Genomic DNA, 57,671 nt, shown 5'->3' with positions numbered 1-57,671 from the left:
AGTTATCAATTGATACAAAGCACAGTTAACAATCTCATAAATGTGAAAAATTCACATTTAGATAAACTTAAATTTGAAGTGAGCAATGGAGGATATAAGGATATTTTTCATGGTTCAGATGCGATTGATATGATATTTCATTATCACAGAGGTGCACCTAGTTACATTAAGAAACTATTAAGTGTTCAGGTAATGAGACAATATTTCAGGACGTTTTTTTACATTCTTCAATTTATCAATGATTCAAGTATCGATGAATTACAAAAGAAGACACTAATAGACACTCTAAACCTCCAAACTTTAGACTCGGAGCTAAACGTTATTTATAGTTTTTACGAAAATAGTCAACATGAACTTGCCTTATTGAAAAGATATGGTTTTTACGATAGACATGTTTCACCGTCAGAATAAGAAAATGGACCGTCCAGTTTGTGGGGACGGTTTTTTGTTGCCAGAAAGGGGAAAGAATATGAAATTTGTCCAGCCGATTCGAGACCCAGTGAAACTATCGGAAATCAAAAGTTACTTACGCAACCAGAATCACAGAAACTACATTTTATTTCAAATTGGAATAAATACTGGCTTTCGTATCTCTGATATCCTGCCTTTAAAGGTATTGGATGTCAAGGGAACACATATCACGATCCAGGAGCAGAAGACCAGAAAAGAAAAGAAGGTTCTGATCCGTAAGTCACTCCGAAAAGATTTAGATGAATATATATCCAACAAAAGGGATGAAGAACTTTTATTCCCCAGTAGAAACCGAAAAGGGAGCAGAAAACCACATCCAATATCCCGTAATATGGCTTATAAAATCATCAGAAATGCGGCCGCTGAGTTCGGGTTGTCCGAGATCGGAACGCATAGCATGAGGAAAACCTTTGGGCACAATTTTTACATGAAAAAACGGGACATAGTGTTACTAATGGAATTGTTCAATCACGAAGAGGAAAAGGTGACTTTACGCTATATCGGCATACTTCAAGACACCCTAGACGATGCTTTAGAAGATGTTGAACTGTGATGAGTTCACTTTAATCGGGTAACGATGAACTCAAACGGGGGGAAAAGAAACAAAATCAATAGTAGCAAAGAAAATCCGTACTTTACGAATTACACACAATATATACTGTAGTGAATTCAAATACCAATTATTAGTAGAATACAGCAACCAAACCAAGCCTCGAAGATATCGAAGGTTTATTTTCATTAGTAACGTTTGACCAATTTAGACCTTTAATGTGAATTCCAACTCAAATACGTAGTAGAGCCGAGGTGAATAAAGGTGACAAGAGAAAAAAGTCCGAATCGTGAGAAAGCGTTGAAAATATGGTTGAAGAGTGGAAGAGAGAAGAAATTAAGTGAAATTGCAGCTGAACTCGGACTCAATCCTTCGATGGTTCGCAAGTGGAAAAGCGTAGATAAATGGGCTGATATACCGGAAACAGGAAGACCACGAGGAGCTAAGAAAGGTAATCAGAATGCTAAAGGAAATAAGGGAGGTAAGGGTGGCCCCCCCGGCAATGACAAGGCTGTTACACACGGAATGTTTAGGAAGTTTGAACCGCAAGATGCCGAATATCTCGAAATCTTGGATATGGCTCAGCAGATGGACCCTATCGACATGATTTGGTACAACATAACGAAAGGATTCCAAAAGATCGTTTGGGCTCAACGTATCTTTTTTGTTCAGGATAAAGACGATAAGACAAAAGAGCTTAAAAAATCTAAGTTGGCTACTTCTGACAAGATGGATGTTGAAGAAACTGAATGGGAGATTCAATTCGCTTGGGATAAGCATGCCGCAGCAATGAAGGCCGAGGCAGTTATCATGCGTGAAATACGCGGAGCAATCAAACAGTTTCTTGCAATTGCTCCCGAGAACGATGAACGGCGTCTGAAGCTTGAACAGATGCAAGCAGATGTCGAGAAAACAAAGATGCAGATTGAAGAATTGAAAAACGGAGAAAACGACAAGCCAACTGAGATCAATGTAAAGAGGTGGTCCAATGTCACTCGCCCTTGATCTAGACCCCTTTGATGGCTGGGCTCCTCACGCCAAGCAAATAGAAGTTATGGAAAGTCAAGTTCGCAACAATGTATTAAACTGCGGACGGCGCGGAGGTAAGACCAACGTAGGAGCGCGGAAATTCTTCGATAACATTCTTGATGATATAGAGCGTGGCAAAGGCATGCCTTATAAGCCACCGAAGAACCTCAAAAAAATGAAGAAGCCCAAGCCTAAGCTGGAATATTGGTGTGTATCTCCGACCTACGCAATGTCTGAAATCCAACAGGAAGAACTATCTGATGATCTTCCCGAAGAAATGATTGAATCGTGGGACCTATCCAAGAACCGAGTCTGGTTAAAGGGATGGGTCCTTATTCAGTTTAAGTCAGCTGACAATCCTAAATCACTGGTTGGTAAGGGTTTAGACGGTGTATGGCTAGATGAGGCAAGTAAAATGAAAGCTGAAACTTGGACGGGTTATCTGTCATATGCATTAGCTGATAAAGGTGGCTGGAGCGTATGGACTACAACTCCAGAGGGGATCAACTGGTTTGCTGAGGATATTGTTTTAAGAGGTCAATTTATCGATGCAGGGTTAGAAGAGGAACAGTATCTGAATGATCCAGAGTGGCGTAATTTCTATTGGACTTCACTTGATAACCCTATACCCGAGCTGCAACGAAACATTCAGCGGATGATTGAGACTTACCCTGAACGATATGTAGATCGAGAAATCAGAGCGAAGTTCAACGTATTCCATGGACAGGTGTATGATGAATTTAAACGTACCACCCACGTTGTTGATATGCGTTGTCTTGATCAAAGCATTCAACTTTACGAAGTGACTTATCCAGATGGTAGCACAAAAGATATAACCTTTAGTAGATTTATCGGAGGAATGGACCACGGATGGAATGATCCAGCTGTTTTGCTTGCTATAGGCTGTATAGGCGAGGACTATTACATTGTTGAGGAGGCTTATGCTCAACATGTCAATGTACTTGTAGTAGGGAATGATGGCGTATTAGAAGATTGTCTTGTTAAACGTTACAAGGAGATGGATGATAGATATCACTTTGATGAAATATGGGCTGACCCATCAGAACCGGAATACATCAGCACATATCGAAATTATGATCTTCCTGTTAAGGAGGCTAACAACACAATAGGCCCAGGTATTCGAGAGGTATCCACTCTCTATAAGGTCAAGACTGGTACAGGAAGACCAAACATTTATGTTAACCGCGAGTGCAAGAATGAAATCAAGGAAACTGAAAACTATAAATGGAAAGAGAAGGCAGGGCAACATACTGAGGAACCAGAGGATAAGAATAACCATACTCAGGATTCTAAACGATATGCAATTTATAATGATCGAGAAACTATCTCTGAGTTCACTTTTGGAACATTATCAACATAAAAGGGTGCATACAATAGATTTGGAAAATAGTAGAATATAGGTAGTTCTATATTAATTATGATCAGAATGATAAGTGGAGGGTTTATTATGGGGTCTTCTTGGACTTGTCCGTTTTGTAACAGGATTACAACTATTACTGAATATGATAAGAAAACTGGAGGGATCGATCTTAATTTAAAGAATAAGTACGGTCCCAAAAAGGCGATATTTTTGTTTGTTGTATGCCCGAATCCAGATTGCAAAGAGTATGTGTTGACGGCATCGTTATTTAACGGTGAACATGAGAATGGATTGATAGCACGAAAAGAGCATGTAAATACATGGAACTTAGTTCCGGGATCACAAGCTAAAGTGTTTCCAGAATATGTCCCAAGTGTAATTATCGATGATTATAGAGAGGCTTGTTTAATAAAAGAATTAAGTCCAAAAGCCTCTGCTACCTTATCAAGAAGATGCATACAAGGGATAATTAGAGATCATTGGGGCATTAAGAAAAACCGTCTTATAGATGAAATTGAAGCAATTAAAGGTAAAGTAGACCCATTAACTTGGGATGCGATAGATGCTGTTAGAAAGATAGGTAATATAGGTGCGCACATGGAAAAGGACATCAATGTAATAATTGATGTTGAACCTGACGAAGCAGCTCTCTTGGTGGAACTAATCGAGGTGTTAATCTACGATTGGTATATAACAAGTTATGAACGGAAACAAAGATTTCAAAATATAGTGGGAATTAGCGATTCAAAGACTCGACAAAAAAGAATGAATCAAGATCAGTAGATCATAAACATATAATGGTTCCTGATGTTTGAATATTACAATAAAGAGGTTAGTCGAAAGGGTTATAAATCTATTTAATGGGGGAACAAATATGAATAAAGATGAACAAGAAGTGATTAAAAAAGAACCGATAAAATGTTTTGTGATGATGCCAATTGCAGATATTTCAGAGTATGGGCCAGGCCATTTTGATAGAGTCTACAAATTCCTTATTAAACCCGCATGTGAAAAAGCAGGATTCTTAGCTTCACGTGCCGATGAAACAAAATCCTCAAATCTTATTATATTAGATATACTAGAGCAGATTTATAATGCTGAAATGGTAATATGTGATCTTAGCGCAAAAAATCCAAATGTCATGTATGAATTGGGTATTCGACAAGCATTTGAACTTCCTACAGTCTTAATAAAGGACGATATTACATCAAGAATTTTTGATATATCTGGCCTTAGAGACGTAGAATATGATCATTCATTGAGAATAGATACGGTTGGATCATCGATTGACGCTCTTAGTGATGCTCTGACTTCAACTCATAATGCTTTTATTAATGGAGAAAGGAAACATATAAATTCAATAGTATCTTTGCTTGGAATATCTCCTGCAAAAGTTCATAAAACAGAAATTAGTCAGGATACAGCTTTGGTATTAGAGTCAATTAAACAATTACACTCAAGAATGAATTTAATTGAAAACAATAAAGATAGCGTAATACACTCCATTAACAATTTTAATAAAGAGAATAATTTATTATTTTTTGAAAAGGGTGACTTTGTTAAAATACGTGATGGGCGTTTTGGTCATATAATTGATTTTGATGAAGGACAAGTAGTAGTTAAAATTGACGATATTGACAATACCATTGATATTTTCCCAATAAATGAATTAAAGAGACCTGTTTTTAGAAAAGCGATTAAATTATAAAACACTAAAATTCCCGTAGTAACACCGAATAAAACCAATGGTATTCTTAATTCATAGAAGTATGAGCGAAATTAGAAGGTCAGGAAACATTTCCTTCCTTCTTTTTTATTGTCCAAGAAAGGAGGTACAACCTTGGGTGTAAGACAAATCCTAATAGATTGGCTTGCAGCTGGTCGAACAAAGAATGAACCGGATCGACAAACCGAGGCGTATTCACAGTCATTCGGATGGTGGACTCGTAGCGGAAATGCCCAGCCAGTTCCTAAACGAACCCCCACAAACCTCAGAACATTGAGTGAGTCTCCAATACCACGTAGAGCTATTAATGTGATAAAGACAGATATCACAAAGCTGAACTGGTCTGTAGCTGCTATAGATGAGAATGACAGTGAGAAATACAAAGACTTATGTAAAACAATTGAACGTGCACTTCTCAAACCCAACTCAGGAGACTCCTTTCGTTCATGGCTGGAACAAACCGTTGAAGATATGCTTGTATGTAGTGCAGGTAGTTCTGAAATACTGAGGTCTGGAGATCCACAAAGACCATTTAGGATGTATCCAGTGGATGCCTTTACGATAGACCTCTTTCCGCAATGGGATGGAAAGCCGGATTCATACAGATTTGCTCAACGAGTTGATGGAAAAGCGATTCCTCTAAAGGCATCTGAAATGATGTATATAAGAATGAATCCTCGAACGAATACACCATTTGGGCTTTCTCCTCTAGAAGTGGTTTGGGAGCAGGCAACCAATTTCATTGAGACTCATCGCTCTGGAGGTAAACAGGCAAAGTCGACATTTATGAGAAAGCTGTTGAATCTCGGTAAGAACTCAGATAAAAATGCTACTAAAGCTTTCAATGATTTCTGGACTAATGAAGTTATGGGTCAAGGGAAGATGCCCATTGTAGGTGGATTTGAAGGGACATCTGTCCTTGACTTAGGGGCAACAGATGATAAAGCACTATTCATTGAATGGCAGCGATTCTTAATTGAAATTATGGCTATAGCATTTGATATATCTCCAAAGAAATTAGGTCAAACAAAGGATGTTAATCGCAGTACAGCAGACAGTGAAGATGAAGATACGGAATCCACCGTACAATCTATAGCTGAGAATATTGTTGAACATATTAACGACCAGATTATAGACGGCATATTTGGGATGGGCGGAATTTTAGAGTTTAAATACCATTACGCCACATCTCTAAAAGATTTGAAGACTCAAGCGGACATTGATGCAATCTATCTTGATCGAAGAGTAGATACGCCAGATGAAGTAAGAGACAAGCGAGGGAAGAAAGCACTCCCTAATCAACACGGCGAAGTATTATTGCAGCCGAGTAAACTAGAAGTTATTGATATCAACTCAATACAAGAAGAACTCGCAGCTACGAAAGATCCGCCATCAGAACCTACGGAAGCCAAACCAAATAAAAAAGACACAAACACCGAGCAAATGTAACGGTGTTTTTATTTTGCCCTGAAGGGAGGTGAGAACCAAAATGCTTAAGACATTGAAAATGAGTAACTCGAAAATGCGCGTTCAGGATTTCAAGTTATCTGATGCTGGTGGACATCCCAACAAGGTGCCATTCAAATGCGTATTATTCACGGTTGATCAACCGAGTGACGGTTCGCCCTCAGGGGCAGGTGGTAAACTGATTCGCATTTCTTCGAGTGTTTGTGACCAATACCTTCAAACATTTGTAGGAATGGCACTAAACATCGATTATGCAACAGGAATGGCTGACCATGAACCACGTTTCAAGGTGGCCGTGATCGATAAGGCTTACCGTTCCATGGATGGATGCGCTTGGGTCGAAGGATACATTTACGGTAAGGACTTCCCAGATGTTGTAGCGACAATTCGTTACTATAACGGCTTAGCGGCTGAATACAACTGGAGCGAATACAAATTCGGCGCTTCGCTTGAAATGGAAGCCTCGGTTCAAAATGCAACGGACATGGAAAACGTGCTTGATGTAATGGAATTCTGCGGAACTGGAGCTGCGATTCTTTTCGCTGATGCCGCCGCTTATAAAACAACCAGTTTTGCAGCAAGGAACAATAAACCCAAAGAGGAGGATGTTGAAATGACACCCGAACAAATCAAAGCCATGGAAGATGGCATGAAATCATTGCAGGAAGCAATGGGAGGCATTACAGCCAGTGTGCAAAGCGTTGTGACTGAAGTAGGTACTATCAAAACTGATCTGGCGAGCATGAAAGCAGCTAGTAGTGAGGCAGATCAGAAAACTGAAGAAGAAAAAGCTGCTGCTGATCTTAAGGCGGCAAAGGATGAGGCTGAAGCATTGAAACAGGAACTATCCGAGCTCAAAGCAAAAGGTGCACCTCCAGCAGAGCCAGAGCGAAAGACCTTTTCGGCTTCACAGTTACTTTCCAAGTATGGAAAAGTTGAAGAGTCTGCAACGTCCGACTTCTCTACGTTTTGTGCAAGTGTTGATGCTTTGAATCTTTCGTCTGGCGAATCCATGGTATTAAAAATGAAAGCCAAAGCATCCTTTGGCGTGAAAGAAGGGGAATAATTAATGGCAGATCAAGCAGTAGCACAATTTGTAGATTTTAGAGCGGCAGCTCAAATTATCGCACCTGGCGCAATCATCGTTGACGACTTTCAAAAGGAGATAACTGACGCACTTCGTAGAAGCTCAGTATTGGAAGGGCGGATTGCATACGTACCTGCAACAGGAGACTTTTCCACGTACTATGAACAAAACACTATTAATGGCGGCGAGTTCGTTGATCCACGTGTTGTAACAGCAACTCCGACGAGTAATCCTAGAGTTCCGCATAGTTTGAAAATGAAGGCTATCACGAATGAAGTTGTTTTTGGACATTACGATCTGACATTGGGCCAACAGCAAAACAATTTCCCAGAGCTTAAAGCCAAGGATTTGAATGATATGATTAACGGGGTTGGGCTTACTCATGGCAGATCACTTTGGAGAGGTAACGACACAAGTCTATCTGTACCTACATCCTTACAATATCGCGGCCTAACTAAGCAAATCACGAACACATTCTCTGTCTCGTCTGCGGACTCTATTGTAGATGCTATCCGTGCTAAAGTAGCCGCAATGACTTCAAGTGAACTCTATGTATTGATGCCTACGGCTATTTACATTCATCCAATTGCTCATCATTACCTGGAGCAAGAAGAAAAGAATTCATCTAACAATGAAACGCAGATTAATAGCCTGACTAAGTCAACCGTTGCTGGAATAACCGTACTTGCGGTTATGACTTCAGCTGGTGTTCTTCCGTTGATTCCTGAACCGTTCATGACTTACGCTGTAAATGGAACAGATCCAATGATGACCGACTATGGTATTGCAATTTTGACTGAACCAATGGTTGAATACCATTATGTAGGAAAAAAAGATGCGTATCTTTTCCAACTTGGGACATCTTCCGATATCCAAGAAAAATACATCGCGATCAAATATGGCGCGCCTGTTGCTAAAGGTCCAAGTTATGCTCATGCATACGGAACTGTCACACGCCCTACAATTTCTGCAGTAGGTCAATAAAATAATTATGAATAAGAGGCGGTCAATAGATCGCCTCTTTCGTATGAAAGGATATGATGAGTATGGCTAAATCAAAGCTTGAAAAGCTAAGAGAAGCGATTGAGGACGGTAAGAGTTTCCTATCAATTATCATTGTCGGTGGTGAAGTTGGACAATACCAAAAAGTAGACCACGATGAGTTTGAGTCTATCCTTGAAACGGCTGAAATGATCGCTCAAGATGAGAGTTTAGAACCAATCCGCTATGAAGCTGAAATTGTCGTAATTTCAGAAGCAAAGAAGAATCTTCAAGATTCGGTGGTAGTCCTGAAAGAACCTGTAGAAATTAGTTCAAAAGTTTTAATTCTTAAAGGAACAGCTAGCCAATGCATAGGTTCACACACGCTGCATTATAAAAGCGGAGTGATTAATTTCCGCGATGGTAAAGCTGAACTTCCTATAGAATTGGCAGATGAGCTAATTGAAGCAGGTTATGTAGATGCAGAATGACTCGGTACCTAACCACTGAAGACACCGACTACGTACCCGCAGGAGTGGTTCTGACCCTCCCTTTAATTATAAGAGCATCAGCTATCATTGACGGGCGTTGCAGGCGCGAGATTGGCGTTAAATCCTACTCTGAGCGCATACCATTGACCAATCAACGAGGACATTTATCTTATTACCCAGTGAAAGAGATCACCGAAGTTAAAGGTAGAGCTGCTTACGGTATAACAGGTGACAATTTCTTTGGTGCGCCGGGGTTTGTTGAAACCGATCTAAGCGTCTTGGACGTTGATAAAGAGATCGGTTCTTTGACATGTGGTAATTCACAGTTTGGTGCACCATATGCGGAAATTGAGGTTACTTACACCAGTGGATGGGACCCTATTCCCGACAAAGTAAAAGTAGCTTGCGGGTTGCTTATCGCTCAGTTGTCTGGCAATTCAAACACAAATGTTAAGTTGAAAAAAGATGTTGACTCCACGATTGAATACTTCGGGAACAGTCTGATCACTCCAGAGATAGCTGATCTGCTGTCAGAGTATCAGTATTGTTCATTCAGGTAGGTGAGTGTATGTTTCATGATTTCTCGCACCGACACACTCCTTGTACAGTGAACGGACTGCCGGAAGCTGTAATACTTTCTCGCGGATCGAGCGGATCTTCTCAATTCGGTAGAGAATCAGACTATATTGGTCGCTTTGCTCCTGAATCGTTAGTTGCCCCAGGAGCATTGATAGAAACAGGAGAAACATTCCTAGTCTGTTCACAACGCCCTACGCCAGACTGCGATAAATATTGTGGGATGGTAAAGACGAATATGATTGTCAAAATCCAACGTTACAGTCAAAAGTACGACGATAACGTTAATCCTATTGGTGATCCCGAATTTCAGGACATAGAAATAGATGTGAATTCATTTGTTCGCTATGTAACTGGGCAATTAAGGCAAGAAGATCCTGGTCTGTTATTGACCACAACTCACTTAATACGATTACAGAGTAACATTGATGTTCGTCGACCGAATGACCCCTTGCTGCTTGGACCAGATCGCATCATATTGAATGGAAGACCGTATCAGGTGGATGTGATTGACGATATCCAATTTCCTGGGCTTTACCAGATTCAGTTATCGGAGGATATGCGATGATTACCGGATATGATACTGCAAGAGCCACAAGGGATCTTGAGAACCAACTTGCTATTCAGATCACTGGACTTACTAAGTTGGTTTTGCTTACTGCTAAAGGTGGCATTCGCTACTATCCAGCAGTACGAGATAAACTAAAAATGGAAATGTTCGTACTCGCTAATCAAATGATCTCAGGAGATATTACAGCAGATTACTGGCAAGCATGGCTGGAGCAGTTCGGTAAAGGTTCACTCATGGCAGACAGCAGCCAGAATGCCGGACTCATTACCTATATGAACTCTGATGCATGGAACCGTCTTCGCTCAAAGGGGAGCAAGGTTGTTGTGGGGCGCGGCCAGGGAAACTATAGAAGTATTGACGGCACAGTCCGATATTCAGGCGGTGGTTACGCTGGCGTTGACCTGGAAGAATTGGCGGCTCGTGGTGACATTGATCCTAAGTTTAAAGCAACACCACCGTCATACTTCCTGCGAATAGCTATACAGTCAAATCGTGAACGCATTCTGAAAGGCGTTGCGCAAGTGCTGGAGGAGTTTCCGTACCATCGTTATTTCAAGGAGGTGAAGGATTGAGCCAAGTGCTGATCGATGCCGTGTACTATCTACTGGAGCGCGATGCCGCATTTATGGCGCTGCTTGGACTTAATTCCGCAGCGCCTCCAGAGGCTAAAGCAGGTAAGCTGGTAAAAGGGCTAGAGCCGGACATTGTGATATCGGACAAGACCGTCCCTCAGGTACAGATTTATACGATGCCCGGTCGATACGGACGAAATCACTTGGTTTACGAAGGAAAGTATTGTCTGGATGTTTACGCCAAGCGTTCGAATGATGCCAGGGGGATAGCCCAGAGAGCGTTTGAGTTGTTTCATGACAAATATCTCGCTTTTCAAGGGTTCCAGTCCTTCAGGTGCCACTTAGCCTATGACACTGACTTTGCAACTGGTATTAAGGAACTCAAGGGATTTAAGGTCATATATGATGTGGACTATGTTAGAAAGTGAGGTGAACGGAAGTGAACGCTAAACTCGATAAGGAAGAACCAACGGAGCAAGAGAAACTTATCAAAGAGAAGATCGGTCTTGCCAAGAAACTTGGAATATGGGAATTCTTTAATCCCATTGAAGGGTTTCAAACAACTGAAGAACTTAATCGAATTAATGAAATTGACCAACGCCTAGCCGAAATTATTAACGGTTAGGTTTTTTTATATCCTAAGGAGGAATTAGTATGAGCTTGATCCCCAAGCAATGGGTTGTAGATGATATTTCTGAGGCTGCGCTATTCGATATCAATTCAGGTGATCCCGTAGCTTATTTTGAACGTCTAAACAAAATGACTTTTACGATTGATGCGAAACAGCAACGTGTGTATGGCGGTACCAGCAAATACGCATTCCATTTGACCGAGCAGGATGCAGAGTCTAGCGTACAACTGGAAAACGCAGTGTTGGATTTGAACCAATTGGTAGCAGCAACTGGCGCAACAATCACCACAGGGTCAACAGTCATTCCAAAGGTCGAAAAGTTGTTGGTAGCAACTGGCGGAACATTCACGTTTTCTAAAGGTGCTAGTTTAGTTGCTGGAACAGACCGACTGGTTATTGCAACAAAAGGCCTTACCAACTCCGGTATGCAACTTACCAGGGTAGCATCAGCGCCAACAGCCTTGCAATACAGCATCACCTCTTCCGGTGTTGTAACCTTGGGTGACGCTACACTTGCAGGAAAGGATATTCGTGCATTTTACGATTACACTGCCACAGGTGGTACAGCGGCATCCGTTAAAACCGATACAAAGAATAAGCCTTACAAATTCGTTGCTTATGGCAAGGCGTTCGACGATGAAACAAACGAATCGTTTGAATGCACTATCATCATTTACAAATCACAAATGCTCGGCTCATTCTCCATTGACCAGCAGCGCAAATCCGCAACAGCAAACTCATTGGAATTGGCTGTTCTCGATGCGAATCGTTCAGACAAGAAAGTCATCGACATCTTAACCAACTAAATTTAATAAGGGAGGCTCTGCCTCCCTAACTTAAGGAGGAAAATACACGTGGAAGATACACAAATGGATTTGATTATGGGCATCGGTCCAACGATTACCTTGTCACCAGAAGCAAAGAAGACGCTTAGAGTTGGAACGATTAAACAAATCAAAGAAGTCGGTGCTCTATATAAGGACGGTTTAACACGAATCAAGCATGCTGTTGTGTTTCAGGAAGGTGAAGAGTTAGAATCAACAATTGATAAATGGACCGAAATCTTGAACATTATATTTATTGAAGGATTTGCCCGAGAAGAGTTCGAGGAATATATTCCTGAACTTTTGGAGGAATCCGTAGATCGATTTCTCTTTTATAAGCCAGGGTCCTGAAAGAAAGAGTAATGGTACAAGTACGGACAGGGAAGAGCATAAGCCATTAACTATCGAAGAACTATATGGTCGACTATCTCGTCGAAAATTATCGAAGCCGTGGTACGATCATAACTGGTATGAAATAATGGCTATTTTTGATGATATGAACGAAGAAATGAAGCAACAGATTCGTTTACATGGTGGCGAAGTAGAAGAGCCGAAAAATCTAACGCGTAGTGGAATAGCAGAAATACTAGGCCACTTCAATAGGTGATTTAAACATTAAAAAAGAGACCTCCGTTACCAAGCGGCAGGTCTCTTTTTCTGTATATATGGCATGTCTCTAGTTCAGGAAAGATTTCCTGACCATAAATAAGGGGTGAAATACATTGACAGACATGAATAAAGACGTTGTTGGGGCTAGACTTAACCTTGATACATCAAAGATGATCCCAGCATTTAAAGCCATTGATCAGGGAGCGAGAGGAAATGCGGAAACGTTCAAAGTTTTAAACAGTGAGATTACCGTTACTACTAAAAACTACTCAGCTCTTGCAGCTGCTGCTGATAAGATGGCTCTGACATCGGAAGAACGCCGAAAAAAAATCATGTCCGAATCGGAAGCATTGATTAAACAGCGTACAGCTCAAGCAGAATTGCTTAATACCAAAAAGAATCAACTTGATCAAGCAAATCAAATCGTAAATGCGAAGCTTGCGGCTCAGGAAGCAATAATCAAGAAGAGATATGATGCCATAGAACATCAAGAACTCGAACATCAAAAACGAATGGAAATCCTTCAGAATAAAGCGACTGCCAGTGCTCTTAAGGTAACAACTACAAGCGGTTCCAATGCTTCAGATAGAACTAGAGAACGAGTTTTAATGGAAGAACAGTCTATTCGCCAAAAACTTATGCAGTTAGCGGAGAGAGAAGGTCAACAGGCAAAGCAACAGGCAGCTGAATATGAGCAGTTTTGGATTAAAGCACTTAGAACTCGGGAAATCAAAGTAGAACAAAATCGTGAGAAAGTATTACAGGAAGAACAGAAAATTCGTCGCGCAATGCAACAAACGGCTACACAGTCAAGCGGAACATCAAGTTCTATATTTGATACTTCTGGAGAAATAGGTACTGCAACATCTGGGTGGGCATCAAGATTACAACAAATGGCAGCACATGCTGTGGTATTTAATACGGTTTATCGTGGCATCCACGAAGTTCAAGCTGCCATGAAAGAAGGCTTAGTGGATATTGAATCTAATATGGCCGGATACGTTCAGACCAATGAAAAGTACTTCCTCGAACATAAAAATGGTACTGAAGAAATGGTTATGAACACAAGAATACTTAATGAAGAAACGACGAAGTTCATTCACACTGCGCATGATCTGGGTTCCGAGATTACTGATGTTACCGAATCAGCGCGTCTGTGGGGACGCATGTATAAAGATGCAGCAGTTGTACAAGAAATGGTGCGGAAGTCCACCATGTTATCTACAGTAGATATGGTAAGTCTTGAAGATGCTACAAAGAGTATGGAGTCTACTTTGGCGCAATACGGCGTGCAGATTAATAATGCTAACGATGCAATGGTTATCGGCGGGCGCATATTGGACTCCTGGTCTAAAGTAGCTCACGATACTATGGCTCCAGCAAAAGATCTTGGGGCAGCTTATGAGCGGACAGGTAAGATCGCTGCGGAAACAGGCGTTTCATTCGATGTCATGAACGGATTAATCTCATCTGGTATTCGTAACACAGCACTGTCCGGGGAGAACTTAGGAAACATGTGGAAAACGGTCCTTGGTACCATCCGAACTGATAAAGCAGTTGCTGAAATTGAAAACTTAGGTGTTGCAACTAAAGAAATTGTAGATGGTAAAGAACAGTGGCGTAGAGCAGATGATATCTTGATAGATTTGTCCACCAAGGTAATAGATAAAAACTATGATTTAACGCAATCATACGCAGATATCTCCCGAGGGGTCTATCAGTACGCAAAATTAGCAGCATCACTTAATGCGGGTGATATTTTACTTGGCACTGCCGCATCTATCGGATCTACTGGATCAACATTGGAGTATCTCAAGGTACAGATGGATACAATCTCACGGAAAGCAGCTCAAACCAAAACATCGTTACTAGAGATATTCAATCAAGCAGGAGATGATGGTCTTCGTTCAGCCATTAAGAGTTCATTAGATGTGATTGATCAATTATTAATTGGACTCACTAAGATTCCGAAAGGAGCGGTTGGGGCTACTGTTTCTGTTGCAGGACTAATTGCATTATACAAGCTAATGTCACCGTTACTGACTCAGTGGAGAACAGCTCAGACCGCCTTGAGTACGGCTATAGCTACTCATACAACACTTCAAACGGCAGCCACAGCAGAGATGGTTGCTTTTACAGCGGCAGCACGAGCGGCCATGTTGACAACAGCCGCCTGGACAGCAGGGATCACTCTCATAGTTGGGGCTATCGCTTTATTCGTCTTTCAAAGCGGCAAGGCAGAGAAAGCAACTAGAGAGCATGCCCAGGCAATGAAGGACCAAGATTCTGCAAGCCAGCAAATCATTAGCCAATATGAACGTCAAATTGAATTACTTCCTAAATTGGTTAACGCCCATAAGTCTTTAGAACAATCTATTAATTCTGGAAATATGTCAGCTGAGAAGCAATCAACAATTAAAAAACAATTGGATGAGGTTTCTAAAGCTCTTGTTATTACGCTTGGAGAAGAGGGAGCTAAGCAACTAGAAGCTGCTAATTACACGGACGAAGCTGTTAAAATTCAAGTTAACGCGCTAAATCAACTAATAACAAAACAGAATGAAGCTAGAAAAAATGTATTACTCGATAGTAAATCCACTTTGGAAGGACAATTGGCAGAGAATTCCGAAAAACTGTCTAATGCCAGAGAAAAACTTAGTAAAGCAGAAGAAAGGCTTACTCGTCTCCGAGAGGATGGAGTTGGGGTCTCTTTCAAGGTAACTAACGCTGAAAAGGATGCCCGACAAAAGGTAGAGGAACTAACTACTGCTCAAAACAAATTGCAAGAATCATTGGCAGGAACTAATGTTCAATTAGGCCAATTAACAGTAGATGGTCTTGATCAACTCGCTGGAAAGGCGGGTGTATCATCTGAGAACCTTAGTGATATGGGAGCAGTATTAGAAGATTTGAGAGAGCAGATTTCTGGTAACGGCACCGCCGTATCAGAGTTAAACAATGTTCTCAATGATTTATCTAAGGGCCAATCACTTAATTCTTCGAATGCAACTGAGCTAATCCTTAAGTATCCCCAACTAGCAGATGCCATATATAAAACAGCAGACGGATGGGCTTTCGAAAAAGAGGCTGTTGAATTACTGAGAAAGGAAAAGGTTGCAAAGGCTATTAGTGACCTGGAGTCTGAGAAAACATCAGCATTCAACACTAGAATGGCTACTGAAGAGAGATTACAGGCTTATGGAATTGAAGCATCAGCAATTAAAGACCTTGCTCAATTGAAGGCTTCGCTAAATGGCGCAGCTAATGCAGTTACATCCAGTTCTTTGAATAATCCTGATGATAACAAATATTTCAAAAAGGCATTCCAAAGCCAAGGCTCTGTATTAGATGAAAAAGCTAAGACAGAAGCAGCGGCAGCAGCAGCTGTAAGTAGCGAATTGGATAAGATTTATGCTGATTATGCAAAGGAATCAGCTGAATATGATAGCAAAATCAAGGCGCTTGGATCACTATATCAGGACCCTAAATTCGGAGTGAGTTCAGAAAAAGCCGACAAAGGGAAGAAAACCAAAACTGGAAAAAGCGATTCAGAAAAAGCGGCAGATAAATTAGCTAAGGAAGCTGCTGAGGCTCGTAAGAAAGCATATCAAGAAGACTTAGACAATTTTAAGTATGTAGCCGAACGCCAAAACTGGACCATAGATCAACAGGTTTCTGGATATGAAAAATTAAAGAAACGCCATGCTCAATACTTGTCTGAGGATAAAGATGCTCTAAAACAATGGAGCAGAGAAGTAGTAGCTTTAAGCGATGAAAGGTATACCGAGGATGTGTCCAACTTAGGGAAAAAGACTGAGCGCATGCGGCAAGCCAATCTTCAGGAAGTCGAAATGGTTAAGACTTCTCTTGATTTTTACACCAAGGAACAAAACAAGACCTACCTGACTACGGAACAAAAGGCTGAAGCACAAAAACAAGTCTATGATTTGACAAAGCAATATAACGAGTTGCGCTATAGCAACTCCACGAACTGGATCGATAAAGAAGCCACAAAAATGGAGATGGCCGGGAAAAGTAAAATTAATATCATCACCATGGAATTGCAAGCCTATGAACGCATGTATGCAGATAAGAACAGAACTGCTGAACAGAGTTTTGCACTAGAAAAAAACATCTATGAGCAGAAGAAATTGTTAATTGAACAACAGTTCAGTGACTTTCAAAAGGATTTGAATCACCGCAAAGCCATGGGAGAAGTTACGACACAAGGTGAGTTAAACGAATGGATTAAGATTCAATCAATGTACAAAGTCGGAACCGATCAACGAATGGAAGCGGATGAACAAGTCTATGCACTACGTCAAAAGCTGATTGAAGATGAGACGAAAGCCGTTGAGACGTTGGCGAAAAATTATAAAACGAGCATCGAATCCTCTAAAAACGCAGCTATTAAAGCAATAGAAGTAGAACGGGATGCTTACGTCGCCGCGAAAGACGCAGAGATCAAGGCTATTGATGATTTACTTAGCAAACAACAAGAATTAAATGAAGATCAGGATTACGAGAGTGCGCTGGCAGAGAAGCAAGCAAGATTAGCTTTACTTGCCTCAGCTGTAGGACCAGACGGAATTGCTGAACGAAAACAGGTTCAAAAGGACATCGAGAAGCTGCAACTCGATCACGAACGTACATTAGCTAAAAGAAGCTTGGAAGAGCAAAAACAAGCCTTACAAGATGAAAAGGATGCTAAAAAAGATTCTTTTGATAAAGATATCGAGGCTACCAAAACGCATTATGATGAGTTGCTTCAAGCGTTAGAAAATTTTTTATCAGATACCGCTAATCGTTCGGAGATCATGAAAAACATTCAAGTCCTTAAGGAAGCTGAGAAGAACGCCGAGATATTGTCGCAGCTAGATCAGTTTATCTCAGACTACCAGCTTAAGATGAGCGCGATTAACTCTTTAACACCAACTGTAGGGGGCTCATTATCTTCCATTCCGACAACGACTACATCTAAGAAAGATTTGGATTTAATCGAGTACAATTTTAACAAGGATGCATGGGATGCGGCAAAAGCGGCTGGTAATAAATCAGAAATGGAGCGGTTAGCGGCAAGAAATGAGGAACTTCGAAAGATTTATGGTGTTACAAAAGATACAGGGAAACTTCAGACCTTTCACGAAGGCGGGGTAGTTAAAGGAGCTAGAAGAGGAGAAGAAACGCAGGTAACAGCTAAGGTTGGAGAAATGTACATCAATGATCGTCAACAAGATAATTTGTTTAAGATGCTGAACTTCAGAATGCCATCTTTTAGTTTCACAATGCCTAGCACATCTGCATCTAATTCTTTTGGCGGATCAAATCCGCATCAAATCTACAACATTTTCGAAATGAATTCAGGAGATAATTATATTAAGGACGATTCGGTAGCGAAGACTTATTGGAACGAAAGAGATAATTTTGTTCGCAGAGCGCAATCCAGAACAGGGGTGAAATAATTGATTGTAGCTACAGCAGACGGTGTTCCACTATCATCTATTGGGTTAGGTTTGAAATCTCATAACATTCCTGTTTTACCACCAACAAAAGATAATACACTAGAACTTGCAGATCGAGATGGAGCGTTAGACTTTGGCAGTACCTATGGACCACGAACATTTGACCTCGAATGCATCGTTATGGCTGATGATTCAACTATAGACTATCACAACAGAGTCGCCCAAGTGGCGGCTCTTTTTAATATCCGAAAAGGAGATATTGTATTTACTTTTTCGGATAGACCGGGGAAGCGATATATCGGACGATATGCCGGAACAATGGATATTCAGAAGATTATCTTTGATGGGGAATTAACGATTCCTATTACCATGTCTGAGAACCCTTTTCCAGAATCAGATGAAAAAGTTTATGAGACAACCATTACACAATCTCCGCAGACACTAAAAATTGTTTCTGATGGTGACGAAAGGGCCACACCATTGATCGTTCTGACCAATACCGGATTAAATACTATTCAGGGTTTTAAAATCATTAACGAATACGAACTATAGGAGCTGAGAAAAATGGCAATGCAAATATCTAACTGGCTATCAGCGGCACTTTTAAATGCTGCTTTTCGAAATGTGGCTTTTTCCCAACCATCAACAGTCTATCTAGCTTTATATACTTCTGATCCTACACAGGCTGACACAGGGACAGAAGTATCTGGTGGATCATATGCGCGAAAAGCTATCACCTTTGCTGTAGCCTCATTGGAGAATGGGAAAATGACGGTTAGGTCATCTGCTGATGTGGAATTTCCAATAGCTACGGCGGATTGGGGATTGGTGACACATGTCGGATTGAGAACGGCTTTAACAGGAGGAAATTTATTATGCTCTCAAGCCATCACACCGCGGTCTGCTTTGATAGGAGATAAACCTAGGTTTTATGCAGGTTCAACTCTTATTCGTTTCGCACAATAGCTAAGGGCAATAAGGAAGGAGGATAATTAATGGCACAACAGCAAATGTATTCTGCGATAGCCAATTCGCCGGGCACGGAATTATCCGCGGCAATAACGGCAGCAGTGACGACTATACCCGTTGTAACCGGGAGTGTTTTACCAGAAGGTCCTAATATCATTACGATTGGTGTAGATGAAACGTCAGAGACCGTTCTCTATACGTCCAAGAGTGGAAATAGTCTAATCGGTTGTACACGCGGATTTGGAGGAACAACAGCAAAAGGATGGGCGGTAGCTTCACGCGTTGCCCGTTATTACACCGCCTACGATCACGAAGCATTTCGCAAAAATTTAACGGACCTTTCTGGTGTAACCTCGGAATCTACAACTGATGTCATCCTAGCAGTGGGACAGCAAATTCTAAATGCCACCAAGAACGCTAGACTACAAGGATTAAAGGTACAGGGTAGGACGTTAATAGATTTACTTGGTGGGGCTGGGAGTGGAGAGAGTTTAACGGGGTGGACACAAAATGGTAACCAGCCTGTGGCTTTATCAACCACGCAAAAACGGTCCGGAAATTCATCGTTTAAGCCTGCGAATGATGGCACGAAGTCTAGTCACATATACAGGGACTTCACAAGCCCATTAGATCCAACGAAACAGTACGTACTTGTAGGATGGGTGTATGTCGAATCGTACACATCCGGTAATCAAGAGGTAAGCCTTCGTGATGTTGGGACGTTTACATCAAAATATACAGTACAATTCGGATCATCCATTCCTGTTGGCAGTTGGCAGCCATTTTTCATAAAAATACCTACTAACAACACACTAGTTGGATCGGGTTTCAGGCTTCTAATTGGGGCAATCTCTACGCAAGTCAACACGATGTATTTTGACGAACTTCGCCTATGCGCCGTATCCGCAGCAGACTACGCAGCTATTGGAACCACAATCACAGGTGAAGCTATAGACCGTCTTTTACCTTATGTACCTCCTGGTATTAATGGAGTAGATGGGCTGTATGTACGGAGATATGGACGTAATTTGCTGCCGGATAAGCCGGATACGTTGCATGCTAATGCGCGGGTTAATGGTCCGTATGACGTGACGCTAGTCGCTACGTTACCAAACCAATCATCCATTTTCAACATTCCCGCCCTACCCGGCGCGACGTATACTTTATCCGGTGAATTTACAGCATCTTCTGGCGCAGCGACGATGAACGTTTACTCTATAGATGCTTCGGGAGCACAGACGTATGTCACCGAAATGAACCAGACTGCCACTAAACGAACATTCACAACTCCGGCGACCAGCGTTGCGCTCCGACTCAATATATTTGGGACAGGCGTTGGAACACTCACGTTTAAAAACTGGCAACTCGAACTCGGCAACGCAGCCACACAGTTCCAACCGCGCGAAGACAGCCTTATCGCCTTTGGTGGAGTAGAGTTACACGCTAACCCAACGGATGGCAGCGAACCGGATATACTGCGTGAGGTTAATGGGCGGTATGAGGTAACGAGATTATGGCGTGAGTTGATTGCGGATGGAACTTTGCCGTGGGAATATCATGGGACTGCTACAGGTTATAAAGTTGTCAAGCTGCCGAAATTTGCTGCAACTTTTGCAGGAGATAACAGATTAATTGGCTTTGTAACTAAGTACAACGGTATAAGCCTAGTAAATACTCCTTCAAGTGTAAATGTGTTTGCTGCTGGTGCGGATACTTACAGGCAACTAACGTCAGATGCGAATTTTTATCTCAATATAGCTTCCTCAGACTCCGGTTGGGGAGACTCCTATACACCGAGTGCTGACGAGATTAAAGCTTACTTCAACGGGTGGAAGATGTATGATGGTTCGGCAGCGGACGTTAATACAACTCGTAATACACCGTACACCACAGGGCAAAAATTTTGGCGGAATCAAGATAATACGGTGTGGGGATATACAACAATCCCGAGTGCAAGTGCGCCTGGATGGCAGCCATACCAACTCCTATACCGCCTAGCATCCGTATCAACGGAGACAGTTCAAGAAGACGGCAGCCTATCTCTACTTGAGGGTGATAACTTTATAGAGGTAGGTAGTGGGTATGTCAGCCGTGAGCGAGTTACCCCATCAACAGACACAGGTAATTGGTATATCAATAATGACCCAAGTCTATACTCCCCGGGCGGAGATTCTCGTCTTAAAAATAAAGCTCGTGAGATACTCAATGTTTTTAAAGATTCAAGAGTTGGGGCATGGATCATAGAGAAAGCGGCGACTGCGGGATACGGAAATTCACGAGCAAATCAGCCACCTGCTATGTATGATTCATCCGCCTCATACAGTGTCTCTTACATTAAACTGGATAAATCCCCGATACCGGGAGTTACAGGATTTTACGCAGCCTCTGAGAAGGCGCAGTTACGTGATCTGACCGATGGGGTGACGGAAGCGCTGGCGAGAGTATCCGTGGTTGAGGCTAAGAAAGCGGAGAAGGACGTACCGGCGCAGATAACACCGACATTGCTTAATGGATGGGAGACGTATAGCAGCAGCAACGCACCTTACTATTACAAAGACACGCTTGGATTTGTGCATATCAGGGGCATGGTTAAGAGCGGGGTCAACGGGTCGCCAATCTTGACGTTACCTCCTGGATATCGCCCATCAGCAACAGCCGGCATCGAGTCAATATCCGTATCCAATAACGGCAGTGGTATTTTAATCGGCAATGTCGAGGTGGACTATAAAGGCCGTGTAACCCCATATTCTGGAGGCACAACATGGCTAAGTCTCGATAACATACCGCCGTTCTTGGCGGTCAATTAAGGAGGCATGAAACGATGAAAGAAGCAATCATAACAGATATTAATGGGCTATACACAGACGTGACGATTGTCTCTGATGCTGAGTTCGGTGTCACGCAGCTTTATGAGATTCCGACGTCCGAGTACGATCACGACACGCCAGCACACGAAACACCGGAGCCAGTGCTTGTCGGCTATCGTGTGGCTGTACCTGTACCTGCTGGACTATTTAAGCCACACTTTGATTTAGTTACGTGGAATGCGTGGCAGGACGCTGTACTAGAGGCCCAAAGCGATTATGCCGACGAGCTACATGATTGGCGGGAGCAATGGGCGGAGGGCGAGAAACAAGGTCCTGAGCCAGTTTACACACCTCCGGTACAACCTGATAACCTTTGGGTCGAAGGCTTAACACCAGAAGAGATTGCGGAGTTGACCAAGCCCGGGGAACAGACGGAAGTTGAAAAGCTGAAGTTTGAAAATGAAGCTTTAAAAAAGCTGATAGAAGATAAAGACCGGGAGAACAAAAATGCGCTTTTTGAAATTTATTCTATTTTGTTAGGCGGTGAATGACGGTGAACGTCATCAGCCGTCTTTTATTATGGCTACTACTAAAGTCTGAGAAAGGAGGTGGAATACAAATGATTATCGTTATGGCATCGCTCATTATCTATGGAGATATTACAATTGCTCAAGTTCCAACTGGCTCCAAGGCTGCTGTAAAGACGCGGCTCGCGACTCTTGGATATGACGAGAATGGCACGCCGTTAAAAATAGAAGAATAAATATTGAGTCATCACAAGCCCTCGAAGTTTTCGGGGGCATTTTTTTACGTATGGAAAATTTTCCTGACCAGAAAGGAGAGGGGTTATGTTCGGGGGTGCGTTTAATCGATTACCTTTTGATAGACCATTTCAACAGGAACTATCTTTCTCAGTTAATTTCGACATCATCACTGAAGTTGAATCTAAGCTTAATCTAGATATGGCTATTCCTGTAGTTGTTGAGTTTATCACAGAATTCAATTCTGAAATGATACGTGAACAATCATTTCGAGCAGAGTTTGAGACTATGCTTAATTTTGAAACAACTATGGTTAGAGAACAGTCCTATAATGCTTTATTCGAACTTGCGCTTGAGGTTCAGGCAACAGTGAAATATACACATACCAATGAAATCATTTTTACGGGTGGGTTCGCACCAGGTGAGCGAATAGTTATTGATACCAAAAAAATGAAAATAACCAAGAATGGGCAAAACGCACTTCACTTGATGGATGGTGACTTTTTTGATCTCGTATTTGGAGAAAACAAGATCACATATACCGATCAAGAAATAACTAGATCTGTACTTGCGCGCGTTACTCATCGAGATAAATACCTATATTAAAGGAGGTGCACTTTTGGACTACCTTCAGTCTTATGATAAGAACATGAAGCGTGTGGGGATTTTAAATGATTCATATGATATCCAACGGAAGAGACGGATCAATTCGGATTACGAGATATCTTTCTTGGTGCCCATGAATTCAGAGGATTACCAAGAAAAATTGTTAATTAAGGGTCACGTTAAGGACGAACGGGGTCAATTTTACGTTGTCAATAGCAGATCCAGAGTAAGAGAAGATCGTAAATTAACTGCCTCAATCATGTGTACACATGTGATGTTTAAACTAACAGATTTCAAGTTTTCATATTCCTTATATATTGATGAGGCTTACGGTGTTCCTATTTCTCGACTGACCAATCTAATTACTGAGGCAACTGGTGGAAGATTCACCTTTTCAATCGATGATACTTTCGATCTTCATGACGTAAAAGATTTTGGACAAGGAAATTGTCTTCAAGCACTAAATAAGATCGTGGAGATGTATGGATGCGAAATTGAGCCGGATAACTTTGTAATCCACCTTAAGAAAAGAATCGGCAGAGATAACGGTCTCCAATATCGCATCAAGAAGAACATTATTTCAGATCAATTTAAGGATGATTCAAGTTCGCTTGTAACGCGCTTATTTTGTCAAATGAAAGATGGTAGAACATGGATAGGTGAATCAGCATCTATCTTAACAAATGAGGAGAGGGCACTACTAGAGGTTGTGCCTGGGGCAATTCTTAATGGTGTGTTACAAGTGAATTATTTAATTTCTCCTTATGCTTCCACCTGGGCGAGCAATTCAGTTCCATACTTTGATGGTGAAATTATCGAACAAGATATAGAAAGTGTCTCGGATCTTCTGGAAGTATCACGAAAGACTTTAAGAGAAAAGGAAATCCCAACATTTGAAGTCACTGCTGATGGTGCGGATTTGTTTAAGATTGATAAAGAAGAGCCTAAACCCAATCTTGGAGATACCGCCTATTGCTATGATCCAGATATGGAAATGAAGAATTTAAAGGCTAGAATAACTGAACTCACAGAATATCCTTTCACTAAAGAGAAACACGCCCAAGCAACCATAGCAAATGTGATGTTAAGAGACTATGACGATATCATAGCTGACCTTGATAAAAGCAAGAAGCTAGTAGATAACCTATATTCTAACGGACGCATCCGAACAGAGCTTTTTGAAGCTGGGGCCAAGCAAGTAATTACAGATATTAATAACTCGAAAACTGAACTTATCTATCCAGAAGATGGCGGGATATTGGCAAGGGAAAAAACAAATCCATTACGACAAGTTCGCCTTACATCGGCGGGATTGGGCATCTCAACGGATGGATGGCAGACTGTGCGTTCTGCTGTAACGGCAGGCGGTGTCTTAGCTGAAACTGTGATTGGACAGTTTGGTAGCTTTGTTTCAATGTTGATCGGAACTGGAAATGCCGTTACTCAAATTAATACTAATGGTATAGCAGCAGGACACGCAAACTTCACCGAAGCGCCTTTTCGAGTAGATATGGCTGGCAACTTGGTAGCTAATAAATTGACAGCAAACTATGCCTCAATAGCGAATTCTAACTTTTCTGGTGGGGCTATTGTAGGGTCATCCATCAATGTAGGCAATGGCAAATTTGTAGTTAATTCCTCGGGCAGTGTTTATGCAGCTGATGGAACCTTCCAAGGAACCATTAATGCTAAAGGTGGAAGTTTTGAAGGGACAATCTATGCAGGTGGAGAAATCGTTGGGGGGATTATTACAGGTGCTCTTCTGAGAACGTCTGCCAGTGGCGCACGTGTCGAGGTGGATACGTCCGGATGGCGGACCTATGATTCTGCCGGCAAACAAAGAATCGGGATTCTATCTGCATCACAATATGGGATGAGTGCTCTAACCTTTGACAGATCAGATGGTGGTGGCAGTGGGACTATTAACGGTGGAGATAATGGATTTGACATTGTATCGTATGTAGATATGCTAATATCAGCAATGACAAGGAGTATTTACTTTCAAGGACAACTTAACTTTAGTTCTGCATATAGCATTGTAGGCTTACAGATGGCGCATATTAACGGGCTACTCGCGGAATTAGCTGGAAAAGCAAGAGCTGGATATGCCACAAGTTCTGTCAGTGCAGGAGCACATAATCATGGATTCCCTAATGGAACACAATTTAAGGACGTAAACGGCAACACGTATACTTGGTCTGCTTACACTGGATTTACGCATGATCACACTCAGCAATAAACTCCTTGAAATTTTTCCAGACTTTGGACGATAATATAAGTAAGGGGAAATTTAGAGGACTGGGGTGTGATAAAATGAAAAAATTTGTGTCTGGAATACTTGTTGGACTTATGCTGTTTGTTGGAACGTCTGTTTTTGCAGAATCTATTAGTAAATTAATTGGGGCAAAGGTGCAAGGAATATACGAACTAGAGAAGAACGGTAAAGCACTTGGAGAAGCAGTTATTATTAATGGTAAGGCATATGCTCCGGTACGGACCGTTTCAGAAGCGGCGGGAGTAGGCCTTACAATAGAGGGGAAAAAGATAAAAATGACGGATATAACCGTAAATGAAACGGGTGATTATGTCCTCGGACCCGATGCTCTGAAACTTGCAAACGAAAAATCAAAATTAAGTGCATCAACGGGAAACAAAAAGAGTTTATTAACTGCTGCATTTTCAACATTGAAAATGTATGAAGATTCACTTGCTGCTGATGCAGCGCGTGAAACACCTATTCCTGGTTATGCAGATGGTTTAAATGCGAACATCATTAAAACACAGGCGGAAATCACTAAACTTCAGCAAGAAATTGCTACCGCTGAATCCGATATGGCAAATTTACAGACACAGATCGATGCAATGAAGCCGTAAATAAACAATTCTAAAGGAAAAAGTGGAAACTATTATATCAAGAAAGCAGAGATAGAAAAACTACAGGGTCAAGAAACTCCTCAAGACCGTAGTGTGAAAGTATTAATACAGCGATATCCTATAACTAAGAAGGTCTCTCCTAAGGAGGGACCTTTATTTTGTTGTAGGAGGTGTTTTGCAATGGTGTCACGATTCCGAAAATGGTGGCATATGTATTGATTCGATATAACAACGAATGCAGACATTATCATTTAAAAAAACGAGACTTCCATTTAGACTAGCTTAGGAGAAGGTATTGATTTGTTTTCAACGAATAATAAAGCGAGGTGTTATTTAGATGGATAATCTACTAGGAACTATTGTTTTTATTCTGCCTGGATTTCTTATGTACTTTTGGCTTCAGTCTTTTGGAATAAACCCTGTCGTGAAACATTCACCTGGTGAATTCACCGCAATCTCTGCCCTATTATGGCTGCCAGCATCGTTTGCGACCTTATTGCTATATAATGGTATAGTCTCTATTTCCAAAGTGATTAGTAACACTGATGTTATATGGTCAATTCAACAATTGAAGGATAAATCAAGTAGTTTGACCTTCTTGCTTGTATTTCTAATCTTAAGTGCTATCGTGAGTTTTGTAATTAGTGTCATTTGGGCAAAGTGGCTACATCCTATCCAAGCAAAATTAATTAATAAAATCAGAAATTGGCGAGGGGCAGCAAGCCTATCTAAAAATCCTTCTGTGTGGGATGAAGTATTTACGAATAATGATGCTCAAGTAGTAGAGATTGGAAGACTTGATAAAGCGGGAATAACTATTATTGGATGCATAAACAAAGCGTCCCGGACGTTTGAACCGGAACGCCATTTGAATCTGGATGATGTTGATTTCTTTACTGATCTTGTAAAAAGACATGATATCTCAGTAGACAAGATTTTTTATGACACAAAGTCGGGCACTTATGTAAAAATATTTGATTCAAAGCAGATTGAAGATGCTCAAATAAAGGATTCAGAAGTCACTTCTTCGGCACAATAATTCGAGCTGAGTTTTTATCAACTGACCTTGTTTCAGCACCCGAGGAGGGGTTCTGAGGCTGACTATTAGCTGCTTGTTTATTACTCACGCTATTGTTCTCCTTTCGTATCACTCTTGGTGACATCCTGAGATGAAGTTCTTTTGATGTCGCCGGATGTTTTAGGGAAAATTCTTGCCGATACCTTATCAACAGATCCCTTTAATGAGATCCATTGCTTTTCTTCCTCATTCTTTGGCATTATAAACTACCCTCCTTACCATTACCAGAATTCGACATTATTTCACTGTTTCCTCCTTAAATGCTCTGGCGGTAATGGTGGTCATCAAATCCGCAGTGATTACGAACATCTCTAGTGATAAGCTAAATTCATAAGAAAGCCTCTCCAATATTTTGGAGGGGCTTTTACTTTTGTCCGGAAGGAGGAACAGAGTTGGTAATTATAAAAAAACTTGAATTAGCACTTGATCTAACGAGACCAGCTGAAGAGTTGATTGAAGCGATTATAACAGTATTAGAATTTTACCCCGGGCGACAACTTGAGGTTTTGCAGCAAGTTGATCATAGAATCGGTGAAATGTTAGCAGCGTTGAAACCAAAGACTGAGGCAATATCAGATCCTGAAGCGAAGGAAATCGAGGATATGCCATAGAGAGAAAGGAGAGTCGTGATAATGGAAGTATCGACAATTGTACCGATCATATCCGTTGCAGCAGCTTTAAGCGGTATCGCTCTTGGTTGGATTGGCCGTACTAAGGCATTTAAACAAGAGGTAGCACAAGAAGCTGGAAATGGCGCCGTTCTGCGGACTGACGTTGAGTACATCAAGCGCGGGGTCGATGATATACGTGCAGATGTTAGAGTGCAGGGACAAAGGACCGATGCATTAGCTGAACGCGTAACGCGTGTTGAAGAATCTGCTAAGCAGGCGCATAAACGATTAGACAAAATTGAGGAATAGAAAGGTTGGCATGTTATGGAATGGAGTGCTGTAGCTAATTTCATCAATCCTGAGCTGTTACTTGTTGTCACTGTCTGTTGGGTGATTGGGTACATACTTAAGCAGACACCGCACGTGCAGGACTGGACAATCATTTATATCGTCACAGTGTTGGCTATTTTTATCGTGGTATTTACACGCGGATTTAACCCGGAAAGCATCTTGCAAGCAATCTTGTGTGCTGCTGTAGCCGTATACGGAAATCAACTAGTTAAGCAGACACTAAAAGGGGGGAGTAATAGTGTTGACTCTGGATCAAGTAAAGAGTAAATCATCTGCGAGCTTGATAGGGTTGCATCCGGTTGTATTGGCTGCTGCAACAGTTTTAATTGAACGCTGTTACTCTCGGGGAGTGTCTATCTTGATAACTCAGGGGTTGCGGACAATAGCTGAGCAGAATGGACTATTTGCTCAGGGACGGACCCAAGCAGAGCTTAATGCAGCTGGATTATCGAGCGTTAAGGCACAGCCGGATAAACCAAAGGTCACCAACGCTAAGGGCGGGACCAGTTATCATAATTTTGGACTAGCTATCGACTTCGCATTGTTACTACCAGATGGGAAACAGGTATCATGGGATTTAAAACGTGACGGTGATGGTGACAAGGTAGCTGATTGGACGGAGGTAGTTCAGGAGGCTAAAGCTCTTGGTTTTGAATGGGGTGGTGATTTTGTCTCGATTAAGGATGCACCACATTTTCAAATCACTTTTGGAATGACAACCTCACAACTACGTGCGGGTGCTAAGCCGTCAGAGATCGCTATGGCAAAAGCAACAGCCATTATAGATCGACTAAAAGAGGAGGTAAAGGAAGACATGAGTAAAATTGAGGAGTTAGAAGCAATCATAGCGAAACAGGATGAACGCCTAATGGACGTAGAAAAGCGATTAAACATCTCGGGCAAGGAAACATATGCCATCAATTATAGTGAGGCTATTACAGCTGCTAAAGCGGTTGGAGCGATAACTACATCGGCAGATAAGTCAAAGATAGAGCTTAATATTATTCAGATGTTCTTTAATCTAGGTTTATTTAAGAGAGGGGATAAATAATTAATGGATAATCAAAATCTAACTAATGTACTGGCGTTCGCTTCGGTGATCGCCGTTTTTGTGTTGTCAGGAGTGCAGTTCGTGAAGACTTCGTTTAACGTGCCTAAAAATATATTGCTTTGATTGGATTAGTTATCGGCTTGCTGATAGGAGTTGTTGCTTACCCGTTTACGGAGTTAGATTTAACTCTACGGTTTTGGGCTGGAGGGTTAGCTGGACTATCAGCAACGGGCCTATTTGAGTTAGCGTTTAACAATAGACCCGGAACGACTAAGACTCCTGAGTAAAGCAAAACCCCGCCAAGTTATTTTACTATGGCGGGGTTTTATAAAAATGATACTTCGATAATATTACGATGCTTTTACGACTATCGAATAATACATCCAATCGCCATTACCAAAATCAGCTCTTATAACCGTAATACCTGGTTTGAGAGCATAAATTGCGTCTTGATTATATGGTTCTACAATAGCAGCTCCATCAGTAGAAATGATCTGAAATGAATATCCAGTAGCCCAAATACGTTGTCCAACAACCATGTTAATCACAGCGGAAAAATCTTGCAGAGGGGTTATTTGTGATGATTCATTGGTGTCAGGTAGACTAGTTGTAGAGGCACTAGAAGCAAAAGAGGTCGACCCTAACGAAAAACAGGTAGCAACAGTTAAAAGCCCAATTAAAATTTTCTTTTTCATAACTCAACCTTCTTTCCTTATATTGGAATACTATACAATTATGTAATAAATATATGATTTTGTAAACATTTTTTGTAGAATAATAGAATATTTGATATATATATGGATAAATACTGAAAAAACAGTGTGTTAATTGATATATTATCCTGTCTGTGCTATAGATCCCATATATATAATGTTTCAAATAAGTTAATCTATAATTATGAATAATGAGATATATCAGTATAGAGATACATACTTTTCTGTGGGGAATCTAGCAATTCTATGGATACTCATACTTGGATTGGTGCTATTCGGATTAGTTATGTTTTACTTAATCAAGAAATATCAAAAGAAAAGAAAGTGATAAGACATGAGTAGTACATACAAAGTCTTAGAGTGCGATGCTGAGTTCTTGACAGCAGCCCTTTCTCAATCTAAGGTATCCGTATGGTTTCGGCTGGACCCAGATCCAATAGGTCATCTTATGGATTATGGTGGAATTGTAGAGGGGTATACTCCGGATTCAATAAAGATCAACGGAGCTCGTTTTATTCGTGAAAGGTTCGAGTTTAAAGTGTGCATAAATAAGACCTCCCTATAGTAAAGGGAGGTCTTATTTAGATTATTACTTAACAAGAACTGTATAATACATTGTATTTCCATTTCCGAAATCTGCGGCTACAGTGCTTGCCCCTGGAGACAACGCTGTAATCAAGCCGTCTTGTCTTACTTCAATACTACCATCTGTATGGATATACCAAAAGTCATACCCGGATACCCACATAGTATCTCCGACTTTAAGATTAATAATAGCTTGATAATAATCTCCCGCAGCAACTACTTCATTTGTGGAAGGTGACGAATTCGGAACTGTAGAAGTACTGGATGCAAAAGAGGTCGACCCTAACGAAAAACAGGTAGCAACAGTTAATAGACCAGCTAAAATTATTTTTTTCATAATTCAACCTTCTTTCCTTAATTTGGAATACAATCCAATTATGAAGTAATTATATCCAAATGTAAACAACTATTTCATAATAATAGATTATTAAATACTAATTTGGAATAATATAAAGTTAATGGATATGGTTTTTATGAATGCATATTATTTTAGTAGTTTAGATACGTTTATCTGAGGACGAATAATATAAAAGCACCCCATCAACCTTAATTGGTCGGCGGCTTTTTTATATCTAAATAATAAAAAGACCCTCAGTAAGTTTATGTCACTTGAGGGTTAAGTTTCGTATTGAGTCTCCATTAACATTCTATGCTGGGTTTATAAAGTGGTGCCATTTAAAATTCCCAATAAGCAAATAATAAAAAATAACTATTAACGTTTCTAGGTAGGTTGGGTATTTTCGTTTGAACGATGGCCTTATTAACAATGGACAATGATCCATGCGTTGTATCAAAATTATAGTGAAATTAACTTGTTATACATCTAACTCGGATTTTTGAGCATATTATTCCAGTCTGAATATATTCGAGGGTGATTTTTTTGTTGGAAAAAACAGATGAACTGAGAAAATATACTCGTTGGATTATTTCGATCTCAAATTCTATTTTATTTGCAGTATCCGGAGATTTGTTCTTCTTTTTAATAGTCGTTATTAGCGGTATTCAACTAATGTTCCTATATACAAATAATACCCGTCAACCTTAACTGGTCAGCGAGCTTTCTTTGTTTATACTATAAACTCTGTAAACACTGGACTTTTAAGCATGCCAGATTTGGTCCAGTTCCTCATTCGTACTTTGCTCGGGGGATAATATACTAAAACAGCCACATTGACTAACAAGTTTATCCTGTCTTCATATTTAATTAAGCTAAGAGGATTATAGTAATCACATAACCCCCTTACAATATAGAACTAGACCCTGCCGGATATTGCTGGGGTCTTTTTTTATGGTTTTTTATTTTACGAATTTTAAATCGATATAACTAAATTTATACAAACAAGTAAGTTATACATAAAATCTTTAAAAGCCCTGTCAAAATGACGGGGCTTTTAAAGATTTAGCAATATGTTTTTTGTGGTGAAAGTCTGTTAGCATAATCAGTTATTTCTTTTAATTCAAATACAGTTTCTAAATTTGATTCTTCTTCAAGAACTTCAAGAGCGCCTTTTATCTTATCGCTATAGCTATTATTTAAGTAAACTAAAGTGGATAATTCATATTCAAAATCAGAAGGAACTTCAAATCGTTTTTTCATCTTACTTAGGAGAGAATTATCTTTTTTCATTTTATGATAGTTCCATGCCCAAATTTTAGCTTGAGAAGAAGCATGTTGCGGATTTTCAGATTTAAAATCAAACGAGAAGGTTTTTATAATTTTCAATCTATCTTGGGTTTTGATTACAAAATCCAATTGTTCTAATGTATCCTTTATTTCTATCTTGAAGTTTGAACGGAAAGTTAAGTTGTTATTTTTCAAAGTTTGATTCATTATTTTGTTAACTTCTTCAGGTGTAATTCTTTTGTTTTTAGGGGAATCATAATAAACATAAGAACGAAATAACTGTTCAAGATAATGATTAAATTCCTTTTGGAATTCTTCATTTCCATCGCCGGGAAGTCGAAGTGATCTCACAGGTGAAAATTGTAATTGGTTTGAATAATTAAAAGTTCGCTTTTCTAAAAAAAGTTCGTTGCTTAGATCAAAAAAATCAGGACCGCTAGTCATATCTGGTTTAGAAAAATCCTCTTTTGCACCTTCAAGAACTAATCTTAGTATGCGAATGTCTATTTCATCATCGAATAATCTAACGCGATTTAACTTATCTGAGATTTTAATGTCAATATGTCCATTGGAAGGGGAGTGGAGTACTACTCCAATATTTACAAACTCTTCGCGCATCTCATTGGGAACATACCTTAGAATAGTGAATTTACAAATATGACTTTTCACTTTAATACTCCTCCTTTCCAATATGGAAGCACACTTTGCAATGGAGCGAGTGCTTCGGATATACGACATAAACGATCGCAGATAAAGTCGCATAATGCATTCTTGCATTCGCGATCGATATTCCATTCTTCAGGTATTTCCTCAATAATATGCCTAACTTGAAAATCACTTATACATCCCATCTTATGCAAAATTTCATTAAAAGGATTATTCCCTTTAACAACATGGGCCATTTTACTGAAAACAATACCTTGATGTTCAGAAACAGTGAAAGGTTCTCCTATGAGTCTTCTCAACTGTATTGGATCCCAAATGACACCGAGTTTAAAAACATGAGAATGATCAATCATTAGAATTTTATTCTCTGTCATATCAAACAGGAGGTTACCTCTGTTAGCATCACGGTCACCGTTTGCTATTAGTTGGTCAAAGAGTATGATACTTGGAATTGACGATTTGTTAGTAGCACCTTCAATTATTTTATGCGAAGTCACAGGAGATATTCTGGCTACTTTTTTACTCCCGAAATGTAAACCACTTTGCAAGGGGCTCTCAATAAAGTCTGAGATTTCTTTTCCATGAGTCTCTATAAAATCATCATCAACTTCAATTAACCGAGCAGACGGAATTGGAAGGTTTAATAAATTTGCTAGTTTATAACATACAAATTCATTTACTAGTGCTAAATTTCCTTCTGGGTTCTGTAAGAATTTTGATATATAAACTTCCCCATCATCACACCATATATGATAAGGATGAGTCGAGAATTTTGAATAAATATCTTTTTTGACAGGTCCTTCAGCTCTTACAGCCTTAACAGTTTGCAATAATGCCAGCCACCCTTAAATGCGAATTCCCTTCATTATAATAATATAAAACTAAATCTTAAAAAATGATAGACAATTTACCTATATTTAACAAAAAAATAATTTGAGATTGGTATGCTATTAATAACAAATATACTATATATTGTGTTTAGTATAATATGAGATATATATTTATTGGATTATAGTGATTTTCCTTATGTGGGATGAATTATCTTAATGAAATAAACGTATTACGGGAAAAGGATTATTATTTGTAAATACACCCTGCCATTTATGGTGGGGTATTTCTTTATGTTCAGGAAAAGTTTCCTTATCGTCACATACATAATCATAATTGTTCAATATAATTACTTTATGTACTTTGTTGAAATCGAAAATACTTGATAGGCTTTGAACTTGGGGTTCTAAATAACAAGGGGGTTTTGATTATAGTTGACATTACAAAGGAGAAACTGTTGGTTGAAATTAGGTCATTGCGAAATATTATCGAAAATGACGTGGAATCCCATTTGAAATATTTAAAAAAATGTGGAAAAATTGAAATTAAACTCTCTAAGAATGATTATAAAATTGAAAAGCTAATACATATTCAATATCAAATTATTAGATTGAAAAAAGAAGTGATGGGTTTTGAGAATAATAAGGATTATAAAGCTGCGTCCTACATTGGTAGTGCCATTTTATTCTATGGAGTTATAACGGTAGGGTATAAATATGGGATTCAAGCATCAAAAGATTATTTGACTTTGGAAATATTAAGTTTATGTTCTTTCATTCTTATCGGTATTTTAGGAGCCTTCGCAAGGTTATTCTCTAAAAATTTGGATAATAGTGAATACACCAGATTATTTATGGCTATATTATTCCCTGTTATTTTCGTAAGCTTATTCATATATAGAGACGATACAATTTTAGGTGTATCTACTATAAATTTAATTATGTTTGCTGCGGGTTATAGCACCGAATTCATTCTGGGTTTTTTGAATAAAATTATGGAGATTGCGCATAAAGTTATAGGAACAAATGAGTATCTAAATGGTGAAACTACAAAATCAGAACTTGTGCAGCAAAAAATGAAATTGATAACTACTGATAAGCAAGAAACGGAAAAATCCGAATAAAACTATTGACCCAATGTTTCTGGGAGAGCTTTTTCTATTTGATAGTTTGTCTCTTGATTAAGGAATGTACCTCGCCTTTATGGGTGAGGTATTTTACGTATCCGTTGCACCTTCAACCCGCAACCTAATTACTCGTGAAATACTCTCCACCTCAATGTATGGCACCCACACCGGTCCTTCAATGGTATTAATCTTAACTCGCTCTGGATCTGCTGATACCTCCGCAATACCCTTTATCCTATCCCCGTTTATAAGCCATACAACAATTGATTCTCGTCTTACGCCTGCGACCTTTAAACTTTGCTTAAGTTTTTTATCCATGACCACACCTCGGGTCTTTTATGATTATTATACACCGGGACTGATATCCTAAGGAAAATTTTCTTACCCACATATACATAATGTTCCAAATGAATTAACCTATACTTATGAATAATGAAAACTATCAGTATAGAGATACATACTTTTTTTGGGGGAATCCAGCAATTCTATGGATCACTATATTTGGCTTGGTGCTACTGGGATGTGTATTGTTTTATTTGATTAAGAAATACATAAAGCAGAGAAAATGAGGTCAGGTATCCTAATACATAGGAGTGCAGTAATGAAGAAAATCTTCAAAGAATTTGGCGTCCATTTTTGTGCGGCAACTATTCTTCTAGGCATTTCATTATTGTTCAATGATTATGATGTTGCGGATGAGGAACAACAATCTTTGATGGTTGTAATGATGTGTGGAGCCCTCATATCTATTGGTGGATTAACTATTTGAAAAACAGTAAAGGTCTTGTGGTGATAATCGTAGGAGTTATTGTACTAGGAGTAGCGCTCTTTACTTTATCTTTTTAGGAGTGATCTTATTGAGTAATATATACAAAGTCTTGAACACGGATGCAGAATTTCTAACGGCTGCTTTGTCACAGTCACAAGTAGATATTCTTGAACGGCGTGGTGATCTGTTCGATTGTATAATTGATAGTGGAGGTCCAGTTCAGAAATGGAGTCCTATTAGTGTTAAAGTCGCGGATGCTTATTACATGAGAAATGAATTTGAGTTTAGGATGGTTTTGGCATAAGTGTGTATAACAAATACCCCGTCAACCTTAAGTGGTCGGCGGGGTTATTTTTGTTTATTGAATTGTGTACTCACTTACTTCAAATGTAAGTATTTTATCGAAGACAACATAATCTTTACGTTTGTTGAATGGGCCTTTGTTATTTGTATGCTTATCAATAGCGTATAATCCAGGTCCTCTTCCAGCATCACGAGCATCGTACCATTTCAAGAATGCATCTACTTCTGCAATCGGTAGGTCATATTCTTTTTCTGTTCCATTCACCAGAGTGATGGTAAGAATAGCTCGATCCCCTGATGGCTGCTCTGGAGTTGCTGTAGGTTTAGGCGTCACTGTTGGTGTTGGTGTAGCAGTTGGGCTAGGAGTACTTGTAGGCACTGGAGTAGCCGTTGGTGTTGGTGTAGCCGTTGGTGTTGGTGTAGCAGTTGGGCTAGGAGTATTTGTAGGCACTGGAGTAGCCGTTGGTGTTGGTGTCGAAGCGACGCCAAAAACATCAAATTCATATAAATAAAGTGAATCACCAAATGCACTTGAAATAGATACTGTTTTTACGCCAGGAATAGGCGTGATATTAACCTTAACTCCTTTATAAGATGAATGTGGCTCATATACATTAGATATAATTTTCCCAGCACTATCGTAAAATCTAATTTCTAAACGGTTAAAATCACTTGCATGGAATTGGTAAGCATTTATAGTTGTTTCTTCAGAAAATTGATATGTAAAAGCTCGGTTCTTTAAATATGAGTATAAATTTTCATTAGTAGATAAATCGTTATCAGTCAACTTCGAAGTGGTGGTATTACTTGCTGCCTCAGTCATTAATTTTCCATCAAGAAGCCCTTCGGGATATGCATGAACTCCAGAAATAGGCATAACAGCAAAAATAAATATAAGCATGAAGACTATCTTTATTTTTTTCATTAGTTACACTCCTTGTTATTTATGTATTGTTCTTAGTGCATAATTTATATACTAATCATTAAATCCCACCTTTTCTTTGATTAACTCCTGAATTTTATCTTTAAAGGGGAATTATGTCTAAACATAATTGACTATATATGTAATAAAAAGATCTAAAAAGATTAAAATATTTTTTATTCCAATTAGTGAATAAGTTTCTTATTGTATCAGGAACATATGTTCGGATATAATACAAACGAATGTTCTTATTTTTTGGAGGCGATCACATGAAAATGAGTGTTGGCCAAACAGTTGAAATTATATATCAGGACAAAGCGGAAAAGATTACGCAACGCAAGATCGAGGTCCATAGTATTCGGGACGGTCGTATCCGTGCCACATGCCTGACCACCAACTCGCCCCGTGTATTTCTAGAATCCAGTATCCTGTCATGGCAACCCACACAGGAGAAACGCTATGCTTAGCGATTCGGCCCGCAAGCTGCTGATGATTATGCGGCATTGCTCGGTGCATCATGGATACATGCCTACGCTAGAGGTACTGGAGACAAAAAGTGGGAGAACACCAGAAAAGATCCAAGCCGGGCTTCAGGAATTGGCAGAGGATGACTACATTCTGTGGGAGTTTGGGAAACCACCAGAGAGTGCAGTTGTCGTTGAGGGATGGGAGCGAACTGAGGATAGACCAGCATCAGTTTCATGGGGCATGGACGGTGGCCATATAGATTACTGGACAGATTACTAGGAGGGCAGACATCATGGTTAAGAAACTGGAGAGTATTTGGGATTGCAGTAGGATGATGTTACCGGAGCATAAGATTCGGATCATTAGTGATGAGCGAGGACAACAGTGGAGGGACCGTAAAAAGCCGATGCTTGACGCTCAGGAGTGGGAATTGATTGATCAAGTGCTGGCATATTCGAAACGATATCGAGAGCAGATAACAATTACTCAGTTTGAACCAGTTCAAGATATTAAGCTTCGGGGAGTTGTGATGGCCATAGACAAGCAGTTACGACGGATTAAACTGCAAACGGATGATGACTATGATTGGATTAAGATTGACGATGTGATTCAGGTAACTACATAGAAAAATGCCCCGGAAGCTTTCACCGGGGCATAACTATTATTCTTCGAACAACTCATCCATTAAACTATCGATTTCTTCTTTCCGCGAGGCTGTAGCCTTAGTATCAATTATGATCTTGCCTTCTTTGAAAATAAGTGTGTCTCCAGGCTTAACCTCCGCCGGTAGTTCTGATCTAAGAACATCTTCGGTTTTACCATCAAATTCAATGACGGCATACTCACCTTCAAAGCGGTCAATGATTCCTTTATGCATTTACTTAGCCCCCTTAGTCGATGTAAAAGTGATTTTATTTCCATCACTTATTGCAGTAATTGTACCTTTTTGGTCAGTTCGTAACACTGAAGTATTCGCATTTTTTAACCTTGTAAGAATCCCGGAATCTGGATGCCCGTAATTGTTTTTACCGACGCTTATTACTGCGTACAGTGGTTTAACAGCGTCGATGAATGCTTTACTGGTCGAACTACTGGAGCCATGATGCCCGACTTTTAATACGTCAGCTTTTAAATTCATGCCATCGGCTAACATATCGTTCTCAGAAGCCTTCTCGGCATCGCCGGTAAAGAGGAAGGACTTGTTTTTATATGTAACCTTTAAGACGGCACTCCAGTCGTTAAGGTTATCTCCATATTCTCTGGTAGGTGCCAGGAACTTCGCCTCAACACCAGTTAAAGGAATAGTAACTCCTTTAGTCACAGCTTTGATGGTACGTCCTTCATTCTTCACAGCAGTCAAAAAATCTTTGTATGTTTCAGTGGTATGTGATACTTTTGGAGCGTAGACAGATTTAACGTCCAATGCTTTTAGAACATCATCTAACCCACCAATGTGATCTGCGTCAGGATGAGTAGCAACCAGGGCATCAAGTGTTTTTACACCAAGAGCATTTAGGTACTTTACTACATTCTTACCCTGATCGTTATTACCTCCGTCAATGAGGACATATTGATTATTCGGAGTTCGAATTAGAGTAGAGTCACCTTGTCCAACATCGAAAAAGTAGACCTGAAGAGTACCAACGTTTTGTTTCTTTGGTAAAAGCAAAGTTGGAGCTGGAGTAGCAGTAGGCTTTGCTGTTGGTTTCGCGGTAGGTTTAATAGCTGGTTTCGCGGTGGCAGCCGGTTTTGAATTTGAACTTCCACCATTGTGGTAATGGTATTCTCCGTTTTCCAGTCCCCACTTTGCGCAATTTGTACGGCAATAATGACCGCCATTTGCATCTGTGCGTCCTGGATGTGCCTCAGCAAGTACAGGCATCAATAATAAGACAAGTGACATGAAGATTGGAACAATAATTCTTTTCATAAAAATAAATACCCCCTATGTATGATTCTGGGAGTAGTCTATCAGAATAAGGTAATATTTTCTACTTAATTCTCGTGTTCTTTATTGGCTGTTATTTTTACACTTATCCCTTATTAAGCTAACGGTAGGTTGATCTAACGATCATATTCAAAATTATTTAGAAACCAGTGAACGTATGTAATAGTATAGTAGTTTATATATACATAATCTAAAGTCACTCGTAATTTCTATAATCTTTTTAAGGAGTTTGAGAGTATGAAAGAAGAACATTTTTCAGCATTATTTGACCAGATGATAGATGAGAATGGTTATAGGAATAATGCAAACAAACATCCTGCAATGGGGGTAATTAAGAATAGAGTTTTGTCAAAATTAAAAAAATTATCTCATGCTGATTGCATATTATCTAGCTTTGGTGATTGCAATGAAATTATTAATGCTCATTCGATTCAAAATAATCGTATTTTAGATAAATTATCTGTTAACGGAAAGTTGATTTGGTGGGATAACCATAGTTTAGCTGATGATAATATTGAAGGTAGGAATAAGGCAACGACTTTTAAAGGTTTTTGTAAAAAACATGATGAGATATTTAATCCAATTGAACATAAGGAATATATTGTTGGTGATAAGGAGCAAGAGTTTCTATTTGTCTATAGAGCTTTTGCTAAGGAGTATAATTTTATATATGAAACCCAAGAGTTTTTGGAATGGTATGATGAAGAACAGGGCTTCGATAGAACCAGGAAGGGCAGATAGACAAGAAATAGGAAGACTTAGAAACAAAATAAGGTTGGCAGATATAAACAAATCCATTCAAAAATTTGAACATATGAAAGCAGGATTGACTGCAAACCTATCTCAAGGAAAATACAATAAAATAGAGACCCATGTATTTGAATCAAATGCGAGCAATTCTATAGCTTGTTCCTCTATGCCTTACATTATGACTGATTTAGAAGGTAACTCTTTTAACCGCCAATTAAATATCCCTGCATTTTTAACAGTAGTACCTCAAGGTAATAAGACCTTTATCTTGTTTTCTTATTTTAAAAAAAATAAATATTATTTTGAGAAATTAGTAAAACAAATTGAAGCTCATAGTGTCGAAGAAATCGAGGTGATTTTTTCGAATATTATAATGAAATACTGCCAAAATTCGGTATTTCCCCCAAATAAATTTGACAACTTTAATGAAAAAACGATGAGGGAAATTGAGTGGATAACGAGTAGAAGAACGCAGTATCCTAACGAAAAACTTGTTATTTCTAAAATGAATTTATTTAGCTAACGAGAACCATAGTTCAATAAAGACATAAGACATGATACCGACACGATGGTAAAAATTATACTAAAAGTGATTAATTGGTTGGTTTTTGCTTGCATTTCTCTGTAACCGATCGATTTACAATTACGCTGACTGTTCATTTTGTTGTATAAATGAGCACAAACTTACACTAATGATATCTTTAGCTCGTTTCAAGGAATTGATGGATTACATTATTTTTTATTTGTATTGCAAATTAATCAGAGCAAAGGTAGTGAGGGCCGGAATTACACCAAATCGATATTAAGCAGATACTAACCCAAGAAACAACAAAAACCCATGCACAGATTTTAATTTCTGTGCATGGGATCAAAACTCTGGTTATAGTATTGAGTAATCGCAGGGGACGGGCTGGGGACGAACTGGGGACAGACTCTAGGTCAACCAGTAGAAACCAGTTCACATGAGAACAATATAAGAACGGGTTCAGTCCTTGATATGACTAGGTTATTGAGTTTAGTTCCATATCATATCAATAAAAACTCATGTCTTAAAATCCTGCGGTACGTGAGTACCGTACGGGTTCGATCCCCGTCCTCGGCATCACAGTGAAAACCTTGAGAAATCAAGGTTTTTTTGTTTTTCTTGAGTAATGCTTCCGTCAAAAACTAAAGGTTCTGTGTGTCTTGGAATCACATCCGAGCTCACAGAATCAGGGTGATAACACTCCTTTTCAGTGCTTGTCTAATCACAAGCTCTGGAGAGGAGTTTTTTAATATGGAAGATTTCATGAACCGCCGTATATCAAACGGTAAGCACAGTGGTATGAGAGATCCGAGCCTTTTGATTACTGTCGAATAACATCTTAATTTGTTGTATTATTGATTAATCTAGTTTTCAAGAACCAAGGAGGGTTAAAGTTTGCTTACACTGAGAAGAGCCGAGCCGGGTCAAAGTAAAAAGCTCAGTCTCACATCGCTGCTTACGGGCTTGGTTACGCTGGTGGTTTTACTAACCTCAAGCATTCTTCTGATTGGCTCTTACGAGTCCAAAAAACAATCATTGATGGAGACTACGCTCCATCTGAATTACTACAACGCTGACCGAATGACCAAAACAATGGATTCCTTATTTCAGTCCATGCGCAGCAGTTTGGAATACAGTGCTGACACACTTTCCGATGACGAAAGCTTAACGCCCAAGCAAGTGGATGATAATTTGGAACTGATGCGCAATAGTAGCAATTACTTCAATTCTATCGCCGTGCTCGATGCCGACGGGCTGATCCGCAATGTAGTACCGACTAGTTTGGGGTCAGCAGGAAATCATATAACTTCTAAGGTCGGTTTGGAAGCTTTGGCGCTAAAAAAACCTTACATATCCTCCCCCTACATGACCCAAACCACCAATAGACTAATCGTTTTTATGAGTCAGCCGATTTTTAGCAAGAATGGTACATATCGCGGTATTTTGAGCGGCACATTTTATCTGCAGGAGAACAATATTTTGTCTATGATTTTTGGCGACAATAACGTGGACGATTCTGGCTCCTATTATTATATTGTGGATTCAAGCGGGCATCTGTTGTACCACCCGGATAAGCAGCTCATTGGGGAGGATGTCAGCAATAACAAGGTTGTGCAGAAACTCATGAATGGGGAGAGTGGGGAACAGCAAGTGCGTAACACCCGTGACGTTGAAATGCTTGCCGGATACTCCAGCGTTCCAGCCAACGGATGGGGAATTGTGGTCGTTTCGCCGATTAGTGTCATCCATCATCAACTGATGGGGCACCTTCGGACCATTCTCTGGTATTCGTTGTTTCCGTTCATTATCCTCCTGATGGGCGTCATTTTCGTTGCGCGCAAGCTGGCCCGGCCTTTTGTGTACCTGGCAAATCTGGTGAGCAGGATGGGCAAGGAGAAGATTGAATTGCCAGAAGCGAAGCCGCAATGGAGCCGAGAGGCAGATCTGCTGACCAAGGCTGTGTTGCTTGCCGTGACGGATATTCAGAAGCAGACGGATCAACTGACCCAAGAGGCTACGACGGATGCTCTGACTGGTTTAATGAACCGGAGATCGTTAGAGTATACGATGAGTCAGTGGATTACCTCTGGGCAGCCGTTTTCGCTCATTGTACTGGATGTAGACAAATTCAAACTCGTGAACGACACTTACGGTCATCTCATCGGCGACGAAGTGCTGAAACATGTAGCCAAAGTTATAGTTACCTCGTTTCGTCCAGACGATGTTTGCTACCGCTACGGCGGTGAAGAGTTCATCATCTTGCTAGCCCACACTAGGCCCGAGGAAGCCTTCACCATAGCTGAAAGAGTCCGGCGGGCTATGGAACAAAGCAGGGGACCAATCCCGACACAGGTTACGATCTCTCTAGGTATCGCCCATTATCCTATTCATGCATTGGAGCGGGAGGGGCTGTTGGAGAAGGCAGATCAAGCGTTATACCTGGCCAAGAGCAGGGGAAGAAACCAGACGATGGTCGCTGATGTTTGAAGCAATGGCTTGAAATATAGAAGCACATAAACCTCCTTTGCTATATCTGACTAAATCAGATGAAGTAGAAGGAGGTTTTGTCAATGGCTATACGCTTAACAAAAGTTAAAAAGGCAGCAATAGCAATAATGGAAGAAGCATTAAACAGTCTATCAATTAGAAGAAAGCGAATAACCTCAATGAACAAGCTGTCCTTGATTTCCCGCTCTTTAATCACTCTCCCCTTTGTTGTATATTTCCTCCTGATTTGTGGCCACAAATAATGTATGCTAAGAAATTAATCCGTTATTTACCTATCCGTCAGTTTCTGCCGTTCCAAACAGCAGAATACAAACTGTTCAGAAGATAACGCTTCCACGTATGATGTATTCATAACCAGCTGAGTGCTTCATCCGATACTAGTATCACAAATGAGGGAATTTAAGGTGAGAGAATATACGATTGTTAATATTTTATATACCCGCAAGAGTCCTGTGCGCATGAGTGAGCTGATTGCCGAAGTGGGGTTGTCCGAACGGACTCTCCGTGACGTGATCCGTGCACTCGACAAAACAGGAGAGGCGAATGGTTTCGGTATCCGTATGATCCGCGGCCAGGGTTATCTACTGGAGATTGGTGATGAAGCCAAATTCAGTAGCTACCAAGAAAAAGGCATGCTGCAGCTGGATCAGGTGGATCTCGATAATAAGCAATCACGCCAGCAGTATTTACTATTCTATCTCTTGCAGAACGATAGCTATCAGTCTATGGATAACATGGCGGAAGAAATCGGCGTTAGCCGTTCTACCATTATTTCTGATCTGAGGGAAGTAGAGCAGCGACTTGCCGCTTTCCGGCTTAGCTTGAAACGCCGGGCTCATTATGGCATGAAAATCGAGGGGGAAGAGCAAGACTTCCGCAAAGCCTTTTCTTACTTTATCTTGCAATCGGGTCATACGCTGCAGCATACGGAGGATTTTCATGCCTTCAGTCAGGATTTTGATGCTGAGCAGCTTAAGGGATTTCTACTGCAAATCCTCAAGGAAAAAGAACTGAAGATCTCGGATGTGTTTCTGGATAATATCTTGACTCATCTGTTCATTCTTCTTTACAGAGTTTCCAAGCACAATTTCATTGTGGCTGGACAAGCCTTGCAGGGAACACCTGAGCCGCTGTATCAGGATATTGCCGGGAGTATTGCAGATTTTATCTCCTCTCAATACCAGATTAAGCTTCCGGCGGATGAGATTGATTATTTGGCGCTGCACATTTCTGGCAAGACCATTATGGAGCGGATGTCGGAAGAGACCAAATCGCATCTGCGGGAGGGAATTACGGCTATTCTGGAGCGCTTGGACCGCGAGTTCCTTACTGGATTCACGCAAGATCATGAGCTGCGCGAAGCCCTGTTGCTACATATGTTCCCGCTGCTGAACCGGTTGTATTACAATCTTCAGCTCGGCAACCCATTGGTGGAGGATGTTTACAGCCAGTATGCCAATGTGTTCGTCATTTCCTTCCGCTTCGCTGAGATTGTAGAGGAGCAGTACGGGTTTCGGATGTCGCGCGATGAGGCAGGGTATGTCGCGTTGCATTTTGCCACCCATCTGGAACGGATGCAGCAGCGCAATCTGGAGAAGTTCAAACGGATTGCCGTGATCTGCTCCACAGGAGGGGGCAGTGCCCAGTTAATCCGGCTGAAGCTGGAAGCGGTATTCCCCAAAGCGTCGGTGATCACAGCCTCCATTACGGAGGTGGAGGAGATCAGCAGCAAACCTGTGGATCTGATTCTCTCTACTGTACCGCTGGCAACAGAGATTAAGGAAAAACCGGTGATCCATATCAAACAGCTGCTGGATGATCAAGAGATTCAGCGGATTAAAGAAATATTGTCTTTGCAGATTAATCGTACAGAACCGTCCTACAAGCTGATGGATTTCAAGGATTTGTTCCGCAGGGAGCTGTTCCATCTGTCTGGTTCGGACGAAGATTACATGGAGCTGTTGAAGCAGCGCTGCCGTGAGATCGTGGGCAATCATTATGCAGCTGATGATTTTCCCGAACAAGTGCTGCTCAGAGAGCAGAAATTCACCACCATTTACAAAAATGGGGTGGCCGGCCCGCATCCGATGCGGATGAGCGCGATCCGCGACTGTATCAGTGTAACCGTGTTGAAGAAACCGCTGATCTATGAGGGTAAGCCGGTTCAGTTGATTTTTCTGATCAATCTGGGTCCGGGGCAGTTATTCCTGCACAAAGAAATCAGCAAGCTGCTACTGGTTCTAATGGAGAAGGAAGACAGCCGTAACCGGCTGCTAAACACGAATAGTTATGAGCAATTTATGAATGAGATAGAGAACCTACTATAAAAAAATGACGATACGGAGTGGAGAACCCATGGATTATGAACAAACGATTATGCAGATTATTGCCAGCAGCGGAGAGGCCAGAAGCCTTAGCCTAAAAGCGGTAAGAACCGCGCGCGCCGGAAACCTGGAAGAAGCGGGCGAGATGATTAAGAACGCCAAGACCAGCCTGACTAAAGCACATAAAGTGCAAACGGGGCTGATCCAGGCTGAAGGCCGGGGCGAAAAGACAGAAATTACGCTGCTGATGATTCACGCGCAGGATCATTTGATGAATGCCCTGACGGTTAGAGAACTGGCTGTAGAACTGATCGAAGAAATTAAAGAACGCAAAGCGCTCGAACTAGAATTGAAAGGATCGGTGAACTAAGATGAAAAAAATATTGCTCGCCTGTGCAGGCGGATTCTCGACAAGTATGCTGGTGGAACGGATGAAAGAATCGGCACGGACACAAGGGGTTGAAGTGGTTATTGATGCGGTGGCAGAGAGTGATATTGCCGATCAAAAGCCTTTTGACATCATTATGCTTGGACCACAAATGGGACACGCCGAAGGCGATCTGGCCGCAGAATATCCGAACATTCCAGTAACTACGATCGATATGATGGACTATGGCATGATGGATGGGGACAAGGTGCTGGCTACAGCACTTGAACTGATGGAGAAGGGGGCTTAAGTCATGGCAGGCGGCGCAGAATGGAGAGCCAAGATCCAGAAAGTCAGCACGAAAATCCAAAAAAACACCTATATCAGCGCTATTTCCAACGGTCTGATGGCCTTGATGCCAATATTGATTCTGGGCGCTATTTTTTCCCTGATTAATGCACTCAAGCTTGATCCTTATCAGAATTTCCTGGAAAGCACTGGACTCAAAACTTATACTTCGATTCCGGCAACCGTAACCACCGATTTGATCGCACTTTACGCGGTGTTCTCCATCGCTTACAATTTCGCTACCCAACATAAGCAGCAAGGTTTCTCGGCAGGGATTTTGGCGCTGATGAGTTTCTTGCTAGTTACACCAAAAGGACTGCTGGATGACGGTGTGACCAAAGCATTTGGTTACTCCTGGTTGGGCGCCAAGGGATTGTTCGTGGCAATCATCCTGGCACTGCTGGTAGGTAAGATCTATACCTTTGTATTGGAAAAGAAATTCTATATCAAAATGCCGAAGGGTGTTCCGCCCACGGTTGAGAAATCTTTTGCCGCGCTTACGCCTGGTTTTATCGTAGCGGTTCTGATGCTAGTGCTGACGGCGATTTTCGCCGCAACGAAATATGGCAATATGCACGAGTTTGTCTTCTCGATTATCCAGCTGCCACTGACTAGTCTGGGTGGTACCTGGTGGGCGATGCTGATCTGCATCTTTGTAATTCACCTGCTGTGGTTCTTTGGAGTTCACGGCACCTTGGTAGTCTATTCCGTTGTCGGCCCGATTTGGGTGGCTTTGGGACTTGAGAATCTGGACGCTTACCAAAGAGGTGTGGAAGGTACGCATATCATTGGTTCACCGTTCTTCCCGGTTTATGTACTGATCGGTGGTGCGGGGGCAACGTTAGGTCTCATTATTGCGATGTTGTTCGCTAAATCTACACGTTATAAGACACTTGGTAAACTGGCAATTATCCCAAGTCTGATCGGTGTCAATGAGCCGGTGATTTTCGGGATGCCATTGGTGCTGAATGTTCGGTTTATGATTCCGTTTATCCTGACTCCGCTGGTGAGTAGTGGTCTGGCGATTCTTCTGACGACGCTGGGTATCCTTCCTGTGCTGCACGGGATTCAGGTGCCGCTGGGCATTCCGGTGCTGGTTAATGGCTGGATGAACGGGGGCTGGCGCGTAAGTGCGTTCCAGTTGGTTATGATTGGTGCAAGCTTCATGATCTACTATCCATTCTTCAAAAAAGCCGATGCCGAAGCGCTGGAGCAAGAACAGCAGGCTGAAGCTAAAGCGGCAGCAACCGCTGCCACCAATTAATAAAAGGAGGCTCAACCGATGACTTATCCATTTCCGGAAAACTTCCTGTGGGGCGGTGCGGTAGCCGCCAATCAGGTCGAAGGCGCGTATAATGAAGGCGGCAAGGGTTTGTCCACTGCTGATGTAGTCAAATATTGTCCTCCAAAGGAACGGCAGAGCCTGGAACAGCTATTGTCCATGTCCGGCCCACAGCTAGAAGAGGCCATACAGGATGATAATCAGGGAAATTACCCCAAACGCAGAGGGATTGATTTCTACCACCGCTACAAAGAAGATATCGCCTTGTTCGCTGAGATGGGTTTTAAGGTATTCCGTATGTCCATCTCCTGGCCACGTATTTATCCTAATGGCGATGAGCAAGTACCTAACGAGGCAGGACTGCGTTTCTACGACGATGTTTTTGATGAGTTGCGCAAATACAATATCGAGCCGCTGGTTACCATTTCCCATTATGAAATGCCGGTGCACCTAGTCACCAAATACAACGGCTGGGAATCCAGAGAACTGGTTGAACTGTTCGTACGTTATGCGGAAACTGTGTTCACCCGTTACCGGGATAAGGTGAAGTATTGGCTGACTTTCAACGAAATTAACTGTACGCTCAAAGCGCCGTTTCTGGGCGCAGGGATTATTCTGGATGGCAAGTCAAATGAGAAGCAGGTTGCTTTTCAGGCTTTGCATCACCAGTTCGTAGCCAGTGCGCTTGCGATTAAGCGGGGCCGGGAGATCAATCCGCAGTTCCAGATTGGCTGCATGCTGGCCCGCAAGCTACTCTACCCATATTCCTGTCATCCCGGTGATGTACTGAAAGCGCAAGCGGAGAACCAAATGGCAATGTTCTGCTCCGATGTTCAGGTTAGAGGCTATTATCCTTCTTATATCCGCCGGCATTTGGAGCAGCATGGAGTGACAATAACCATGTTGCCGGGGGATGAAGCTTTGCTGCGGGACAATCTTGTAGATTTTCTTTCCTTTAGTTATTACATGTCCTCAGTAGTCAGTGTGGATGAGAGCATCACGGCTACGACGGAAGGCAACCTGTCCTCAGGGCTGAAGAATCCCTTTCTGAAAACCTCCGACTGGGGCTGGCAGATCGATCCAAAGGGCTTGCGGTTTGTGCTCAAGGAGATGCATGACCGCTACCAGCTTCCTCTGTTCGTAGTAGAGAATGGTCTGGGTGCTGCAGATATACTCGAACTGGATGGCACGATCCGTGATCCATACCGGATAGAGTATCTGGCACAGCATATTGAGCAGATGGCGGAAGCCATTGCCGATGGCGTGGAGCTGATGGGCTACACCAGCTGGGGCTGTATTGATCTGATCTCGGCTTCTACCTCGGAGATGCGCAAGCGGTACGGCTTCATTTATGTTGATCAGGATGATGCAGGCAATGGAACGCTGCTGCGTCTGCGTAAGGACAGCTTTTACTGGTACAAAAAGGTCATAACCTCTAACGGAGCAAATTTAAGCTATTAGTGCGGCGTTATAGTCTTTGTTCATTTTTTACGAAAACCTTGAGAAATCAAGGTTTTTTTGTTTTTTTAATAGGGAATAGAAATCGTGTGAGCTTCTTCTTATAACGAAGTTTTATCCGGGAAGGCACTACAAGACAAGGCGATCTCGATTGCCCAAACGTACATGTACTTTCGTACATTACCAACATGTAGGTTAAATCCTTATAATAGAGGAGAAGGAGGGTCAGCCAAGTGAAAGAAAGAAAAGCCGGACTATTGTTCATCGATGAATTGTTTGCGTCCAGATTGCCGCTTTTGATCTGGGTATCCATTGTATATATTGGCACTATATTGCTGCAGTTTCTTAAGGACCCTCAAATATTATCCAGTTCGATATTTACAGGCTTATTCACAGTCCATATTCTGCTGCACTGGAACTCCTATCGAATCACTAATAAGCAATTTTGGTTTTATTTTTCGGCACAAGCAATTCTAATTTATCTTTGTGCGATTTTGATGCCACAGGGGTATCAAGCAGTATTGATGGGATTGCTTCCGGTTCTGATTGCCCAAAGCCTTGGTTTTTCATTTCGAATAAAAAGAATCGTTTTTGTTGCCCTTATTAGTATAATTTTGTTTTTTGATTCGTCGCTCACCGTGGGCGATACCGATGAATTGATCGTATTTATGCCATTATTTGTTCTGATGCTTGTGATCGTTTTAGCGTATACATTATTGTTTTTTCAACAGGTTCGCGAGCGTCTCAGAATTCAGAATTTTTTACATGATCTAAAAGAGGCCCATAAAAAGGTAGAGGAGCTGACACTGGCAAATGAACGCCAGCGAATGGCTCGGGATCTGCATGATACATTGGCGCAGGGAGTGGCCGGATTAATTATGCAGCTCGAAGCCGCGGATGCTCATATGACCAAGGGGAACACAGAGCGCTCTCAAGAAATTGTCAGACAGTCTATGAAGCAGGCTCGCACAACCTTAGCTGAAGCTCGTAGAGCAATTGACAATTTGCGGGCAAAATCAGCTTCAGAGATTGATTTTCGGGAAGCGGTCGATTATGAAACACAGCATTTTGGCGAAGCTACAGGTATCGTTGTAACTATGGATTTTAAGCTTACCAGACGTTTGTCTAGAGTGATGATGGAACATAGTTTGCACATTATAAAAGAAGGTCTGACCAATATCGCCCGTCATGCCCGGGCTGAGAAGGTGTGGATTACCCTGTCCGATCAAAATGAGCGGCTTTTTATAGAAATCAGAGACAATGGATTGGGATTTAACACAGACGCCATCGGCAAGGATGCCGGACATTACGGTTTACTCGGGATTCAGGAGCGGGTAAGGCTGATTGGAGGAGCATTGAAAGTGCATAGCAGTTCAGCTGGAACAAGCATTCAGGTTGAGACATCATTTAGTGAGGGAGACCCTACATGACGCAAGTGAAAATTCTGATCGTAGATGATCATTTTGTTGTTCGGGAAGGCTTGAAGCTGATCCTGGAGACGGATGAACAGTTTCAAATTGTTGGAGAAGCGGTAAATGGGCAGGAAGCTATAACCCTTATAGATGAAGTGCGACCGGATGTGATCCTGATGGATTTGAATATGCCGGTCATGAGAGGACTGGAAGCTATGAAGGTATTGAGGGAGAAGAACAACTCCGTTCCGGTTATTATTTTGACGACTTATAACGAGGATGAATTAATGATTAATGGATTGGCCTTGGGCGCGAGAGGTTACTTATTAAAGGATACGAACCGGGAAAATTTGTTCAGGAATATTGAATCAGCGATAAGAGGAGAAACTTTGCTTTCAGCAGAAATCATGGAGAGAGTGATTTCTGCTCGCGAGCAGCAGAAGGTTTCAGCTCCGATTCATAAAGAAGTATCCTTGTTATCTGATAAAGAAGCTCAAATTCTGCAAAGTGTGGCTCAGGGCTTCAAAAGTAAAGAAATCGCCTTTGATTTGGGAATCTCAGAACGTACTGTAAAAGCTCATCTGACGAGTGTTTACAATAAGCTAGGGGTAGATTCGCGATCGCAGGCAGTGGCGGCCGCTTTGGAACGGGGGATTTTACATATGTAATTATGAACATGCGAAAGAAATTTTTCGCATGTTTTTTTGTGGACTAATGGGCTGCCCGAAAGGGCAGAGCATGTCCGCCCCTTTGGACGATGTTAGCAAGACTTCTCTTCTATAAGATAAAGGCATAGAGAAAAACATTAGTATAGAGGAGACGATACTGAAATGGCCAAATTATTGTACCGGCTTGGGTTCTGGTCGGCGAGCAACCGTATTAAAGTCATTCTAGGAAGCATTGCCATCTTGCTGATCTCGGCAATTGTAGCTCTTTCGATGGGGCCTAAGCTTCATGAAGGAACTACTATCCCTGGACTGGAATCCATAAAAACGATGGAACAGATGTATCAGGAATTTCCCTCCATGGTGGATAACAGCGGCAAAATTCAGTTGGTGATGAAATCACTAACGGATGAAACCTTATCCTCAGAAACAACTATGCAATTAATTGGTGCACAGTTGGAGGAAGTGGCTAAGGATCCGGCGGTTACAGCAGTAGTAAGTCCTTACGACAATCATTCAGTAAGTGCAGATGGCAAAATTGGCTATGCCACCATCTCATACAATACTCCAGGTAGTGACGTTACAGAAACATCAAAGGAACGTGTGCTTGATGTGGCAGGTATTTTGCGTGATGCAGGCCTTCAGGCCGAATTAACGGGCTCTGGTTATGTGAAAATGGAGATCGGCGGCGTTACAGAAGGGATAGGTGTGCTCATTGCGCTTCTTGTTCTCACCGTTGCTTTTGGATCTGTCCTGACGGGGATCTTACCGATTCTTACGGCAGTCATTGGCCTTGGTACCGGTGTGATGTTGATCATCATCGGCTCGAATTTCTTCGACACCCCTTCTTTTGCGCTATCCCTGGCCAGCATGATTGGTCTGGCAGTGGGGATCGATTATGCGTTGTTTATTATCTCCAGATATCGGCAACAGCTTGCCGAAGGTTATGAAAGAAAAGAAGCAATTGCGATTGCGAACGGCACGGCAGGGAGTGCGGTTGTCTTTGCAGGCATAACGGTTATTATCGGTCTTGCGGGAATGTCGGTGATTGGTATTCCTTTTCTTACCGCAATGGGTTTAGCCGCTGCGCTTTGCATTTTCGTGGCTGTGCTCATCGCTATTTTTATGGTTCCTGCTATCCTCGAAGCGATGGGAGGCTTGATCAAAGCCAAATCGAAAAAAAGTTTCAAAGGTTCAACCCGCAACAAAAAGAACGAGACTCGAGGTAATTTATGGGGGAGTTTTGTTACCGGGCGCCCATGGTTGGCTGTGATCCTTGGGGTAGTATTGCTGGGCACTATTGCAATACCTTTCTTCAACATGGAGACAGGCACCATGGATGATGCGCAAAAATCGCCGGAATTAACTGAGCGGCGGGCATACGATCTGATGACAGAGGCATACGGTGTTGGGTATCATAGTCCGCTCGTTATCCTAGCCGAAACCGATGGTGGACAAGACGCTGAAGCTAATCTGTCTGGGGCGCTGGAACAACTTAAAACCTATCCTAACATTGGTACGATTGCTCCTGCTGTTTCTGGTCCTTCCGGAAAGATTTCTTTGATTAATGTGATTCCGGCTACTGGTCCAGCAGATAATAAAACGGTAGATCTGGTTAAACAAATTCGCAGTCAAGCAGCAGAGATTGAGAGTCAAAATCATGTGAAACTGAAAGTAACCGGGAGCACAGCCGTAAATATCGATATCTCTCAGAAGCTGAACGAGGCGCTGCCTGAATTTTGCATCATCATCGTCGGATTGGCTTTTGTTCTTCTAGTGATGGTATTCCGATCCATCCTGGTTCCCATCAAAGCGGTCCTGGGATTTATTCTTTCTTTGGGGGCTACATTAGGTTTTATTACCTTCGTCATACAGGATGGACATTTGCAAAATGTGTTCCATTTTAATGGGCAAGCTCCCATACTCAATTTTCTCCCAATCATGGTTGTCGGCATTTTGTTCGGACTTGCCATGGACTACGAAGTTTTCCTCGTCAGTAGAATGCGAGAAGAATTTAAGAAAAGCGGGGATGCCAAAAAGTCCGTTCTGGCCGGTATTCGTCACAGCGGCGGGGTAGTTACAGCTGCAGGACTGATCATGATCTCTGTTTTCACGGGATTCATGCTGGCAGAAGATCCGAACATCAGGGTGATGAGCTTTGCACTTCTCTTTGGGGTTTTGTTCGATGCTTTTGTTGTCCGGATGCTCATCGTTCCCGGTGTAATGACTTTGCTGGGAAAATCAGCGTGGTATTTGCCGAAGTGGCTCGATCGCGTGCTTCCTAATCTGGATGTAGAAGGTGAGGAAGTGATGAAGGCGGTTGAGAAAAAACAAGTAAGACTAGTGAGGGATCCTAAAACCAACCTCTCTACTGAGCCCCTAAAATAAGTGGATAGTGAGGTGTTGCTCGATGACTCACCTTTCCGTAGTCGTACCTATTTATAATGAAGAGGAAAATATATACGATCTTTACTTAAGTATCACTGAAGCAATAAGAGGGAGAATTGAGCATTATGAAATCGTACTGGTGAATGATGGAAGTAGGGATCGCAGTGCCGCGCTGTTAAATGAAATCGCACAGATGGATCAAGTGGTAAAGGTCATTCATTTTGAAAAAAACTACGGGCAAACGGCAGCCATTTGGGCGGGGATAAAAAATTCCCAGGGCGAACTGATCGCCCTTATGGATGCAGCGCTACAGACAGATCCACGGAACATCTTTAGATTAATGCCTTTCATCAAGAAAAGAGATTTTGTAAATGGAAAATGGGCCGATCATAAAGATACGTGGCTTAAGAAAATATCTTCAGGTTTCGCGAAAAAAATACGTAATTGGATTATTGGAGATTCAATTTATGATATAGGCTGTCCTATGAAGCTCTTCAAAAGGGAGGTAGCTGACAGTTTCTATTTATATAATGGAATGCACCGCTTTTTGCCCACGGTGGCTAAGATGAACGGCTTTTCAGTTATTGAAGTTACGGTAACCCATCAAGCGAGGAAACACGGAACCTCTAAATATGGGGAAATCAATCGTGGCGGTATGGGTTTTATGGATGCCATATTGATTGGCTGGCTCAGAAAGAGAGTCATTTTGTATCGGATTAAGAGATGATTGGATTTAGGAAACGTTAATGTAAATTGAACAAGAGACATCACGGAGAATTCCATACGATGTCTCTTTGTTTTATGGAAGTAAGCTGCCTTTTGGCTGACTATTTCTTTAAATATTCCGAGAAATTCTCCTGAAAATCCAGTGAATGAATATCTTCCCGAAGATGGTGGTGGATTAGCGGACCGATTTTGGTGGTTTCTTTTTGCACCATAAGCTCAAGAATGGATTGGTGTTCGTTCCAGATTTCTTCCAGCTTGTCGGTTTTTAGCATGTGCAGTCTGCGGTACCTGAGATAATGTACATTCGACTGCTGAATCAGAGTCCACAGATACTCACGTCCAGCAAGCCTGTACAAGGCCCGGTGAAACTCGTCGTCTAAATTAAGGAAAGAATCTACAGCGTTCTCCTGCCCGATGACCTCTTTCTGGTTCTTAAGAATTTCCTTCAGCTCGTGCACTCCGGGTAGTAAAAGCTGTGCAGAAAGATCCTTGAGGATCTCCTTTTCCAGTGTGCAACGCAAGTATGTGATTTGTTCAACAGATTCAAGATCAATGAAGGAGACAATATTACCCTTTTTCGGATAGATATCGGTATAAGATTCCAGTGCAAGCTGTTTGAGAACATCACGCAACGGTGTACGTGAAATCTGAAACCGCTCAGACAAGGCAGTTTCACTTAGAATGGTACCTGGCTTTAACGACAGTGTGAGGATTTCTTGCTTCAGTGTGTTTAGAATTTCCGCTTTGATTGACATTTTTGTTCCTGCTTTCAATTATTGATGACAGATACAGTACTAGTATACATGATAAGTTCGTTCATTAAAATCATCGGGATAAAAATAGGGCGGATATTCCTTGATTACAGGATAAAATTCCTGATCGAATTGTGATTGACAAAGAATTGTTCTTATTCTATGATCAAGTAAATCTTGTATACAAGATAGATGAAAACGAATTCATAGGAGGGTTTATCAATGAACATGACGTGGAGATGGTATGGCGAAGGCAATGACAATATCACGCTGGACCACATTCGGCAGATTCCGGGTGTTATGGGGATTGTCTGGTCTTTGCATGAGAAAGTAGCCGGAGAAGTGTGGGGAATGGAACGGATCCAAGAAGTGGCGGATCAAATCACCAGCAAGGGTTTCAGCACGGCTGTAGTAGAAAGCGTCAACGTTCATGATGATATCAAAATCGGCTTGCCGACCCGTGATAAATATATCGATATTTATATCGACACCATTCGTAAACTCGCCAAGGTTGGCGTTAAGGTGATCTGCTATAATTTTATGCCTGTTTTCGATTGGACCCGCACAGAACTGTATAAAGAGTTGCCTGATGGCTCGAATGCTCTCTTTTATGAAAAGGCTGCTATTACCGATAATCCGCGTGAGATGGTGGACCGGATTCTGAAGGGAGCTGGAAAGTTCACGATGCCGGGCTGGGAGCCGGAGCGGCTGGCAAAGCTGGATGAGCTGTTTGCGGCTTATGCGGATGTGACGGAAGATAAACTATTCGACAATCTCCAGTATTTCCTGGAACGCATTATTCCAGTATGCGAGGAAGTGGACATCAAGATGGCTATCCATCCGGATGATCCGGCTTGGCCGATCTTTGGACTGCCGCGTATTATCCGCAACCGGGATATGATCCGCCGCTTCTTGGATTTGGTGGACAGCCCGTACAACGGTTTGACGTTCTGCACAGGGTCACTCGGCACGAATCCGGATAACGATCTGCCAGCGATGATCCGCGAGTTCCATGACCGTATTCATTTTGCCCATATCCGTAATGTGAAGGTATTTGAGAATGGTGATTTCATTGAGGTGTCGCACCGTGGGCGTGACGGAAGTGTTGATGTGGCCGAGGTGGTCAAAGCCTATCATGAGAACGGATACATCGGTTATGTACGTCCGGATCACGGACGGCATCTGTGGGGGGAAGAGAAGAACTGCCGCCCGGGTTATGGCTTGTATGATAGGGCTATGGGCATCATGTATTTGCTTGGTGTCTGGGATAGCTTGGATAACGTCAAGGAGGCAAAATAAATGCTGCATCTGACCAGAAGCAGTATCCAAGGGGAAAAAGCAGCTTGGAAAGCTGCAGGAGTGGAGCTTCCGCAGTTCGACTATGAGCAGGTAGCAAACAATACACAGCTTAAACCGGAATGGATTCATTTCGGTGCCGGTAATATTTTCAGGGGCTTTGTGGCAAATGCTCATCAGAAGCTGCTGGATGGCAGGAAGTCGGATACAGGTATTATTGCGGTGGAAACCTTTGATTTCGAAATGATTGATAAAGTTTACAAGCCCTACGACAATCTGACCCTTTTAGTGCTGATGAATGCTCGTGGTGATTTTCAGAAAAGAGTAGTCAGCAGTATTGTGGAGGGAATCGCAGCGGACAAAAACCGTGAAGCAGAGTACCGTCGATTGATCGAGGTGTTCGAGAATCCCAGCCTGCAAATGGCCAGCTTCACCATCACGGAGAAGGGATACTCGTTGACGGATCCGCACGATAAATATCTTGGCATTGTGGAAAAGGATATCGAGAGCGGACCGGAGCATCCTGTTCATGTCATGAGCATTGTAGCTTCGCTTGCTTATCGAAGATATCTGAAAGGCCAATATCCGATGACCTTTGTCAGCATGGACAACTGCTCACACAATGGCGACAAGCTGAAGAACGGTGTTGTGTCGATCGCTAAGGAATGGGCCCAGAGAGGACTTGTTATAGAAGACTTCGTGCGTTATCTGGAAGATGAACGAGTAATAACCTTTCCATTGTCTATGATCGATAAAATCACACCACGTCCCTCGGAGAGTGTACAGGCAGCGCTTCTGGAACAGGGAATTGGTGAGATGGATGTGATCATTACCTCCAAAAACACATATACCGCTCCTTTCGTAAATGCTGAGATCAGCGAATACCTTGTAGTGGAGGATAACTTTACGAACGGACGTCCACCACTAGAGGAAGCCGGAATTATTTTTACGGACCGGGAGACAGTCAACAAGGTAGAGACGATGAAAGTAACGACCTGCCTTAATCCGCTGCATACGGCGCTTGCTGTTTCCGGTTGTCTGCTTGGCTACACCTTGATCGCGGATGAGATGAAGGACGATACTTTGCGGAGGTTTGTGGAGATAATCGGTTACAAGGAAGGTCTGCCCGTCGTAGTAGACCCGGGGATTCTCAGTCCAAAGCAGTTCCTGGACGAAGTCCTTACGGAGCGTTTTGCCAATCCATTTATCCCCGATACTCCGCAGCGGATTGCTACAGACACTTCGCAGAAGGTGGGTATACGATTCGGTGAAACTATTAAATCCTATATTCGCCGGGAGGATCTCGATCCAGCGCAGCTAACGGCGATTCCACTGGCTATTGCTGTGTGGTGTCGTTACTTACTTGGAGTGAATGATGCTG

The 57,671-nt window shown here is 41.6% G+C and carries 62 protein-coding genes and 1 pseudogene (2 of these 63 only partly in view); 52 read left to right on the top strand and 11 right to left on the bottom strand.

Features of this window, described 5'->3' with window-relative positions:
* The 27 genes from MKZ09_RS25450 to MKZ09_RS25320 all read left to right on the top strand — a co-directional run.
* A protein-coding gene (locus MKZ09_RS25450) for a hypothetical protein (RefSeq protein WP_076208573.1) crosses the window boundary here: on the top strand, positions 1-411 show its 3' portion. Its footprint begins 345 nt before the window's first position; the window shows 411 of its 756 coding nt (coding positions 346-756); its start codon lies off the left edge, out of view; its stop codon occupies positions 409-411.
* A 58-nt stretch (positions 412-469) separates the two neighbouring features.
* Positions 470-1,024 (top strand): tyrosine-type recombinase/integrase, encoded by a 555-nt coding sequence (locus MKZ09_RS25445; protein ID WP_076208572.1) that lies wholly within the window; start codon positions 470-472, stop codon positions 1,022-1,024.
* 261 nt (positions 1,025-1,285) lie between these two features.
* The gene (gene terS / locus MKZ09_RS25440) at positions 1,286-2,026 is read left to right on the top strand and encodes a phage terminase small subunit (RefSeq protein WP_076208571.1); all 741 of its coding nucleotides are present in this window, start codon (positions 1,286-1,288) and stop codon (positions 2,024-2,026) included.
* Positions 2,010-3,431, top strand: coding sequence for a terminase large subunit domain-containing protein (locus MKZ09_RS25435; RefSeq protein WP_076208570.1), 1,422 nt, complete (start codon positions 2,010-2,012; stop codon positions 3,429-3,431). The genes terS and MKZ09_RS25435 overlap by 17 nt, the downstream gene beginning before the upstream one ends.
* 87 nt (positions 3,432-3,518) lie before the next feature.
* Entirely contained in the window at positions 3,519-4,214 is a 696-nt protein-coding gene (locus tag MKZ09_RS25430; protein ID WP_076208569.1) for a DUF4145 domain-containing protein, read from the top strand.
* A gap of 91 nt (positions 4,215-4,305) precedes the next feature.
* Entirely contained in the window at positions 4,306-5,139 is an 834-nt protein-coding gene (locus tag MKZ09_RS25425; RefSeq protein WP_076208568.1) for a hypothetical protein, read from the top strand.
* 132 nt (positions 5,140-5,271) lie between these two features.
* Positions 5,272-6,606 carry a phage portal protein gene (locus tag MKZ09_RS25420; RefSeq protein WP_076208567.1) on the top strand — a complete coding sequence of 445 codons (1,335 nt, stop codon included), beginning with the start codon at positions 5,272-5,274 and terminating at the stop codon, positions 6,604-6,606.
* 40 nt (positions 6,607-6,646) lie between these two features.
* Positions 6,647-7,690, top strand: a complete 1,044-nt coding sequence (locus MKZ09_RS25415) for a 3-oxoacyl-ACP reductase (protein ID WP_076208566.1) — start codon at positions 6,647-6,649, stop codon at positions 7,688-7,690.
* A 3-nt stretch (positions 7,691-7,693) separates the two neighbouring features.
* Positions 7,694-8,695, top strand: coding sequence for a hypothetical protein (locus MKZ09_RS25410; RefSeq protein WP_076208565.1), 1,002 nt, complete (start codon positions 7,694-7,696; stop codon positions 8,693-8,695).
* Positions 8,696-8,757: 62 nt separating this feature from the next.
* Positions 8,758-9,183 carry a hypothetical protein gene (locus MKZ09_RS25405; protein ID WP_076208564.1) on the top strand — a complete coding sequence of 142 codons (426 nt, stop codon included), beginning with the start codon at positions 8,758-8,760 and terminating at the stop codon, positions 9,181-9,183.
* Positions 9,180-9,743 (top strand): hypothetical protein, encoded by a 564-nt coding sequence (locus tag MKZ09_RS25400; RefSeq protein WP_076208563.1) that lies wholly within the window; start codon positions 9,180-9,182, stop codon positions 9,741-9,743. Before MKZ09_RS25405 ends, MKZ09_RS25400 begins: the two co-directional genes overlap by 4 nt.
* A gap of 254 nt (positions 9,744-9,997) precedes the next feature.
* Positions 9,998-10,327, top strand: a complete 330-nt coding sequence (locus MKZ09_RS25395) for a hypothetical protein (RefSeq protein WP_256719330.1) — start codon at positions 9,998-10,000, stop codon at positions 10,325-10,327.
* Positions 10,324-10,902, top strand: a complete 579-nt coding sequence (locus MKZ09_RS25390; RefSeq protein WP_076208561.1) for a hypothetical protein — start codon at positions 10,324-10,326, stop codon at positions 10,900-10,902. Before MKZ09_RS25395 ends, MKZ09_RS25390 begins: the two co-directional genes overlap by 4 nt.
* Complete coding sequence (locus MKZ09_RS25385) at positions 10,899-11,330, top strand: hypothetical protein (protein WP_076208560.1); 432 nt, start codon at positions 10,899-10,901, stop codon at positions 11,328-11,330. The genes MKZ09_RS25390 and MKZ09_RS25385 overlap by 4 nt, the downstream gene beginning before the upstream one ends.
* An 11-nt stretch (positions 11,331-11,341) precedes the next feature.
* The gene (locus MKZ09_RS25380; RefSeq protein ID WP_076208559.1) at positions 11,342-11,527 is read left to right on the top strand and encodes a hypothetical protein; all 186 of its coding nucleotides are present in this window, start codon (positions 11,342-11,344) and stop codon (positions 11,525-11,527) included.
* Positions 11,528-11,556: 29 nt separating this feature from the next.
* Complete coding sequence (locus tag MKZ09_RS25375; protein ID WP_076208558.1) at positions 11,557-12,339, top strand: hypothetical protein; 783 nt, start codon at positions 11,557-11,559, stop codon at positions 12,337-12,339.
* 48 nt (positions 12,340-12,387) lie between these two features.
* Positions 12,388-12,708 (top strand): hypothetical protein, encoded by a 321-nt coding sequence (locus tag MKZ09_RS25370; protein WP_076208557.1) that lies wholly within the window; start codon positions 12,388-12,390, stop codon positions 12,706-12,708.
* Between the two features lie 380 nt (positions 12,709-13,088).
* On the top strand, positions 13,089-18,428 hold the full coding sequence (locus MKZ09_RS25365; protein ID WP_256719331.1) for a transglycosylase: 5,340 nt from the start codon (positions 13,089-13,091) through the stop codon (positions 18,426-18,428).
* Positions 18,429-18,980: a phage tail domain-containing protein gene (locus MKZ09_RS25360; protein WP_341041440.1), complete on the top strand. Its 552-nt coding sequence runs from the start codon at positions 18,429-18,431 to the stop codon at positions 18,978-18,980.
* 18 nt (positions 18,981-18,998) lie between these two features.
* Positions 18,999-19,394 carry a phage tail fiber protein gene (locus MKZ09_RS25355; RefSeq protein ID WP_445252432.1) on the top strand — a complete coding sequence of 132 codons (396 nt, stop codon included), beginning with the start codon at positions 18,999-19,001 and terminating at the stop codon, positions 19,392-19,394.
* Positions 19,395-19,423: 29 nt separating this feature from the next.
* Entirely contained in the window at positions 19,424-22,204 is a 2,781-nt protein-coding gene (locus MKZ09_RS25350) for a hypothetical protein (protein ID WP_341041438.1), read from the top strand.
* 14 nt (positions 22,205-22,218) lie between these two features.
* Positions 22,219-22,755 (top strand): hypothetical protein, encoded by a 537-nt coding sequence (locus tag MKZ09_RS25345; RefSeq protein ID WP_341041437.1) that lies wholly within the window; start codon positions 22,219-22,221, stop codon positions 22,753-22,755.
* A 68-nt stretch (positions 22,756-22,823) separates the two neighbouring features.
* Positions 22,824-22,967 (top strand): hypothetical protein, encoded by a 144-nt coding sequence (locus MKZ09_RS25340; protein ID WP_162636801.1) that lies wholly within the window; start codon positions 22,824-22,826, stop codon positions 22,965-22,967.
* 85 nt (positions 22,968-23,052) lie between these two features.
* Positions 23,053-23,571, top strand: coding sequence for a phage distal tail protein (locus MKZ09_RS25335; protein WP_341041436.1), 519 nt, complete (start codon positions 23,053-23,055; stop codon positions 23,569-23,571).
* A 13-nt stretch (positions 23,572-23,584) separates the two neighbouring features.
* Positions 23,585-25,810, top strand: coding sequence for a phage tail spike protein (locus MKZ09_RS25330; protein ID WP_341041435.1), 2,226 nt, complete (start codon positions 23,585-23,587; stop codon positions 25,808-25,810).
* A 74-nt stretch (positions 25,811-25,884) separates the two neighbouring features.
* The gene (locus MKZ09_RS25325) at positions 25,885-26,445 is read left to right on the top strand and encodes a hypothetical protein (RefSeq protein ID WP_076208060.1); all 561 of its coding nucleotides are present in this window, start codon (positions 25,885-25,887) and stop codon (positions 26,443-26,445) included.
* A 337-nt stretch (positions 26,446-26,782) separates the two neighbouring features.
* Positions 26,783-27,484 (top strand): DUF6338 family protein, encoded by a 702-nt coding sequence (locus MKZ09_RS25320; protein WP_076208058.1) that lies wholly within the window; start codon positions 26,783-26,785, stop codon positions 27,482-27,484.
* Between the two features lie 89 nt (positions 27,485-27,573).
* Here MKZ09_RS25320 and MKZ09_RS25315 read toward each other — a convergent pair whose 3' ends face one another.
* Entirely contained in the window at positions 27,574-27,723 is a 150-nt protein-coding gene (locus tag MKZ09_RS25315; protein ID WP_175623555.1) for a hypothetical protein, read from the bottom strand.
* 192 nt (positions 27,724-27,915) lie between these two features.
* On the opposite strand from MKZ09_RS25315, the gene MKZ09_RS25310 reads away from it, so the two are divergent.
* The 5 genes and pseudogenes from MKZ09_RS25310 to MKZ09_RS25290 all read left to right on the top strand — a co-directional run bounded on the left by MKZ09_RS25310 (position 27,916) and on the right by MKZ09_RS25290 (position 29,823).
* Positions 27,916-28,134, top strand: coding sequence for a hypothetical protein (locus MKZ09_RS25310; protein ID WP_076208056.1), 219 nt, complete (start codon positions 27,916-27,918; stop codon positions 28,132-28,134).
* Positions 28,135-28,155: 21 nt separating this feature from the next.
* On the top strand, positions 28,156-28,443 hold the full coding sequence (locus MKZ09_RS25305) for a hypothetical protein (protein ID WP_076208054.1): 288 nt from the start codon (positions 28,156-28,158) through the stop codon (positions 28,441-28,443).
* 15 nt (positions 28,444-28,458) lie between these two features.
* Complete coding sequence (locus tag MKZ09_RS25300; RefSeq protein WP_076208052.1) at positions 28,459-28,752, top strand: phage holin family protein; 294 nt, start codon at positions 28,459-28,461, stop codon at positions 28,750-28,752.
* Positions 28,724-29,536, top strand: coding sequence for a M15 family metallopeptidase (locus MKZ09_RS25295; protein WP_081394402.1), 813 nt, complete (start codon positions 28,724-28,726; stop codon positions 29,534-29,536). Before MKZ09_RS25300 ends, MKZ09_RS25295 begins: the two co-directional genes overlap by 29 nt.
* A 3-nt stretch (positions 29,537-29,539) precedes the next feature.
* Positions 29,540-29,823, top strand: a pseudogene (locus MKZ09_RS25290) (holin).
* Positions 29,824-29,886: 63 nt separating this feature from the next.
* On the opposite strand, the gene MKZ09_RS25285 reads toward MKZ09_RS25290, so the two are convergent.
* The 4 genes from MKZ09_RS25285 to MKZ09_RS25270 form a co-directional block, all read right to left on the bottom strand.
* Entirely contained in the window at positions 29,887-30,231 is a 345-nt protein-coding gene (locus tag MKZ09_RS25285; RefSeq protein WP_076208048.1) for a hypothetical protein, read from the bottom strand.
* 607 nt (positions 30,232-30,838) lie between these two features.
* The gene (locus MKZ09_RS25280; protein ID WP_076208044.1) at positions 30,839-31,171 is read right to left on the bottom strand and encodes a hypothetical protein; all 333 of its coding nucleotides are present in this window, start codon (positions 31,169-31,171) and stop codon (positions 30,839-30,841) included.
* Between the two features lie 1,062 nt (positions 31,172-32,233).
* The gene (locus tag MKZ09_RS25275; RefSeq protein WP_076208042.1) at positions 32,234-33,127 is read right to left on the bottom strand and encodes a DUF3037 domain-containing protein; all 894 of its coding nucleotides are present in this window, start codon (positions 33,125-33,127) and stop codon (positions 32,234-32,236) included.
* The gene (locus MKZ09_RS25270) at positions 33,124-33,954 is read right to left on the bottom strand and encodes a HipA family kinase (RefSeq protein ID WP_076208040.1); all 831 of its coding nucleotides are present in this window, start codon (positions 33,952-33,954) and stop codon (positions 33,124-33,126) included. Before MKZ09_RS25270 ends, MKZ09_RS25275 begins: the two co-directional genes overlap by 4 nt.
* Before the next feature lie 422 nt (positions 33,955-34,376).
* Between MKZ09_RS25270 and MKZ09_RS25265 the strand changes: the two genes are divergently transcribed.
* Positions 34,377-35,075: a hypothetical protein gene (locus tag MKZ09_RS25265; protein ID WP_076208037.1), complete on the top strand. Its 699-nt coding sequence runs from the start codon at positions 34,377-34,379 to the stop codon at positions 35,073-35,075.
* 93 nt (positions 35,076-35,168) lie between these two features.
* On the opposite strand, the gene MKZ09_RS25260 is transcribed toward MKZ09_RS25265, so the two are convergent.
* A complete protein-coding gene (locus MKZ09_RS25260) occupies positions 35,169-35,396 on the bottom strand; it encodes a hypothetical protein (protein ID WP_076208035.1) in 228 nt (75 codons plus the stop codon).
* Between the two features lie 283 nt (positions 35,397-35,679).
* On the opposite strand from MKZ09_RS25260, the gene MKZ09_RS25255 reads away from it, so the two are divergent.
* Entirely contained in the window at positions 35,680-35,847 is a 168-nt protein-coding gene (locus tag MKZ09_RS25255; protein ID WP_179089636.1) for a hypothetical protein, read from the top strand.
* A gap of 88 nt (positions 35,848-35,935) precedes the next feature.
* Positions 35,936-36,151, top strand: a complete 216-nt coding sequence (locus MKZ09_RS25250) for a hypothetical protein (RefSeq protein WP_076208033.1) — start codon at positions 35,936-35,938, stop codon at positions 36,149-36,151.
* Between the two features lie 54 nt (positions 36,152-36,205).
* Here MKZ09_RS25250 and MKZ09_RS25245 read toward each other — a convergent pair whose 3' ends face one another.
* Positions 36,206-37,075 carry a hypothetical protein gene (locus MKZ09_RS25245; protein ID WP_179089635.1) on the bottom strand — a complete coding sequence of 290 codons (870 nt, stop codon included), beginning with the start codon at positions 37,073-37,075 and terminating at the stop codon, positions 36,206-36,208.
* A 272-nt stretch (positions 37,076-37,347) separates the two neighbouring features.
* On the opposite strand from MKZ09_RS25245, the gene MKZ09_RS25240 reads away from it, so the two are divergent.
* The 3 genes from MKZ09_RS25240 to MKZ09_RS25230 are packed head-to-tail and all read left to right on the top strand — an operon-like array spanning position 37,348 to position 38,165.
* Positions 37,348-37,539 (top strand): hypothetical protein, encoded by a 192-nt coding sequence (locus tag MKZ09_RS25240; RefSeq protein ID WP_370511188.1) that lies wholly within the window; start codon positions 37,348-37,350, stop codon positions 37,537-37,539.
* The gene (locus tag MKZ09_RS25235; RefSeq protein ID WP_076208023.1) at positions 37,532-37,819 is read left to right on the top strand and encodes a helix-turn-helix domain-containing protein; all 288 of its coding nucleotides are present in this window, start codon (positions 37,532-37,534) and stop codon (positions 37,817-37,819) included. Before MKZ09_RS25240 ends, MKZ09_RS25235 begins: the two co-directional genes overlap by 8 nt.
* A gap of 13 nt (positions 37,820-37,832) precedes the next feature.
* Positions 37,833-38,165 carry a YolD-like family protein gene (locus MKZ09_RS25230; protein WP_076208020.1) on the top strand — a complete coding sequence of 111 codons (333 nt, stop codon included), beginning with the start codon at positions 37,833-37,835 and terminating at the stop codon, positions 38,163-38,165.
* A 36-nt stretch (positions 38,166-38,201) separates the two neighbouring features.
* On the opposite strand, the gene MKZ09_RS25225 is transcribed toward MKZ09_RS25230, so the two are convergent.
* On the bottom strand, positions 38,202-38,417 hold the full coding sequence (locus MKZ09_RS25225; protein WP_076208017.1) for a DUF3006 domain-containing protein: 216 nt from the start codon (positions 38,415-38,417) through the stop codon (positions 38,202-38,204).
* Positions 38,418-39,470, bottom strand: coding sequence for an MBL fold metallo-hydrolase (locus MKZ09_RS25220; RefSeq protein ID WP_076208015.1), 1,053 nt, complete (start codon positions 39,468-39,470; stop codon positions 38,418-38,420). It lies immediately after the preceding gene.
* A 255-nt stretch (positions 39,471-39,725) separates the two neighbouring features.
* Between MKZ09_RS25220 and MKZ09_RS25215 the strand changes: the two genes are divergently transcribed.
* From MKZ09_RS25215 to MKZ09_RS25205, 3 genes are all read left to right on the top strand, one after another.
* Positions 39,726-40,229: a hypothetical protein gene (locus MKZ09_RS25215; RefSeq protein ID WP_076208012.1), complete on the top strand. Its 504-nt coding sequence runs from the start codon at positions 39,726-39,728 to the stop codon at positions 40,227-40,229.
* On the top strand, positions 40,159-40,761 hold the full coding sequence (locus tag MKZ09_RS25210) for a hypothetical protein (protein WP_179089634.1): 603 nt from the start codon (positions 40,159-40,161) through the stop codon (positions 40,759-40,761). Before MKZ09_RS25215 ends, MKZ09_RS25210 begins: the two co-directional genes overlap by 71 nt.
* 897 nt (positions 40,762-41,658) lie before the next feature.
* Positions 41,659-43,251 carry a sensor domain-containing diguanylate cyclase gene (locus MKZ09_RS25205; protein ID WP_111505111.1) on the top strand — a complete coding sequence of 531 codons (1,593 nt, stop codon included), beginning with the start codon at positions 41,659-41,661 and terminating at the stop codon, positions 43,249-43,251.
* A 55-nt stretch (positions 43,252-43,306) separates the two neighbouring features.
* Here the strand turns inward: MKZ09_RS25205 and MKZ09_RS25200 are convergent, their stop codons facing one another.
* Positions 43,307-43,468: a hypothetical protein gene (locus MKZ09_RS25200; protein WP_179089633.1), complete on the bottom strand. Its 162-nt coding sequence runs from the start codon at positions 43,466-43,468 to the stop codon at positions 43,307-43,309.
* A 208-nt stretch (positions 43,469-43,676) separates the two neighbouring features.
* Between MKZ09_RS25200 and MKZ09_RS25195 the strand changes: the two genes are divergently transcribed.
* The 9 genes from MKZ09_RS25195 (at position 43,677) to MKZ09_RS25155 (ending at position 54,243) form a co-directional block, all read left to right on the top strand.
* Positions 43,677-45,599 (top strand): BglG family transcription antiterminator, encoded by a 1,923-nt coding sequence (locus MKZ09_RS25195; RefSeq protein ID WP_076208004.1) that lies wholly within the window; start codon positions 43,677-43,679, stop codon positions 45,597-45,599.
* A 28-nt stretch (positions 45,600-45,627) separates the two neighbouring features.
* On the top strand, positions 45,628-45,966 hold the full coding sequence (locus tag MKZ09_RS25190) for a PTS lactose/cellobiose transporter subunit IIA (protein WP_038572728.1): 339 nt from the start codon (positions 45,628-45,630) through the stop codon (positions 45,964-45,966).
* Position 45,967: 1 nt separating this feature from the next.
* On the top strand, positions 45,968-46,273 hold the full coding sequence (locus MKZ09_RS25185; RefSeq protein WP_036683292.1) for a PTS sugar transporter subunit IIB: 306 nt from the start codon (positions 45,968-45,970) through the stop codon (positions 46,271-46,273).
* A 3-nt stretch (positions 46,274-46,276) separates the two neighbouring features.
* Positions 46,277-47,575, top strand: coding sequence for a PTS sugar transporter subunit IIC (locus tag MKZ09_RS25180; protein WP_036683289.1), 1,299 nt, complete (start codon positions 46,277-46,279; stop codon positions 47,573-47,575).
* 18 nt (positions 47,576-47,593) lie between these two features.
* Positions 47,594-49,054, top strand: coding sequence for a glycoside hydrolase family 1 protein (locus MKZ09_RS25175; protein WP_076208001.1), 1,461 nt, complete (start codon positions 47,594-47,596; stop codon positions 49,052-49,054).
* A gap of 230 nt (positions 49,055-49,284) precedes the next feature.
* Positions 49,285-50,481 (top strand): sensor histidine kinase, encoded by a 1,197-nt coding sequence (locus tag MKZ09_RS25170; RefSeq protein ID WP_076207999.1) that lies wholly within the window; start codon positions 49,285-49,287, stop codon positions 50,479-50,481.
* Positions 50,478-51,131, top strand: coding sequence for a response regulator (locus MKZ09_RS25165; RefSeq protein WP_076207996.1), 654 nt, complete (start codon positions 50,478-50,480; stop codon positions 51,129-51,131). Before MKZ09_RS25170 ends, MKZ09_RS25165 begins: the two co-directional genes overlap by 4 nt.
* A gap of 162 nt (positions 51,132-51,293) precedes the next feature.
* Entirely contained in the window at positions 51,294-53,516 is a 2,223-nt protein-coding gene (locus tag MKZ09_RS25160) for an MMPL family transporter (protein ID WP_076207993.1), read from the top strand.
* Between the two features lie 22 nt (positions 53,517-53,538).
* Entirely contained in the window at positions 53,539-54,243 is a 705-nt protein-coding gene (locus MKZ09_RS25155; RefSeq protein WP_076207990.1) for a glycosyltransferase family 2 protein, read from the top strand.
* A gap of 100 nt (positions 54,244-54,343) precedes the next feature.
* Here MKZ09_RS25155 and MKZ09_RS25150 read toward each other — a convergent pair whose 3' ends face one another.
* Positions 54,344-54,997 carry a GntR family transcriptional regulator gene (locus MKZ09_RS25150; protein WP_076207988.1) on the bottom strand — a complete coding sequence of 218 codons (654 nt, stop codon included), beginning with the start codon at positions 54,995-54,997 and terminating at the stop codon, positions 54,344-54,346.
* A 219-nt stretch (positions 54,998-55,216) separates the two neighbouring features.
* On the opposite strand from MKZ09_RS25150, the gene uxuA reads away from it, so the two are divergent.
* Positions 55,217-56,293: a mannonate dehydratase gene (gene uxuA / locus MKZ09_RS25145; protein WP_076207986.1), complete on the top strand. Its 1,077-nt coding sequence runs from the start codon at positions 55,217-55,219 to the stop codon at positions 56,291-56,293.
* On the top strand, positions 56,294-57,671 hold the 5' portion of the coding sequence (locus MKZ09_RS25140) for a mannitol dehydrogenase family protein (protein ID WP_076207984.1). The gene runs 233 nt beyond the window's last position; the window shows 1,378 of its 1,611 coding nt (coding positions 1-1,378); the start codon lies at positions 56,294-56,296; its stop codon lies beyond the right edge, outside the window.

The sequence above is a fragment of the Paenibacillus sp. FSL R5-0908 genome (assembly GCF_038006245.1).
GTDB classification, from domain to species: Bacteria; Bacillota; Bacilli; order Paenibacillales; family Paenibacillaceae; genus Paenibacillus_AQ; species Paenibacillus_AQ odorifer.
This window is presented reverse-complemented; position numbering and strand designations above follow the sequence as displayed.

Excerpts from the sequence above, each read along its gene's own strand:
- MKZ09_RS25150 (WP_076207988.1), bottom strand. The coding sequence starts at position 54,997 with ATGTCAATCAAAGCGGAAATTCTAAACACACTGAAGCAAGAAATCCTC.
- MKZ09_RS25300 (WP_076208052.1), top strand. The coding sequence starts at position 28,459 with ATGGAATGGAGTGCTGTAGCTAATTTCATCAATCCTGAGCTGTTACTT.
- MKZ09_RS25210 (WP_179089634.1), top strand. The coding sequence starts at position 40,159 with ATGAAACCCAAGAGTTTTTGGAATGGTATGATGAAGAACAGGGCTTCG.
- MKZ09_RS25240 (WP_370511188.1), top strand. The coding sequence starts at position 37,348 with ATGAGTGTTGGCCAAACAGTTGAAATTATATATCAGGACAAAGCGGAA.
- MKZ09_RS25190 (WP_038572728.1), top strand. The coding sequence starts at position 45,628 with ATGGATTATGAACAAACGATTATGCAGATTATTGCCAGCAGCGGAGAG.
- MKZ09_RS25230 (WP_076208020.1), top strand. The coding sequence starts at position 37,833 with ATGGTTAAGAAACTGGAGAGTATTTGGGATTGCAGTAGGATGATGTTA.
- MKZ09_RS25320 (WP_076208058.1), top strand. The coding sequence starts at position 26,783 with ATGGATAATCTACTAGGAACTATTGTTTTTATTCTGCCTGGATTTCTT.
- MKZ09_RS25345 (WP_341041437.1), top strand. The coding sequence starts at position 22,219 with ATGAAAGAAGCAATCATAACAGATATTAATGGGCTATACACAGACGTG.
- MKZ09_RS25220 (WP_076208015.1), bottom strand. The coding sequence starts at position 39,470 with ATGAAAAGAATTATTGTTCCAATCTTCATGTCACTTGTCTTATTATTG.
- MKZ09_RS25395 (WP_256719330.1), top strand. The coding sequence starts at position 9,998 with ATGATTGTCAAAATCCAACGTTACAGTCAAAAGTACGACGATAACGTT.
- MKZ09_RS25260 (WP_076208035.1), bottom strand. The coding sequence starts at position 35,396 with ATGGATAAAAAACTTAAGCAAAGTTTAAAGGTCGCAGGCGTAAGACGA.
- MKZ09_RS25175 (WP_076208001.1), top strand. The coding sequence starts at position 47,594 with ATGACTTATCCATTTCCGGAAAACTTCCTGTGGGGCGGTGCGGTAGCC.
- MKZ09_RS25355 (WP_445252432.1), top strand. The coding sequence starts at position 18,999 with ATGCAAATATCTAACTGGCTATCAGCGGCACTTTTAAATGCTGCTTTT.
- MKZ09_RS25340 (WP_162636801.1), top strand. The coding sequence starts at position 22,824 with ATGATTATCGTTATGGCATCGCTCATTATCTATGGAGATATTACAATT.
- MKZ09_RS25225 (WP_076208017.1), bottom strand. The coding sequence starts at position 38,417 with ATGCATAAAGGAATCATTGACCGCTTTGAAGGTGAGTATGCCGTCATT.
- MKZ09_RS25365 (WP_256719331.1), top strand. The coding sequence starts at position 13,089 with ATGAATAAAGACGTTGTTGGGGCTAGACTTAACCTTGATACATCAAAG.
- MKZ09_RS25410 (WP_076208565.1), top strand. The coding sequence starts at position 7,694 with ATGGCAGATCAAGCAGTAGCACAATTTGTAGATTTTAGAGCGGCAGCT.
- MKZ09_RS25405 (WP_076208564.1), top strand. The coding sequence starts at position 8,758 with ATGGCTAAATCAAAGCTTGAAAAGCTAAGAGAAGCGATTGAGGACGGT.
- MKZ09_RS25160 (WP_076207993.1), top strand. The coding sequence starts at position 51,294 with ATGGCCAAATTATTGTACCGGCTTGGGTTCTGGTCGGCGAGCAACCGT.
- MKZ09_RS25185 (WP_036683292.1), top strand. The coding sequence starts at position 45,968 with ATGAAAAAAATATTGCTCGCCTGTGCAGGCGGATTCTCGACAAGTATG.
- MKZ09_RS25325 (WP_076208060.1), top strand. The coding sequence starts at position 25,885 with ATGAAAAAATTTGTGTCTGGAATACTTGTTGGACTTATGCTGTTTGTT.
- MKZ09_RS25390 (WP_076208561.1), top strand. The coding sequence starts at position 10,324 with ATGATTACCGGATATGATACTGCAAGAGCCACAAGGGATCTTGAGAAC.
- uxuA (WP_076207986.1), top strand. The coding sequence starts at position 55,217 with ATGAACATGACGTGGAGATGGTATGGCGAAGGCAATGACAATATCACG.
- MKZ09_RS25425 (WP_076208568.1), top strand. The coding sequence starts at position 4,306 with ATGAATAAAGATGAACAAGAAGTGATTAAAAAAGAACCGATAAAATGT.
- MKZ09_RS25165 (WP_076207996.1), top strand. The coding sequence starts at position 50,478 with ATGACGCAAGTGAAAATTCTGATCGTAGATGATCATTTTGTTGTTCGG.
- MKZ09_RS25350 (WP_341041438.1), top strand. The coding sequence starts at position 19,424 with ATGGCACAACAGCAAATGTATTCTGCGATAGCCAATTCGCCGGGCACG.
- MKZ09_RS25245 (WP_179089635.1), bottom strand. The coding sequence starts at position 37,075 with ATGAAAAAAATAAAGATAGTCTTCATGCTTATATTTATTTTTGCTGTT.
- MKZ09_RS25255 (WP_179089636.1), top strand. The coding sequence starts at position 35,680 with ATGAAGAAAATCTTCAAAGAATTTGGCGTCCATTTTTGTGCGGCAACT.
- MKZ09_RS25415 (WP_076208566.1), top strand. The coding sequence starts at position 6,647 with ATGCTTAAGACATTGAAAATGAGTAACTCGAAAATGCGCGTTCAGGAT.
- MKZ09_RS25155 (WP_076207990.1), top strand. The coding sequence starts at position 53,539 with ATGACTCACCTTTCCGTAGTCGTACCTATTTATAATGAAGAGGAAAAT.
- MKZ09_RS25285 (WP_076208048.1), bottom strand. The coding sequence starts at position 30,231 with ATGAAAAAGAAAATTTTAATTGGGCTTTTAACTGTTGCTACCTGTTTT.
- MKZ09_RS25305 (WP_076208054.1), top strand. The coding sequence starts at position 28,156 with ATGGAAGTATCGACAATTGTACCGATCATATCCGTTGCAGCAGCTTTA.
- MKZ09_RS25235 (WP_076208023.1), top strand. The coding sequence starts at position 37,532 with ATGCTTAGCGATTCGGCCCGCAAGCTGCTGATGATTATGCGGCATTGC.
- MKZ09_RS25280 (WP_076208044.1), bottom strand. The coding sequence starts at position 31,171 with ATGAAAAAAATAATTTTAGCTGGTCTATTAACTGTTGCTACCTGTTTT.
- MKZ09_RS25435 (WP_076208570.1), top strand. The coding sequence starts at position 2,010 with ATGTCACTCGCCCTTGATCTAGACCCCTTTGATGGCTGGGCTCCTCAC.
- MKZ09_RS25375 (WP_076208558.1), top strand. The coding sequence starts at position 11,557 with ATGAGCTTGATCCCCAAGCAATGGGTTGTAGATGATATTTCTGAGGCT.
- MKZ09_RS25445 (WP_076208572.1), top strand. The coding sequence starts at position 470 with ATGAAATTTGTCCAGCCGATTCGAGACCCAGTGAAACTATCGGAAATC.
- MKZ09_RS25335 (WP_341041436.1), top strand. The coding sequence starts at position 23,053 with ATGTTCGGGGGTGCGTTTAATCGATTACCTTTTGATAGACCATTTCAA.
- MKZ09_RS25315 (WP_175623555.1), bottom strand. The coding sequence starts at position 27,723 with ATGCCAAAGAATGAGGAAGAAAAGCAATGGATCTCATTAAAGGGATCT.
- MKZ09_RS25180 (WP_036683289.1), top strand. The coding sequence starts at position 46,277 with ATGGCAGGCGGCGCAGAATGGAGAGCCAAGATCCAGAAAGTCAGCACG.
- MKZ09_RS25400 (WP_076208563.1), top strand. The coding sequence starts at position 9,180 with ATGACTCGGTACCTAACCACTGAAGACACCGACTACGTACCCGCAGGA.
- MKZ09_RS25215 (WP_076208012.1), top strand. The coding sequence starts at position 39,726 with ATGAAAGAAGAACATTTTTCAGCATTATTTGACCAGATGATAGATGAG.
- MKZ09_RS25430 (WP_076208569.1), top strand. The coding sequence starts at position 3,519 with ATGGGGTCTTCTTGGACTTGTCCGTTTTGTAACAGGATTACAACTATT.